The sequence below is a fragment of the Pseudomonas sp. 50_B genome (genome assembly GCF_017491625.1).
Taxonomy (GTDB): domain Bacteria; phylum Pseudomonadota; class Gammaproteobacteria; order Pseudomonadales; family Pseudomonadaceae; genus Aquipseudomonas; species Aquipseudomonas danubii.
In genome coordinates, this window is the sequence record NZ_JAFGYX010000014.1 from 114,782 (window position 1) to 165,815 (window position 51,034).

A 51,034-nucleotide genomic window follows, 5' to 3' on the forward strand; every position below is an offset into this window, starting at 1 on the left:
GCTGGAGGATCAAAGCCCCTCGGCCCACGACCAACTGGACAGCGCCCGCGCCGCCCGGGCCCTGAACCGCTGCCTGGACAGCCTCGACGGCATGCAGCGCCAATCCATCACCGTGGCCTACTTCCAGGGCCTGTCCTGCTCGGAGCTGGCCGAACACCTGGCCGCGCCCCTGGGCTCGGTCAAATCCTGGATTCGTCGGGGCATGGAACGCCTGCGCCGGTGCCTTGAATCATGAACTATCGAACCCCTGAACGCCGCCGCGCCCTGGCCGCCGACTACGCTATCGGCCTGATGCAGGGCGCCGCCCGCCGGCGTTTCGAAATGCTCCTGCTGGACGACCCGGCGCTGCGCGAAGAACTGGCGCAGTGGCAGGAAAGCCTCGCCAGCCTGACCGAAGCCCTGCCTGAAGCCGCGGTGCCGGAACGGGTCTGGGCGGGCATCCAGGCACGCATCGAACCGCAAGTGCTGCACGTACCGCAGAAGAAACCGCTGTGGATGCGCCTGCGCCTGGCGCTTGCCGCCTGCGCCGTGCTGGCGACCCTGTACATCGGCTTTATCCAGCAGAGCGACCAGGTGCGCTACAGCGCCACCCTGCTCAGCGCCGACCAGCAACCGGCCCTGCGGATCAAGGCCCATGCCCAGTACCTGCAAGTCGAACCCCTGACCCTGGCGGCTGTTGGCCTGGACCGCAGCCTGGAACTCTGGGCGATCCCTGCCGACGGCAAACCGATTTCCCTCGGCGTGGTGCCGGTCGGCGGCCAAGGCAAGATCAACCTGAGCCCGGCCCAACGCGAACTGCTGGGCACCCCGATCGCCCTCGCGGTGAGCCTGGAACCCCACGGCGGCTCACCTACTGGGCAACCCACCGGGCCGGTGTTGTACCAGGGGCAATTGGCGGCGCTGTAACAGGCACCTGCTACCGCAGGAACGGGCTTGCCCGCGAACGCCGTCAGGGTAAACTCCGCGCCCAGGCCCTCCCGCCGCGTCCTTGCAGGCAGGCCCTTGCCTGCCATGCAAGCCCCCGCCTCGCCTGGCGCCATCAACAGAACGGACTCTTATGAAAGCTGCGCTCTACAGCGGCCTGCTGCTGGCCCTGGCAATCGCCGTCTTGCTCTGGCGAATCGGCACCCCGGTCGATAGCAGCCAATGCACCGACACAGCCCCGGGCCCCCTGACCGGCTTTATCCGCCAGCACTTCAGCGACCGCCAGGGAGCCGACTGGCGCGACGACGGCAGCGCCTTGGGCATTCTTGGCGTTGCCGACGCCCAGCCGTTCGCCCGCCAACCCGAGCGTTACTACTGCGAAGCCCTGAACCTGCTGCAGGACCCACAGCGAACCCAGACGGAAAAGGTGCATACCACGGCCCTGATGCTGTCCCTGCCCCTCGATTACTACCTGGACCTCATGGACCGCAGCCACCAGCTGTATCAGCGCGGGGCCATGGACCGCCCCGTCCTGACCCTGGTGCTGATACCAAGAGGCACGGCGCTGAACTACTGGTGGCTGCCCCAGTGGCGCTCACGCTTCCAGCGGGATGCGCCAGGCATCCTGGCCGAGACCGACATAAAGGAAATCCTGAGAGGCGAACACTGGTTCGACTACCCGGGCAGGGGCTATTGACTCACCATCCGCAACCGTTACCGAGCACTCGCCGAACAACCGACAACTCCTGCAAGACATCCACCCCCCAACGCCTTGCTGCCTCACGCACCGGCGGCTTATAGTCCGCCGGTCGCTCAAATAGCGACCGGGTTTGGCGACCCGATGAACTTCGGTCAGAAGCGTCTTGCTTTGTTGGCAGGATGTTCTGCACCCGCAACGTTGCCGTTATGGCAGCTGTGCGTGGGAGACCTTCGGGTCTGCCGGTTCCGCAAGTTCCCGGTTCGCCAACCTGCGTACAGCTGCCACCCATCGTTTGGCGACGAATCCGTGGCGGTTCTCACTGAACTGCAGAGAACTTTCCATGAACCGTTACATGCCGATCACCGGCCACGACTGCAACATTCCCTCTCTACTGATCGATACCCAGGCGCCGCTGGATGTGCTCCATGAAGCCGCCGCCTTCCGTATCCGTGCCGTGACCCAGGTCCTGGAGCAACTGGCCTTGAGCGATGCGCTGGGCAAGGACCCGGTACTGGTCCAGGAGTTGGCCCAGCTCTGCGCCATTCCCCTGCGCGATGGCTGCGACCTGATGGATGTGCTGGGACGGCGCTTGCGCGCCACGCTGATCGCCTGACTGCAACCGCTGGATGTGGCGAGGGAGCTTGCTCCCTCGCCACAGAAAAAACGCCGCGTTCTCGGCAAGAGAAGGCGGCGTTTTTCGTTATTGGCAGGCTTCAAGCCAAAGGCTGACGGTCCTCAGGCAGCGCTGAACAGCTTGTGCGGGTCGATGACGAATTTCTTCGGCACGCCGGCATCGAACTCGCCATAGCCGCGCGGGGCGTCGTCGAGGCTGATGACTTGCACGCCCACCACTTCGGCGATGTTGATGCGGTCCCACATGATGGCCTGCATCAGTTGGCGGTTGTACTTCATCACCGGGGTCTGGCCGGTGTGGAAGCTGTGGGACTTGGCCCAGCCCAGGCCGAAGCGGATGCTCAGGCTGCCCATCTTCGCCGCGGCGTCCACCGCGCCCGGGTCTTCGGTGACGTACAGGCCGGGAATACCGATCTTGCCCGCTACGCGTACCACGCCCATCAGCGAGTTGAGCACGGTGGCCGGGGCCTCGTGCTGGGCACCGGCATGGCCGTGGCCACGGGCTTCGAAGCCCACGGCGTCCACCGCGCAATCGACTTCCGGCTCGCCCAGCAGGGCGGCGATCTGTTCGTGCAGCGGGGTGTCCTTGGACAGGTCGGCAATTTCAAACCCCTGGGCCTTGGCGTGGGCCAGGCGCACCGGGTTGACGTCGCCGACGATCACCACCGCCGCCCCCAACAGGCGCGCAGACGCAGCGGCTGCCAGGCCGACCGGGCCGGCACCGGCGATGTAGACGCTGCTGCCCGGGCCAACGCCGGCGGTGACGGCGCCGTGATAACCGGTGGGCAGGATGTCGGAGAGGCAGGTCAGGTCGCGGATCTTCTCCATGGCCTTGTCGCGATCCGGCAGTTTCAGCAGGTTGAAGTCGGCGTAAGGCACCAGCACGTACTCGGCCTGGCCGCCGGTCCAGTCGCCCATGTCGACGTAGCCGTAGGCGCCACCGGCGCGGGCCGGGTTGACGGTCAGGCAGACCCCGGTGTGCTGTTCCTTGCAGGAACGGCAGCGCCCGCACGCGACGTTGAACGGCACCGACACCAGGTCACCGATCTTCAGGTTCTCGACGTCGCTGCCCTTCTCGATCACTTCGCCAGTGATTTCATGACCCAGGACCAGGCCGACCTGGGCGGTGGTACGGCCGCGGACCATGTGTTGGTCCGAGCCGCAGATGTTGGTGGAGACTACGCGCAGGATGACGCCGTGCTCGATCTTCCTGCCGCGCGGGTCCTGCATTTTTGGATAGTCGATTTTCTGTACCTCGACCTTGCCGCTGCCCAGATACACGACACCACGATTACCAGACATGCTTTCACCTCGCTGTTGTTGTTATGGAACCGCGTTACCCAAAGGGGGAAACACGTGGATTGCTCGGGTACGGATGCTGTTTCGTTTTCAAAATCGCTTTCACGCAAACAGGCGCAACGCCTGTAGGAGCGAGCTTGCTCGCGAAGGGCTGCGCAGCAGCCCCAAGAATCATCAGAGCACCACCGTGCGGTTGCCGTTCAAGAACACCCGCCGCTCGATGTGGTAGCCCACTGCCCGGGCCAGGGTCAGGCCCTCGATGTCGCGACCCTTGGCGATCAGGTCTTCAGGGTAGTAACTGTGGTCCACCACCTCCACGCCCTGGGCGATGATCGGGCCTTCGTCCAGGTCGTTGTTGATGTAGTGCGCGGTGGCGCCCACCAGTTTCACGCCCTTGTTGTAGGCCTGGTGATAAGGCTTGGCGCCCTTGAAACCCGGCAGCAGCGAGTGGTGGATATTGATCGCCTTGCCATCGAGCTTGCGGCACAGCTCCGGCGACAGCACTTGCATGTAGCGGGCAAGGATCACCAGTTCGGCGCCGGAGTCCTCGATCACCTGCCACACCTGACGCTCCTGGGACGGCTTGTCGTTGGGGTCGAGGGGGAAGTGGTGGTAGGGAATCTGGTGCCAGTCGGCCAGGGGCTTGAGGTCCGGGTGGTTGGACACCACCGCCACCACGTCCATGGGCAACTGGCCGATGCGCTGACGATAGAGCAGGTCGTTGAGGCAGTGATCGGCCTTGGAGACCATGATCACCACCTTCGGCCGATAGTGCGGTGCGGTCAGTTCGAAGTTCATCGCGAAGGCTTTGGCGCGCTCGGCCAGGCCCTGGCGAAAGCCCTGTTCGTCGAGGCCGTCGGGCTGGCGAAATTCCACGCGGATGAAGAAGCGACCCGAGAGCCGGTCATCGAAGGAGTGGTGCTCGGTGACGTAGCAACCCTGCTCGAACAGAAAGCGGGTCACCGCGTCCACCGTGCCGAGCACGCTGGGGCAGTCGGCGGTGAGAATCCATGTATCGGGGGCGCGGCTCATCAGATGGGCTCCTGTTGACGAAAGCACTGTAGCCGCTGCCGAAGGCTGCGCTCGGCCCCGCAGGGGGCGGCTCTTCGAGCCTTTTCGCAGCCCGCGGCAGCGGCCACAGGATTAGGGTTCAGGCCTGCACGCTCAGGCCATATTCAGCGGCGGCATCCTGCAGCCACATCCACCAGTAATCGGAGAAGCTGCGGCGTACCAGCAGCTCCCAGGTGTCTTCGCCGGTACGGCGGATCACCAGTTGCGACTTGGCGAACACCGTGCCCACCGCCTTGCCCACCGGGAAGTTGTTGGGGTGCACGTCGTAGCTGGTGGACTTCATCAGCACCTGGCGCACGTTGGGGCCGGACAGTTCGAGGATCTGCTGGCCGCCGCTGACGTTGACGATCTGGATATGCAGGTCGCCCAGGGCCGCCCGCAGGTTCTGCTCGGCGGCGAATTCTTCACCGCTGGGCACGATCAGCAGCCACTCATCCGGGCCCAGCCATTGCAGGCTGCTCTCGCCCTTGACCACCACGCTCAGGGCGCCCGGCAATTCGATGCCCAGGGCCTTGTGCACCCCGGCGGCGAAGGCCGGGTCGTGGCCGTCGCCACGGATCGTCAGGTGACCGAGGAGTTTTTTCTCGCGCAGGATCACACCGGCGTTCTTGCGGCCCTTGCCCACCAGGCTCGGCAGGTCGGCGTGGTGCAGGGGCGACTCGGCCTTGGCCCCGGTGGTGGGGCGCTGTTGGTAAACGTTGACTGCGGTCATGGAGCACCTGTCCTTTATTCTGTGGTCCGGTTCCGGTTGCCGCTGCCAGGGGCTGCGGTCGCTTGGGAACCGGGCGCAAGGTTTTGCCTCCCGGGCAGGTCCTGCGGACCTTGGCGCAGCCTGCGGCAGCAGCTACAGGGTGCGTGCCCGGGTTCATGTCATATGTTCTGGCGGTCGCCCTTGGGGTCGAAGAACACCGAGGAAACGATTTCCGCCTCGATCACCCGGCCATCGGCCAGGGGCGCGAAGACCCGCTCGCCCAGGCGCTTGAGGCCGCCCTTGACCACGCCCAGGGCAAAGGAATAACCCAGGGAGTTGTGGGCATAGCTGGAGGTCACGTGACCGACCATGCTCATCGGGATCGCCTGCTTGGGGTTGAACACCAGTTGCGCGCCTTCCGGCAGCCACTGGGTCGGGTCGATCGGCTTGAGGCCCACCAGTTGCTTGCGCTCCTCGCGCACGCAGTCTTCCCGGTTCATCCCGCGCCAGCCGATCCACGAGAACGGCTTGGTCCGGCCCACGCACCAACCCATGTTCAGGTCGTCCGGGGTCATCGAGCCGTCGGTGTCCTGGCCAACGATGATGAAACCCTTCTCGGCCCGCAGCACGTGCATGGTTTCGGTGCCGTAGGGGGTCAGGTTGTACTTCTTGCCAGCCTCGACGATCTGCTCCAGCACGCCCATGGCGTAGTCGGCCTGGACGTTGACCTCGTAGGACAGCTCGCCGGTGAAGGAGATACGGAACACCCGCGCCGGCACGCCGCCCACCAGGCCTTCCTTCCAGGTCATGAACGGGAAGCCGTCCTTGTCCAGGTCGATGTCGGTGACTTCGCTCAGCAGCTTGCGGCTGTTGGGGCCCGACAGGGTCATGGTGGCCCAGTGGTCGGTGACCGAGGTGAAGTACACCTTGAGATCCGGCCATTCGGTCTGCTGGTAGATTTCCAGCCACTGCAGCACGCGCGCCGCGCCGCCGGTGGTGGTGGTCATCAGGAAGTGGTTGTCGGCCAGACAGGCGGTGACGCCGTCGTCGAAGACCATGCCGTCTTCCTTGCACATCAGGCCGTAGCGGGCCTTGCCCACGTCGAGCTTGGTCCAGGCGTTGGTGTAGATGCGGTTGAGGAACTCCCGGGCGTCCGGGCCCTGGATGTCGATCTTGCCCAGGGTCGAGGCGTCCAGCAGGCCGACGCTGTCGCGCACCGCCAGGCATTCACGCTTGACCGCGGCATGCAGGTCTTCGCCGTTTTTCGGGAAGTACCAAGGGCGCTTCCACTGACCGACGTCTTCGAATTCGGCGCCGTTCTTCACGTGCCAGGCGTGCAGCGCGGTGAAGCGTACCGGCTCGAAGATGTGCCCGCAGTGCCGGCCGGCCACGGCGCCGAAGGTGATCGGCGTGTAGTTCGGGCGGAACATGGTGGTGCCCATCTGCGGAATGCTGACGTTCAGCGAACGAGCGGCGATGGCCAGACCGTTGACGTTGCCCAGCTTGCCCTGATCGGTGCCGAAGCCCAGGGCGGTGTAGCGCTTGACGTGCTCCACCGATTCGAAGCCCTCGCGGGTCGCCAGTTCGATGGCGGCGGCGGTGACGTCGTTCTGCAGGTCGACGAATTGCTTGGGCGCGCGAGCGGTGCCTTTTTCATGGGGCACCTGGAACAGCGCCAGGGTCGGTTCTTCCAGGCGGGCCAGGGCTTTGGGCAACACGCCCTCGACGCTCTGGAACCCGGCTTCGCTGGCGGCGCGCACGCCACCTTCGAAACCGTCGGCCAGGGTGTCGCCGAGGCTGTAGACGCCGTTGATGCCACCGACGCACACGCGCTTCTGCGGTGCCTCACCGGGCACGAAACCGAGGATGTCTTCGCGCCACACCGGCTTGCCGCCCAGGTGCGAGGCCAGGTGCACCACCGGGCTGTAGCCGCCGGAGCTGGCGATCAGGTCGCAGTCGAGCCATTCGCCGGGACTGGTGACCTTGTGCGCCTTGACGTCGATGGCCGCTACGCGCGCGCCGGTCACGTGCTTGCTGCCACGGGCCTCGATCACCGCACTGGAAGTGAGGATGCGGATGCCCTTGGCCCGGGCTTCTTCCACCAGGGCGCCGCGGGGGTTGTGCCGCGCATCGGCGATGGCCACCACTTGCAGGCTGGCGTCGAGCCAGTCCAGGGCCACGCGGTAGGCGTGGTCGTTGTTGGTGGACAGCAGCAGTTTCTTGCCCGGGGCCACGCCGTAGCGGCGCACGTAGGTGGACACCGCGCCGGCCAGCATGTTGCCCGGCACGTCGTTGTTGCCGTAGACCAGCGGCCGCTCATGGGCGCCGGTGGCCAGCACCACGCGCTTGGCGCGGACCCGGTGGATACGCTGGCGCACCTGGCCGATCGGCGCGCGGTCGCCGAGGTGATCGGTGAGGCGCTCGTGGATGGTCAGGAAGTTATGGTCGTGGTAGCCGTTGACCGTGGCCCGTGGCAGCAGCAACACGTCCGGCAGCGACTTGAGCTCGGCAACCACACTGGCCACCCACTCCACCGCCGGCTTGCCGTCCAGGCTTTCGCGGCTGTCCAGCAGGCTGCCGCCGAACTCTTCCTGCTCATCGGCCAGGATCACCCGGGCGCCGCTACGGGCAGCGGCCAGCGCAGCCGCAAGACCGGCCGGGCCGCCACCGACAATCAGCACGTCGCAGTGCTGGTTCATGTTGTCGTAGGTGTCCGGATCGTTCTCGGTAGGCGAGCGACCGAGGCCCGCCGCCTTGCGGATGTACTTCTCGTAGGTCATCCAGAACGATTGCGGGTACATGAAGGTTTTGTAGTAGAAGCCCGGCGGCATCAGCTTGCCGCCGACCTTGCCGAGAATCCCCATCATGTCGTTGTTGACGCTGGGCCAGCCGTTGGTGCTGGTGGCCACCAGGCCCTGGTACAGCGCCTGTTGGGTGGCGCGCACGTTGGGGATCTGGGTGGCTTCGGTGGCGCCGATCTGCAGCACCGCGTTGGGCTCTTCGCAGCCCGCGGCGAAGATGCCCCGGGGCCGGGAATACTTGAAGCTGCGACCGATGATGTCCACGCCGTTGGCCAGCAGGGCCGAGGCCAGGGTGTCGCCTTCAAAGCCTTTGTAGCTCTGGCCGTTGAAGGTGAAGGTGATGACTTTGTTGCGGTCGATGCGTCCGCCGTTGGACAGGCGATTGGTCTGGCTCATACCTTCTCTCCAGCAGCCTTGGCGGTGAACTGCGGTTTGGTGCCTATCTTGTAGGTTTCAAGAATTTCGTAGGTCACGGTGTCGCGGGTGGCGTTGAAGTACTGGCGGCAACCGGCGGCGTGAATCCACAACTCGTGGTGCAGGCCGCGGGGGTTGTCGCGGAAGAACATGTAGTCGCCCCACTCCTCGTCGGTGCAGGCGTTGGGGTCCAGGGGCCGGGGAATGTGGGCCTGGCCGGACGAATGGAATTCCTCTTCGGAGCGCAGCTCGCCGCAGTGAGGACAGAAGATATGCAACATAGGGAGTTGTCCTTTTAGTGGGCGACCGCAGCAGCGCCGTGTTCGTCGATCAGCGCACCGTTGTGGAAACGGTCGATGGAGAAAGGGGCGGCCAATGGATGCATCTCGCCCTTGGCCAGGCTTGCGGCAAACACGTTGCCCGAGCCCGGGGTGGCCTTGAAGCCGCCGGTGCCCCAACCGCAGTTGAAGAACATGTTCGGCACCGGGGTCTTGGAAATGATCGGGCAGGCGTCCGGGCTGGTGTCGACGATGCCGCCCCACTGGCGGTTCATGCGCACTCGGGAAAGGATCGGGAACATCTCGACGATGGCCTGGATGGTGTGCTCGATCACCGGGTAGGAGCCGCGCTGGCCGTAGCCGACCCAGCCGTCGATACCGGCGCCGATCACCAGGTCGCCCTTGTCCGACTGGCTGATGTAGCCGTGCACCGCGTTGGACATGATCACGCTGTCGATGATCGGTTTGATCGGCTCCGACACCAGGGCTTGCAGCGGGTGGGATTCGATCGGCAGGCGGAAGCCCGCGAGCTTGGCCATGTGCCCGGAGTTACCGGCGGTGACCACGCCGACGCGCTTGGCGCCGATAAAGCCCTTGTTGGTCTCGACGCCGATGCACACGCCGTTTTCCTTGCGAAAACCGATGACTTCGGTCTGCTGGATCAGGTCCACGCCCAGGGCGTCGGCAGCCCGGGCAAAGCCCCAGGCCACGGCGTCGTGACGGGCCACGCCGCCACGGCGCTGCACCGTGGCACCGAGGATCGGATAACGGGTGTTTTTCGAACAATCCAGGTAGGGGATTTCGTCCGCCACCTGCTGGGTGTTGAGCAGCTCGCCATCGATGCCGTTGAGGCGGTTGGCGCTGACCCGACGCTCGGAATCACGGATGTCCTGCAGGGTGTGGCACAGGTTGTAGACCCCACGCTGGGAGAACATCACGTTGTAGTTGAGGTCCTGGGACAGGCCTTCCCACAGCTTCATGGCGTGCTCGTAGAGCTGCGCCGACTCGTCCCACAGGTAGTTGGAACGCACGATGGTGGTGTTGCGCGCGGTGTTGCCGCCGCCCAGCCAGCCTTTTTCCACCACCGCGACGTTGGTGATGCCGTGTTCCTTGGCCAGGTAGTAGGCCGTGGCCAGGCCATGCCCGCCACCGCCGACGATGACCACGTCATAGACCTTCTTCGGGGTCGGCGTGCGCCACATGCGCTGCCAGTTTTCATGGTGGCTGAGAGAGTGCTTGAAGAGGCCGAAGCCCGAATAGCGTTGCATAGTCATTGCTCCAGTTGCGGCTCTCAGCGGTAAACCGGGAAATCAGCGCACAGGGCTGCCACCTGGCGCGCGACATTGGCCTCGACGTCGGCATCGCCGAGGTGGTCGAGGATGTCGCAGATCCAGCCCGCCAGTTCGGTGCACTGGGTGACCTTGAATCCGCGGGTGGTGACCGCCGGGGTGCCGATGCGCAGGCCGGAGGTGACAAACGGCGACTGCGGATCGTTGGGCACGGCGTTCTTGTTCACGGTGATGTGGGCGCGGCCCAGGGCGGCGTCGGCATCCTTGCCGGTCAGGCCCTGACGGATCAGGCTGACCAGGAACAGATGGTTGTCGGTGCCACCGGACACTACATCGTAGCCGCGTTTGATAAATACGCCGGCCATGGCCTGGGCGTTGTCGATCACCTGTTGCTGGTAGGCCTTGAACCCGGGCTCCAGCGCTTCCTTGAAGCACACCGCCTTGGCGGCGATCACGTGCATCAACGGACCGCCCTGGGCACCGGGGAATACCGCGGCGTTGAGTTTCTTCTCGATCTCTTCGTTGGCCTTGGCCAGGATCAGTCCACCACGGGGACCACGCAGGGTCTTGTGGGTGGTGGTGGTGACCACATCGGCATAAGGCAGCGGGTTGGGATACAGTCCGGCGGCCACCAGCCCGGCGACGTGGGCCATGTCGACGAACAGCAGCGCCCCGACCTTGTCGGCGATCTGCCGGAAGCGCGGGAAGTCCAGGGTCTTGGAGTAGGCCGAGAAGCCGGCGACGATCATCTTCGGCTTATGTTCCACGGCCAGGCGCTCGACCTCGTCGTAGTCGATCAGCCCGGTGCGGGTATCGATGCCGTACTGCACGGCGTTGTACAGCTTGCCCGAGGACGACACCTTGGCGCCGTGGGTCAAGTGACCGCCATGGGCCAGGCTCATGCCGAGAATGGTGTCGCCGGCCTGCAGCAGGGCCAGGTACACCGCGCTGTTGGCGGAAGAACCGGAGTGCGGCTGGACGTTGGCGTAATCGGCGCCGAACAGCTGCTTGGCACGCTCGATGGCCAGGGCCTCGACCTTGTCCACATGCTCGCAGCCACCGTAGTAGCGCTTGCCCGGGTAGCCTTCGGCGTACTTGTTGGTCAGCCCGCTGCCTTGCGCCTGCATCACCCGCTTGCTGGTGTAGTTCTCCGACGCGATCAGCTCGATGTGATCTTCCTGGCGTTGTTCCTCGGCATTGATCGCCGCCAGCAGTGCATCGTCGTAACCCTGGATCTGGTCTTGCTTGCTGAACATCACGTCTCTCCCAGCGGCGGCGCTGCGCCTTTCGTCTCGGTGAGGCCAGCCTTAAAGCTGCGCCCTTTGGATGCGATGGTATGACCGGCAAGGGGAACTCAAATGCCTATGGACGCCACGCAAAGGTGCGTTTACGACATGCCTTGGCGCACGGAGATAAATGCCTCGGACCACAGCCGGGCGAAGGCTCTGGATCGACACCTTGCGGCGCAGCACAGGTCCGGGCCGCAGGCGAAAGGCGCCTGCCCCTGTAGCCGCTGCTGAGCCTGCGAAGCTGCGCAAAGGTCCGCAGGACCTTGCCTGGCGATCTCCAGCCACACCTCTACGCCCTCAAGATCGCCGCGTCTGCTACGTCGCAATGCCGCCCAAGCCGTTCGCAGCCTGCGGCAGCGGCTACAGGAGTTGGCGCAGGGCCAGCAGCAGGAGAAAGTGCGCCGGGTACAGCAGGTAGGCCCAGCGGCGCATGGCCGGCACCGACCTGCCACGCAGCCCCCGCAGCAGCCTCACTCCCAGCCACGGCGCCAGCAGACAAACGGCAATACCGCAGGTCGCCACCGGATTGCCCAGGCGCGCCGCCGGGAACAAGGTTTCCCACTGGTTGGCCGCCAGGCACAAGGCCCCGGACAACAGGCTGAAATACCAGGGGCGACGCAGCACCAGCAGCAAGGCCAGTGGCAGCAACACCCCGAAGGCACCAAACATCAGCCAGCGGGACAAACCCAGCGCCAGCAACAGGGCCACCAGGCCAAGCGCCAAGGCCAGTCCCCGACGCTGCTGCCAGCCCCGGGCCACCAGCAGGCCCAGGGCCAGGGTCGGCAGCACATTCAAGGTGTCGGGATCAGGCACGAACAGCCGATAGGGAATCTCACTCAGCGCGCTGAACAGCAGCAGCCAGCCCAGGTAACGCCATTGCCCGGTCGGGCGTCCGGCACGCTCGCTCAGGCGCGTCAGATTCACCGCCATCGCCAGGCAGAACCAGGGAAACGCCAGGCGCCCCGGCACATACAGCCAGTCCAGGCTCAGGCCCACATACCGCAGGTGATCCAGCACCATGCTCAGCAGCGCCAACCACTTCAGCGCATCCAGCGCCCCATCGCGCTGGCAGTTGTCGGTTTTCAGCATCGCATCACGCATAAATCCTTATGGGCCCTGCATTATTCCGGCATAAACAGAGCGTGTGCTGAGCCATTGTTCTTGGGTAAAGTGCGCACCATCATCGACCACGGAACTCTCTTACACGGAAGCCGGCCATGACCGACAAAAGCCAACAGTTCGCCAGCGACAACTACTCCGGCATCTGCCCTGAAGCCTGGGCCGCCATGGAGCAGGCCAACCACGGCCACGAGCGCGCTTACGGCGACGATCAGTGGACCGCTCGCGCCGCCGATCATTTCCGCAAGCTCTTTGAAACCGACTGCGAAGTGTTCTTCGCCTTCAACGGCACCGCCGCCAACTCCCTGGCCCTGTCGTCGCTGTGCCAGAGTTATCACAGCGTGATCTGCTCGGAAACCGCCCACGTCGAAACCGACGAATGCGGCGCCCCGGAGTTCTTCTCCAACGGCTCCAAGCTGCTGATCGCCGGCACCCAGAACGGCAAGCTGACCCCGGAATCGATCCGCGAGATCGCCCTCAAGCGCCAGGACATCCACTATCCCAAGCCGCGGGTGGTGACCCTGACCCAGGCCACCGAAGTGGGCAGCGTCTACACCCCGGAAGAAGTCCGTGCCATCAGCGCCACCTGCAAGGAACTGGGGCTGAACCTGCACATGGACGGCGCGCGCTTCTCCAACGCCTGCGCCTTCCTCGGCTGCACCCCAGCGGAGCTGACCTGGAAGGCCGGCGTCGACGTGCTGTGCTTTGGCGGCACGAAAAACGGCATGGCGGTGGGTGAAGCGATCCTGTTCTTCAACCACAAGCTGGCGGAAGACTTCGACTACCGCTGCAAACAGGCCGGCCAGTTGGCCTCGAAAATGCGCTTTCTCTCGGCGCCCTGGGTCGGCCTCTTGGAACACGACGCCTGGCTCAAGCACGCCCGCCACGCCAACCACTGCGCGCAGTTGCTGGCCCAACTGGTGGCCGACATCCCTGGCGTGGAGCTGATGTTCCCGGTGCAGGCCAACGGCGTGTTCCTGCAACTCTCGGAACCGGCAATTGCCGCCCTGACCGCCAGGGGCTGGCGCTTCTACACCTTCATCGGCAAGGGCGGCGCGCGCTTCATGTGCTCCTGGGACACCGAAGAAGAGCGCGTGCGTGAACTGGCAGCGGACATCCGCACCGTCATGAGTGCCTGACCCACCCCCTTCGCATGTAGGAGTTGGCTGGCCAGCGAACAGGCCCGCAACCCGGGCGCCGGTCTCACAGGTGCCTTCGCCGGCAAGCCGGCTCCTACAATAGCCAGCGCACCTCCAGCCCAGTAGGAGCTGGCTGGCCAGCGAACAGGCCCCAAATCAGGCGCCGATCTCACGGGCGCCTTCGCCGGCAAGCCGGCTCCTACAACGACACGCCCTCCTCCATGGGAACTGGCTGGCCAGCGAAAGCATCAGTTCACAAATTTCTGAACTGATTATTTGCCCCTGCTGATTCAACATCCGCCACCTTTGTCCGAGACTCCGGGGTCGACCTATAAAAACAAAGGCTCCACCCATGACGACTCAGTCTTGCGTCACCGAAAAGGCCCAGTCTCCTGGCCTTGCGATCGAAACCCGTTCCATCGACTACGTGCCGCGCAACGAACGCCACGGCAAGGTCTGGCACCAGGGACCGTTCTGGTTCACCGGCAACTTCGTGCTCACCACCATGGTCACCGGCTTCACCGGCGCGGCCCTGGGCCTGGCCCTGCCCTACGCCATTCTGGCGATCGTCATTGGCGTGTGCCTGGGCACCTTCTGCATGGCCTTCCACGCCAACCAGGGGCCGCGCATGGGCCTGCCGCAGATGATCCAGTCCCGCGCGCAGTTCGGCCTGCGGGGCGCCATCGTGCCGTTCACCGCAGTGGTGTTCGTCTACATCGGCTTCAACGTGTTCAACGTGATCCTCGCCACCGACGCCATCAACACGGTGATTCCTGGGGCCCGGGCGCCCTGGTACAGCCTGATGATCGCCGTGGCGGTGCTGATCGCGGTGGTCGGCCATGATCTGCTGCACACCGTGCAGCGCTGGCTGACCTACGTGATGATCAGCGTGTTCGCGGTGCTCACCGTCAGCGCCCTGCTGACCCTGCAGGCCGACTCGGCCCTGGCCGACCCGCAGTTTTCCTGGTCGGCGTTCCTGATCCAGCTGTCGGCTGCCGCCGGCTACCAGATCAGCTACTCGGTGTACGTCTCCGACTATTCGCGCTACCTGCCGCACCAGACGCCGTCGCGCCAGGTGATTTTCTGGACCTACCTGGGCGCCGCCGGCTCGGCCCTGTGGCTGATGTCCCTGGGGGCCTTCCTGGCGTCCGCCCTGCCCTCACCGGACGCCATCGCCAGCGTGCGCGAAGTGGGCAACACCCTGATTCCCGGCTTCGGCACCTTCACCGTGCTGATCGCGGTGCCGGCACTGGTGGGCATCATGGCGGTCAACTGCTACGGCGCCATGCTCACCGGCATCAGCGCCATTGACGGTTTCAAGTCGATCAAGCCCAACCTCAAGAGCCGGGTAACCGGCATCCTGCTGGTGGCGGTGGTGATCTTCCTGATCGCCATGAACATTCCCGAAAGCTACCTGGGCAGCTTCAACACCTTTGTCTTACTGATGCTGTACTTCCTGGTGCCCTGGACCGCGGTCAACCTGGCGGACTTCTACCTGGTGCGCAAAGGCCGCTACGCCATCAGCCACATCTTCAATCACGCCGGCATTTATGGCCGCTGGTCCAGCGCCGGGTTGCTGGCCTACTTCCTCGGCTTGCTGGCGATGGTGCCGTTCATGTCCCTGAGCTTCTACCAGGGCCCACTGTCCCAGGCCCTGGGCGGCGCCGACATTGCCTTCGTGATTGGCCTGGCGGTGGCCGGGCTGGTCTACTGGGCGCTGACCCGCAACCTGGACCTGGAAGCCGAACGCCTGGCCATCCAGGCCAGCGAACAGCAACTGGAAGGAGGCGCGCAATGATCCCCCAGACATCCCTGAAAGTGGCCTGCCAGCAACTGGCACCACGAATCGGCGACCTGGACTACAACCGTACCCTCAGCACCGAGGCCATCCGCCAGGCCGCCGCCCGCGGCGCCCAGGTGGTGGTGCTGCCGGAGCTGGTGCAGAGCGGCTACGTGTTCCGCGACCTGCAAGAAGCCCTGGCGCTTTCGGAAAGCCTCGACGGGCCGACCTTGAGCCTGTGGAAAACCCTGGCCGAAGAACTGCAGGTGGTGATTGTCGGCGGCTTCTGCGAGCGCCTGGACGATCAGCGGGTGGCCAACAGCGCCGCCCTGATCGAGCCTGAAGGAACGCTGACGGTGTATCGCAAGGCGCACCTGTGGGACCGGGAGAACCTGATCTTCACCCCGGGCGACGAGCCGCCCCCCGTGGTGCCCACCCGCTTCGGGCCGATCGCCATGATGATCTGCTACGACCTGGAGTTCCCCGAATGGGTGCGCCTGCCGGCCCTGGCCGGGGCCGCGCTTTTGTGCGCGCCGGTGAACTGGCCGGACGGCCCGCGCCCGCACAGCGAGCGGCCGGCGGAGATGGTCCGGGTCCAGGCCAACGCGGCGGTCAACCGGATGTTCATCGCCGCCTGCGACCGCTGCGGCGAAGAGCGCGGGGTGAACTGGGTGGGCGGCTCGACCATCGTCGATGCCGATGGCTATCCGCTGGCGGGAAAGAATCGGGAAAACGGGCAGCAGTTGCTGCTGGCGGAGCTGGACCTGGCCCAGGCCTGGCACAAGTCCATCAGTCAACATAACCATGTGCACCTGGATCGGCGACCGGCGTTGTATCAGTAGCCGGGTTGCCCCTGTTCGCTGGCAAGCCGGCTTCTACAGCAGATGGGTGTAGGAGCCGGCTTGCCGGCGATCAGAACTCCACGCGCACGTCGCCCTTGGGCACGCTGCAGCAGGACAGGATGTAGCCTTCGGCTTCGTCTTCCTCCGTGATCCCGCCGTTGTGCTCCATCACCACTTCGCCGCCCAGCTTGAGCACCTTGCAGGTGCCGCAGATGCCCATGCCGCAGGCCTTGGGGATCATCAGGCCGAGCTTGGCTGCGGCCGCGTGCACGGTTTCCCCCGGGGCCACGCGGATGCTCTTGCCGGAGGCGGTGAACTCCACCTGATGCAGATCGGCCAGATCCGGCTCCGGCGCCTCGGCCGCCTGTTCCGCGTGTTCCACGGCGTCGGCCCGGGCTTCGGGCGGGGTCGCGCCGAAGGATTCCTCGTGGTAGCGCGCCATGTCGAAACCGGCGGCTTCCAGCAGGCGCTTGACCGCATTCATGTAGGGCGTCGGTCCGCAGCAGAACACTTCCCGCTCCAGGAAGTCCGGGGCCATCAGCTCCAGCATCTTGTGGTTCAGGTAGCCGCGATAGCCGGCCCAGGGCTCACCCAGGCCGTGTTTCTCGCAGATCAGGTGCAGGCTGAAGTTGTCGATCCGCGAGGCCATGTGTTCCAGCTCGCGGTGGTAAATGATGTCCTTGGGTGAGCGGGCGCTGTGGATGAACACCATGTCGACGTTGCCGTTGGTGTCGTAGAACCAGCGCGCCATGGACATCACCGGGGTGATGCCAACGCCGCCGCTGAGGTAAAGCACTTTCGGGCTGGGGAAATCGATGGCGTTGAACAGCCCCACCGGCCCGTGCACCGCCAGTTCCTGGCCTTCATGCAAGGTGTCGTGCAACCAGTTGGAGACCTTGCCCCCAGGCACGCGCTTGATGGTCACCGAGAAGCTGTAGGGCACCGATGGCGAGCTGGAGATGGTGTAGGAACGCATCACCGGCTGGCCTTCGATCTCCAGCTCCAGGGTGACGAACTGCCCGGGCTTGAAGAAGAACATGATCGGCTGGTCGGCCATGAAGCAGAAGGTCCGCACATCCCAGGTTTCCTGGATGACTTTGACGCAACGGACGATGTGACGGCCATTGGCCCAGGTCTGGGTGGTTACCGGGTTGAGGAAGGTGTTGGACATGCTGTTCTCCACGGCCGACTGTCGGCGTCTTGTCAGCGATTCTGCGTAAGGCTTCTCGCGCCCATTTACCTATCTGCGACATTCACATGCTTATCGCGACCAGCCCCCAGTTACAGGGGCTCCCCCGTCGGGAACAGATTGGGCCATGTCGCCCATGGATAAGGTTCAAGGCGCCCGCGGACCCACACTCGCCTCAAACACGACAACCGATTTTTCGTGACTTGCGTAGCACCCACCGTAGCCACTATTTAATTCGCCGGCCGCACAGAACGGCCATGAGGACTTGAACGATGGACGTCACCGCAACCCTGAGCTTGGGCGATCCACTGGAACCTGCACGCAAGGCCACTGCACAGATGCTGCAGGAGCGCGAGCGGACCTTCTCCCTGCCGCAGCCTTTCTACTGCGACGACAGGCTGTTCGATATCGACATGCAGGAGATCTTCCAGAAGGAATGGCTGATCGCCGGCATGACCTGCGAGATCCCCACCAAGGGCAACTACATCACCCTGCAGATCGGCAAGAACCCGATCATCGTCATCCGCGGCGCCGACGGTGTGGTCCACGCCTTCCACAACGTCTGCCGCCACCGCGGCTCGCGGCTGTGCACCAGCGACAAGGGCAAGGTCGCCAAGCTGGTCTGCCACTACCACCAGTGGACCTACGAACTGGACGGTCGCCTGCTGTTCGCCGGCACCGAGATGGGCGCCGACTTCGACATGAAGCAATACGGCCTGAAACCGGTGAACGTGAAGACCGCCGGCGGCTACATCTTCATTTCCCTGGCCGAGAATCCGCCGGCCATCGACGACTTCCTGGCGACCCTGGCCCATTACATGGAACCCTACGACATGGAGAACACCAAGGTGGCGGTGCAGACCACCTTGCATGAAAAGGCCAACTGGAAGCTGGTACTGGAGAACAACCGCGAGTGCTACCACTGCGTCGGCTCGCACCCCGAGTTGCTGAAAACCCTGCTGGAATGGGACGACGTCACCGACCCGCGGGCCGACCAGGCGTTCAAGGACCACGTGGCCGCCTCCGCCGCCGCCTGGGAAGCCGAGAAGATCCCCTACGCTCACGCCAGCTTCGGCCTGCGCAACCGCATCGTGCGCATGCCCCTGCTCAAGGGCACCGTGTCCATGACCCTGGACGGCAAGCAGGGCTGCGCCAAGCTGATGGGGCGGATCAAGAACCCGGACCTGGGCTCGATGCGCATCCTGCACCTGCCGCATTCGTGGAACCACTGCATGGGCGACCACATCATCGTGTTCACCGTGTGGCCCATCAGCGCTCAGGAAACCATCGTCACCACCAAGTGGATCGTGCACAAGGACGCGGTGGAAGGCGTGGACTACGACGTCGAGCGCATGCGTCAGGTGTGGGACGCCACCAACGCCCAGGACCGGCGCCTGGCGGAAGAAAACCAGCGTGGCATCAACTCCACCGCCTACCAGCCGGGTCCGTACTCCAAGACCTATGAGTTCGGCGTGGTCAACTTCGTCGACTGGTACAGCGAGCGCATGCTGAGCAACCTCGGCGCGGAACCGGCGCCTTATCTCAAGGGCGTGCCGGTCACTGGCTGACACCGCAGGAGTTCGGCAGCGGCTACAGGGTTGGTGTAGCCGCTGCCGCAGGCTGCGAACGGCTTGGGCGGGATTGCGACGTAGCGAGCTTGAGAACGCTTGAGGTCCGGCGGGAGACCGTCAAGCAAGGTCCTGCGGACCTTGTCGCAGCCTCGCGGGCTCGGCAGCGGCTACAGGGTTTTCAGGGGTTTCAGGGCCTTCGAGGCAGTGACCAACTGACCGCGCCGGTCTCGCCAATGAAGTCTTCGCTGATCTGCGCCCCATCCAGCTTCACCCTCACGTAACCGTTGCGAACCCGCAGCGGGTAGTTCGGATCATCCGCCGACAGGGTTTCAGACCACAGCACCTGAGGGTTGCCTTTCAATTCGCGGGTGACGCCATAGGGAATCGCCCCGTGGCCGATGCAGCGCCCGTACATGCCGTCCTTGGGCGCATAGCAGATGCCGTTGTGCAGGTGCCCCCAGTACCAGTAGTCCGGCACCCGGCCCAGGGCCGCGACCACCTGCTTGTACAGCGCGGTCTGCTGCTGGCCGCTGATATCCAGCCCCTGGTGATGACTGAGCAGCATGATCTTGCGCCCCTGCCCCTTGCTGGCCACCAGGTCCTTGAGCCATTGCTGCTGCGGTGGATTGAGGTTGCCATCCATGTACAGGTTCATTTCATCGGCGGCATAGGCGCTGTCCAGGCCGACGATCAGCCAGTGGCTGTTGAACAGAGCGAAGTAGCTGGTGCCTTGCTGCTTGGGAAACAGCGCGGCGATCTCGGCAAAGTAGCCATGGGCACCGCTGTACATTTCATGGTTGGAGTTGAGGCTGAATGACGCCTGGCGGCCCATGGGCCAATCGGCAAGGTCGGCGTTCTCTTCGCTGCCGGTACCGGCGTAATACACATCTCCCAGGTGGACGGTGAAATCCGCCTGGTCCTGCTTGATCAGGTCCGCCACACGTTGCGCCGCCGAGTTGGGCTGGAAGTAGCCGGTGCCCCAATCCCCGGCCATGTCCAGCAGCACGTTGTCGGCCATCTCGATCAGCGCCGGGGTGGTGCCGAAGGTCGCGTGCTTGCGCAGGTTCTCGATCCAGTTGAGCAAGGCCTCGCTCCAGCGCAGGTCCAGCAGCTCCCACTGGCGACAACCCAGCAGGGTGCCGTCCTTCATCACCTGGGTCTGCAGCTCGGCCACCGTTTGCGGCAAGGGCTTGGCGTTGCCCAGGTGCAGGACCGACAGGCCATGGGCCAGCTCCCAGGGCACCGGCGCCTGACCGGGGGGCAAGTCGCCATGAATCAGGGCGTACTGCGCCTGGTCATGGGCGCGCTGCAGCAGTTGCACGATCGCCTGCAGCTCCGCCGGCTCAAGCTCGCTACGGAGTTTTTTCCAGGCCAGTTCGAGCCTGGCCAGCAGCCCGTCGACCCGGGCTTTGACCTGTTCGTATTCATGTTCCAGATTGCTCACAAATGACATGCCGGCATCCCTCTTGATGGTCCCTTTGCCCAAACGCCGAACGGGCGTCACAGGGTCTTCATGTATTCGATCAACTGCCACTTCTGCTCTGCGGAAAGCTGCGTGCCGTACAGATGGCCGCTGTTGCTGTTGCCCTCCAGATGGGTGTCGTACTTGAAGGAGCCCGGCCCCTGGACCGCCGCGCCACTGGTGATGAAACCGACCTTCTGCGGGTCATACACGTCCGAGCCGGTGTAGAACACCTGGGGCCGCAGTTCCGGGGCCTGCAACAGGTCCCAGAGGCTGGGCACCGAGCCGTTGTGCAGGTACGGCGCGCGCAGCCAGATGCCGTCGGTGGGGGTGTTGCTGTAGCTCTGGGTCTTGCGATAGGCACCGAAGTCGAAAGGCGGCTTCTTGAACCCATGGAAGGCTTGCACCAGGCCGGTGGTGAAGGAGTCCAGGCGGTGGGGATCGGTGCCCAGCGCCTGGATATTGGTCGTGACCTGGCCGGTGTCGGCCTTGCCGAAGTCATGGCAACCGGCACAGTTGGCCTCCCACAGCGGCTTGCCCTGGGCCACCTTGGCCTGATCCAGGGCGAACGGCCAAGCCGGCGGTTTGTGCCCCAGCAGCCAGTTGGTGACCCGGTTGAAGCTCTCAGGCAGCACCGATTGCGGGGTCGCGCCCACCGCCATCGCCGCCGCGTAGTTGCGCTCGCGGATCTGGTTGTTGTTGCCGTCCCAGTGCAGGTACATCGATTCCCGCGGCTTCTGGTTCCAGATCTGCGGCAGGTCCACGGTGCCGATGGTGGAGTCGTCGGGGAAGCCGAACACCACCATCTTGGTCGGGTTGAAGGTGTCGGTGCGCCCCGGCCCTTGCTGCGGCCGCAGCTTCTGCCAGGCATAGGCCTGCTTCTGCTTGAGCAGCGCGCTCTTGGCCATGGGCATGATCAGGTAGCGGTTGTACAGGCGTTCGACAAAGCCCAGCTGGAACTTGGCGTTGATCGCGTTCATCAGCGCATCCACGGTGAATTTCGGATCGCTGGCGCAATCGTAGGCGAACCACTGGAAGGCCTGGAGCTGCATCAGGTTGGCCGGTGCAGTGGGCACCACCTGGGACACATCGCTGGCGCTGGCCCGGTAGGCACCGGTGTGGCACAGGGCGCAGTTGGGCTCCACCGTGGGGTAGCCCAATTGCCGCTTGGCCATGCCCACCGGCAGGTCCCGGCCGTTCTCGTAGAGGAAGCCGAAGACCTCGTAACCGCCGGGGCGCGGGAGTTTTTCCGGGCACATCTGCGGCAGCACGGCAAACAGGTAGTAAGGAATCCGTGCTTCGATCCCCAGGCCGATGGCGGCGTACTTGAAGTGATCCTCGTCCGAGGCTTCCGGCGGCTGGGGCACCTCGCGAATCATGTTGACCCACGTGGCATAACCGACCACCCCCAGGACCAGCAGCAGGACCAGGCTGCCCACGCGAAAGCTGTGGCGCCTCCAGCAGGCGGCCCAGTACTGGCGCCAGTCGTGCAGCCCGGCACAGAGCAGGGCCCAGGGCCGGTTGGCCGGGGCACTGCCCAGGTACAGCAGGATGCCGAGGATCAGGAACATGCTGAGGTCGCCCATCAGCATGGGCACGAACACCTGGGACTGGTTGCTGGTATTGATCAGGTAGATCCAGAACGCCACGGCGATCAGCCGCGACAGCACGCACAGCCAGGAATGCACCACGAAGCGCGGCGCGTTGCAGCCCGAAGGCATGTAGAACAGGCTGATGCCCACCAGCAGCATGCCGGTGTTTTCCAGCCAGGGGTCCGACAGCACCGGCGGCAGGCCGACCACCGCGGTCAGCAGCGCCGGGGCAAACAGCGCCGGCAGGGCGAACACCATGTTCATGGCGATGCCCAGCCAGATGAAGCGTTGGAACCAGCGGATATAAGCGTTCATATCAACCTTCCCTGCATCCATGTGTAGCGGCCGCCGCAGCCTGCACTTGGCCTCCAAGCGCGCGTGCTGCGGTGCCTGTTGCCTGATCTGGCGCGGGCCCGCGGCGATCTTGCCGCGGGCTGGCCTGGGTCAGCCCCGGGCGGTCTTGTCCAGGTGCGCGAGGATCAGCGGGTACACATCGACCACCGCGTTCTTGCCGAAGATGCAGTCGATGTGTCCGTAACCCGGCACCACGTGGCGGCTGAACAATTCGGGGCCATGGAGTTGGCACAGGCGTTCATAGGTCTTCTGCGTGCTTAGCGGCAGGTAGCACTGGTTGTCGGCGCCGCTGATAAAGCAGATGGGCAACTTCAGCCGATCGAAATGCGGCATGTAGACGTCACGCCCCTTGAAGTCCACCAGGTGCCCCTTGCGACAGATCAGTGCCAGATGCTCGAAGGTCTCGATATTCGAGGCGCCGAACAGCTCGTGCAGGTTGTCGTGCAGGGTCTGGTTGAGGGTGTCGTGGCGGTACAGCGAGGCGTACATGAAGGTGATGCGGTGGCACACCGGATTGGTGCAGTAACCCTGGGCCTCGATCCGCGCGTAGCCATTGAGCGCCGTGTCGTAGAGGCGGTTGAACAGGCTTTCCTTGCTGTCGGCGTAGGCCGTCAGGGACTTGATGCCGATGGCGTCGAGCATGCCCGGCAGGTGCAATCCGGCCTTGATCCCGGTGGCGGTGGCCACCACGGTATCGGCGGCAATCTGCGAGCAGACCACCGAGCGCACATCCTTCAGGCCCGCCAGCAGCGACATGAAGAAGGTCGTGGCGCCGTAGCAATGCACCACGCATTGCACGTCACGGGCCCCGGTCGCCTGCTTGATCTGGCCGATGGCGGCCTTGAAATCATAGGCCGCGATCTGGTCGCCATTGCATTCGCGCTTGCTCGCCGGCAACAGGATGCTGACCCGGAAATCCAGGAGCCAGACGTCATAGTCGTGCTTGCACAGGTACTCCAGCAGGTTGGTCTGGATGGTGTCGGTGGAGAAGATGTTGGAGCCCACGCCCAGCCCGTGCACCAGCATCACCGGGCCTTTGCTGCCCGCCTGGTAGCGGGTCAGGCGCAGCTGCACCCGGTCTTCGGTCTCGAAGAACTGCACCGTGGGCACCGGCGCATCCAGGGGCCGTTTGGTCCGCGGCGGTGCGTCGGGGTTGAAGTAGATGTCTCCGGCGAACACGCCGCCGTAGCTCTCCCAGAGAATCCCGGCGAAGAACTTGCCGAAGCGCGCCAGGGCCTCGATACGCTCACGCTCGTTGCGCGCATTGAGCACCTTCATGGTGGTCATCTGCCTGGCGAAGTCCGCCGGCAGGATGTGCATCACCCCGGAGCCCAGCACCGGGCCGCTCTTGTCCTGGCCGCGGTACAGGGTCACGTACAGGGTGCTGGTGTCGGGCCAGATGTTCAGCACGCCGTGATCCTCGGGCACGGTCTTGAACGCGCTGAAGTAGTACTGGTTGCCGTCCTCGGCGGTCAGGCGCATGTCGTAGTTCATGTGGCGCACGCCCACCTGCTGCTGGAACTCCTCGAACAGGTTGAACACCCCGTGGCTGGCCACCAGGGGCTGAGCCGACAGCGCCGGAGCCTCCAGGGTGCCCACCAGGGTGGCGGCGTGCTCGGGCTCCTTGATCATCCGGTTGAGGTCGTTGGCCGTGATGGTCAGGGTGAACTCGATGGGAGAGTTCTGCGCCTCGCCGCGCTTGGCTGCCTCCTGATAGAGCGCCAGATCGGTGCCCTGGGGCTGGGTGAAGGCCGTGGAAAAATAGCCCTTCATGGTCTCGGTGAACTGCACGCCCAGGGTCGGCGTCGGCACCGCCTTGCTGGGGGCCGAGGGCAGGCTGTAGTCAATCTTCCAGCCCCGGTCTTCGGCCAGCAGGCGCATGTTGCGCTCGCTGACCGCCGAGATGGTCAGCAGCGGATTGACCGCCAGTGAAGTCGGAATCACCGCGCCGTCCGCCACATACAACCCGGGATAGACCTGGGTGCCGCTGGCGCCGCAAAACACCTGGCCCTTGTGGTTGACCACCCCCTGGGTGGCGTCTTCGCCCATGACGCAGCCACCCAGCGGGTGCACCGAAACGATGCTGTGCTTGAGCAGCTTGGTCCAGATCGGGTTCTCCACCCAGACTCCGCCCAGCGCCTTGGTGCTCTGGTACAGGCGCTCGTTGCCAAGAATCACATTGGGCTGCTGGCCAACACCCGGCCAGTCGATGCGCAGTTGATCCTTGGCGTCCAGCAGCATGCGGCCGCGGCCATCGTCATGGCTCATGATCAGGTAGGTCTGCATGTTGTGCAGCGCACCGTAATAAGGCCCCCGCAGAAAGCTCTCGGCCTCGCGCTCCTTGTAGCCCAACTGAGCGCTGAGGCTGTTGTCGGTGGCCTTGCCCAGGGTCGCGGCAAACAGCGCCATGCTGGGCACCATGGCCCGGCCCAGGGCACCGGGAATCGACCCCTCCTCGATGACCATGCGGCTACGCCAGTCGCCTTCGGTGCGCATGTCGATGATGGAGGTGATGCACGGCCCCACGGGTTTGAGCTCACTGGCCGAATGGGTGCCGAAGCCGATGCCGTTGATGGTCTGCTCACAGTTGTGGCCGAACCCGAGGATGTCGCCGTTACCGCTCATGTGCTCACCCAACTGGTCCGAGGTGGACAGGCCCTTGGCCCTGGAGCGCAGGAGAATTTCCGTGGAGCCGAGGGTGCCGGCACTGAGCACCACGATGTCGGCCTTGACGAACAGGGTCGGCGCCGAGAACTTCTCGCGACCGCTGTCCAGGTATTGGAAATGCACGATCCAGCCATCGCCCTCCCGCTCCAGGTAGCGCACTTGGGCCTGGCAGAAAATCTCGGCGCCATGATTGCTGGCGTCCGGCAGGTAATTCATCAAGGTGGTGTTCTTGGCCTTGTTGTTACAGCCCGAGACACAGTCGCCACAGTGGTTGCACGGCAGTTGCTCGACCCCGACATGGTTGAGGTTGTTGGGCAGCTTGGCGAAGGTCACGTTGATCGGCGGCTTGTAGAAGTGCGCACCCTGCTTGAGATACTCCGCGGACTTCTGGTTGGCCTGGAGCTTGGGCAAGGTCGGCGCCGAGTCGGGATAGGGATTGGGCTTGAGCATCTCCCGGGCCCGGGCATAGCCCTCCTTGAGCAAGGTATCGCGATGCTCGCGCACCGCCAGGGGCCAGCGCGGGTCGTCGAAGACCCCGGGTTCGGGCTCCAGGGCGACGTTGGCATTGATCAGCGACGTGCCTCCCAGGCCGCAACCGACCACCACGTTCTGCTGGGCGTTGACGTGCAGATCGAAGAGCCCGGTGCGCGAGCCGATGTGGCCGTCGGGGTCATGCACCTGCAGCTCTTCGGTAGCGCTGGCCAGGGTGTTGGGGTACTCGCCCGGCTGGATCTCCCGCCCTCGCTCCAGCAGGCAGACACGCCGACCGGCCCGGGACAATCGGGAAGCGGCGATGCCACCTCCGTAGCCGGAACCGATGACAACAACGTCGTAGTGTTCCTGGATCTCGCTGATGGGGGTCGCGATCCGAGTCATGGCGGGGTTCCTCTCAGGCTGATGGGGCAACTCTGTGGTCGCCTCTAATGGGTGCATCCGTCAGCGCGCAGGCAGCCGAACAGGCAGGCCTTGGCGCCTGAAACACAAGCAGTGAAGGGACAAAACGAAGGGCAGGGCTACAGACGTGCGCGCTGGTTGGCGGCACGGCGACGGGTACGTCTAGGGAGGGGGGCCCCGGTCGGATAAACCTGCGATAAACGACAATCCATTGCCTGCACTCCCTGAGCCGGATGTGGATAAGTTGCCGCTAAGTCCTTGTGGCATCAGTGAAGACAGGCCACCTATCACTGTCAAGAAAGCCATTAGAACTGTACGAAATTTGATCTATTGCCGTGCACGCTATGGATTACAGGGGGTGTAGCCTTCCGCGAACATGTTATCCACACCTTGGCCCACAGCAACTGTGGGCAAATGAGCGAGGGCTGGGGATATTTCAGCAGGCAATGCCAAGAAAATCCGTGACTTATGGGAAAACAGCAGTTTTGCCGGCAATTGATCAATTATTGAACAAAGCTCTGAAAGGCACGTATTCAGAGGCCTGTAGAGGAAGGCGAACACCTTATCCACAGAACGGCCAACAGACTTTGGGGGCAACTGGGGTCAGAAGCATCAGCAACTGTGGAAAACCCCTGGAGGCCGCGAAATATCGAGGCTTTACCCGAATAATCGAGCCTGAACAGCGTATTTGGATGTTTTTTGATCAAAGCATTCAAGCTCAGGTTCTACGGGGCCTGCAGCGCTAAGCGAACATCTTATCCACAGAAGCGCCAACAGACTTTGGGGGCAAGTGCTGTGCAAAAGTCTCTTCGGCTACTTCCCTGCCCTGGAAAAAAAGCCATGAAAATCGCCAGCTTAGACTGATCAAAATTCGAACAGACGGCTGCAGAGCTTGTTCCACAAGGGCTTGAGCAAGGCGCGAACACCTTATCCACAGGTACGCACACAGGGATTGTGAGTAACCCATCGCTACTCTTGTCGGAGCTGGCTTGCCAGGGAACGACGATGCCCAGAGGTGAGTAAAACCCTAGCGGCCCCTTCGCCGGCAAGCCGGCTCCTACGGCGGGTGCAGGCGCGATTTCCCTGGTAGAAGCTGGCTTGCCAGCGAACGGCGGTGCCCAGAGGTGGGTGCACGGCCCGAGGGCTGTGCATAAACCTGAGCTCAGCGGACCACGCCTTCTTCGATGAGCAACTTGAGAATGGCTTCGGCGCCGGCCTCGGGGCTCACGCCCTTGAGCACTTGGCCGGTGCCGCCGCTGGCCTTGGCGGTGGCGGCCTTCATGCGATCCGCGCCGCTCTTGGCCTTGATCACTTTCAGGCGCTTGGGCCGGGGTTTGGCCGGTTGCAGGCTGGAGGCTGTGAATAATTCGTCTTCCACCACCACGACCTGATCGGCCTGCAACAGACCACGGCGCGCCGGGCCATAGGCGCTCTGGCGCGGTTTCGGCGCAGCGTTATCCACAGTGGCAAGGAACGGCAGGCGCACCTTGAGCCGGCGCCGCTGGCCACGGGGCAAGGCTTGCAGGACATGGGCCACGCCATCGGCCAGGGATTCGACTTGCGCCAGTCCCACCACCAGCGGCCAACCCAGGTTCTCCGCCAGCAAAAACGGCAGCATGCCGGAACCTTCGCCGGTTTCTGCCTGGCTGCCGGTGAGCACCATCTGAGCGCCCGCGTCGCGCAGGTACTGGGTCAGGATCGGCAGGGCATCAGCGCCCGCTGGCTGTTCCAGCACATGCAGCTGTTCCAGGCCCATGCCCAGGTAAGCACGCAGGGCCGGTTCGGCGACGTCGCCGGCATGCAGCACCTGCAGTTTGTCCCCCGCCAGTTGCAGGCCCAGTTCCACCGCACGGGCGTCTTGCTCGGCACGCCGTGGACGGCCGGAGGTCGGGTGCGCGCCTATCGATACCAGGCTGATCACAGTGCTGTTCATAACGTCCCCTTAAGCCGCATCGCGCTTGGCATCGTTGCGGTAAGCCGCTACCGCCGCGATCAAGGCCTTGAGAATTTCCGCGCTGTCGCCAATCACCGACAAGTCGGCGCGTTTGATCATGTCGCAGCCCGGATCGAGGTTGATGGCCACCACCTTGTCGCAGGCGCCGATACCCTGCAGGTGCTGGATCGCCCCGGAAATCCCCACCGCCACATAGACCCGCGCGGTGACCCAGATGCCACTGGCCCCCACTTGCCGATCCCGGGCCATGAAGCCGTCGTCCACCGCCACCCGCGAGGCGCCTTCGGTAGCACCCAGGGCCGCGGCGGTCTGGTGAAACAGTGGCCAGTCCTTGACCCCGTTGCCCCCGGAAAAGATGAATTCGGCCTCGGCCATGGGAATCGCCGCCGGGTCCACCGCCACCGCGCCCAGATCCTCGATGCGTGCCAGGCTGCGCGCCACGCTTGTGGATAACTCCACCGGCAAGGCTTCGTGGCGGGTTTCGCTGACCGGCTCGGCGCATTCGGCGGCGGCCAGGATCAGGCGTGGCGCCGGCCGCGCCAGGTCCTGCAGGCCAGCACCGGCCCGGCCAATGCATTGCCCGTCCTTGACCTGCCAGACCCGGGTCGCCGGGCGTTCGCCCAGGGCCGCGGCCAGGCGCCGACCCAGTTCGCCGCCACCGGTGCGGCTGTCGGGCAGCAGCCAGTGACGCGGGCTGAACTGGTTATCCACAGCCCGCAGGCCCTGCACCCGTTGTTCCGGTGCATAACCGTCGAACTCGCTGCCGTGCAGCACCAGCAGGCGGTCGACGCCCGCCGTGGCAAAGGCCGACTCCTTGTGCTCGCCAAACACCACCGCCAGCACCGCGCCGTCCTGGCCCGCCAGTTGCCGGGCCAGGCCCAGCAGGTCGCGGTCGTGGCTGCTCAGGCGGCCGCCGACCAGGTCCGGCACCACGTTGATGTAGAACGCCGGTTGCGCCACCTGATGCAGCGGTAACTGCACCTCGGCCGCCGCCGTGCGCTTGGCACTGCCGCCCTGCTGGGCGCCGCTGCGGTCGATGCGCTTGAGGCCGTTGGGGCCGATGAAACCGATGCCGTGGGGGTTCTTGCGGATCAGGCCATTGGGCCCCATCCAGCTGTGCTGCGCCGGCTGCATGGCCGCATGCAGCGGGTGCAGGCGGTTACGGGCGATCCACTCGGCGCGGGGATCGCGGCGGATAATCTCGCTCATCAATGCACCTCCGCAGGTTCGGGTTTCACCGACGCCGGGGCTTTGCCCGGGGCGGCGTCTTCGAGCAAGGCATCGGCCACCAGTTCGGCGATGTCCTTGATCATCGGCCGCGGCTCCACCACCCCTTCGAGCATCGCCGTGCACTGTGGACAACCCACGGCCACCAGCTCGGCGCCGGTCTCGCGGATGTCTTCCATGCGCATGTCGGGTATCCGTTGCTTGCCCGGAATGTCGGTGATCGGCGCCCCGCCGCCACCGCCGCAGCAACGGGAACGGAAGCCCGAGCGCTGCATTTCCTTGATCTCGATGCCCAGGGCCCGCAGTACGTCCCGAGGGGCTTGGTACTCGCCGTTGTAGCGGCCCAGGTAGCAAGGATCGTGGTAGGTCACGCTGCTGCCCTTGTGCTGGCCCAGGTTCAGCGCACCGGTGCCGATCAGCTCGGCCAGGTAGGTGCTGTGGTGCTGCACCAGATAGTGGCCGTTGAAGGCGCCGTATTCGTTCTTCAGCACATGGAAACTGTGGGGATCGCAGGTGACGATGCGCTTGAAGCGGTACTTGGCCAGGGTCTGGATATTGCGCTTGGCCAGCAGCTGGAAGGTGGCCTCGTCCCCCAGGCGCCGGGCCACATCGCCGCTGTCGCGCTCTTCCAGGCCGAGCACGGCGAAGTCCACCTTGGCCGCCTTGAGCACCTTGACGAAGGCCCGCAGGGTGCGCTGGTTGCGCATGTCGAAGGCGCCGTCGCCGACCCAGAACAGCACATCGGTACTCTGCTTGTCGCTGAGCAGGGACAGGTTCAGGTCCGCCGCCCAGTTCATCCGCCCGCCCGGGTTGAAGCCGCCGGGGTTGTCGGTGGCGATGAGGTTTTCCAGGACCTCGGCGCCCTTGTTCGGGGTCGCGCCCTTTTCCAGGGTCAGGTGGCGGCGCATGTCGACGATGGCATCGACGTGCTCGATCATCATCGGGCATTCCTCGACGCAGGCCCGGCAGGTGGTGCAGGACCACAGGGTCTCGGCGTCCACCAGGCCGTTGACGATGGGCTGGTGCGGATGGCCGCCATGTTCGCCGATGGGCTTTCCTGGGTAAGGGCTGCCAGCGAACTGCGCATCGGTGCCACCGGCCAGGCCGACCACCATGTCCTGAATCAGCTTTTTCGGGTTCAGCGGCTGGCCGGCGGCGAAGGCCGGGCACGCCGCCTCGCACTTGCCGCACTGCACGCAGGCGTCGAAGCCCAGCAGCTGGTTCCAGGTGAAGTCCTTGGGTTTTTCCACGCCCAGGGGCGCGCTGGGGTCTTCCAGGTCCAGCGGCTTGAGGCCGGTGGAGCGGCCGCCGCCAAAGCGTTCGGCGCGGCGGTGCCAGGCCAGGTGCAAGGCGCCAGCGAAGGCGTGCTTCATCGGCCCGCCCCAGGTCATGCCGAAAAACAGCTCGGACACGCCCCACAGCACACCGACCGCCAGAATCGTCGCCAGCAGCCAGCCACCGAAGTGTTCCGGAAGGATGCCCGCCACCGGCAAGGTCACCACAAAGAAACTCACCGAGAACGCCAGCAGGCTTTTCGGCAGGCGCATCCACGGGCCCTTGGACAGCCGTGCCGGTGGGTTGCGCCGACGTTTGGCGACGAACAGCGCGCCAACGAACATCAGCGTGGTGGCCAGTAGCAAGGCGTAGCCGAGGATGCGGTTATGCAGGCCAAAACCATGCACCAGGATCGCCAGCACCGCCGCCAGGACAAAGCCGCCCGCGGTGGCCACGTGGGTGTTGGCCATGTACTTGTCCCGGGCCACCACATGGTGCAGGTCCACCATGTAGCGCTTGGGCATGGCCAGCAGGCCGCCGAGCAGATCGACCTTGGAGGCCCGCCCCTGGCGCCACAGGGCCACGCGCCGCAGCGCGCCGAGGACCGCAAGGCCGACGGCGGCGAACAACAGAATGGGAAGAAGGGTGTTCAACATGGTGGAGCTCCCAAAGACCGGGTCGGTCGTTGTAGCCGCTGCCGCAGGCTGCGCCCGGGCGGCACTGCGTCACAGGACAGATGCTCTTGAGGGCCCCGGAAGGCCCTTCGGGCCTTATCGCAGCCTGCGGCAGCGGCTACAGGTGGCTTAGAAATCCTTGCACAGGCGCAGCGCGTCGTAGATCGCAGCATGGGTGTTGCGCTGGGATACGCAGTCGCCGATGCGGAACAACAGGTAGCCCTCCCCCGTCTCGCTCAGGCACGGCTGCGGCTTGATCGCGAACAGCGCCTCAACGTCGATCTGGCCCTTGTTGCGCGAACCTTCCTTGAGCCCGTAGTAGAGCTCCTCGTCGGGACGCACGCCGTTTTCCACCACCACCTGGTCCACCACCCGCTCTTCGCGGGCGCCGGTGTATTCGTTCTCCAGCACCGCCACCAGTTTGTCGCCCTCGCGGTAGACCTTCTCCAGGGTCAGGTCCCCGGTCATGATCACTTCCTTGGGGTACAGGCTTCGGTAGTAGGTGGGGAACGAGGTGCCGCCGACGGCGATACCCGGCTTGATGTCATCGGTGACGATCTCCACTTGCGAACCCTTGTCGGCGATGAAGTCGGTGACCGACATGCCGGTGAACTCGCAGATGGTGTCGTACACCAGCACGTTCTTGCCCGGCGCCACCTTGCCGTCGAGGATGTCCCAGCTGCTGACCACCAACCCTTCGGCGGCGCCCCAGTGCTCGTTCTGCTCGATGAATGGATGGCCGCCCACGGCCAGCACCACCACGTCGGGGCGCAGGTCGAGGATGGTCGCGGTGTCCGCCGCGGTGCCCAGGCGCAGGTCGACTTTCAAGCGCGCCAGTTCCAGCTGATACCAGCGGGTAATGCCAGCGATCTGATCCCGTTGCGGGGCCTTGGAGGCGGTGGTGATCTGCCCGCCAATGGCTTCTTTTTTCTCGAACAGGGTCACGTCGTGGCCACGTTCGGCGGCAACGCGAGCGGCTTCCATACCGGCAGGACCGGCGCCGACCACCACCACCTTGCGCTTGATGCCGGTGGTTTTCTCGATGATGTGCGGCACGCCCATGTATTCACGGGAGGTGGCGGCGTTCTGGATGCACAGCACGTCCAGGCCCTGGTACTGGCGGTCGATGCAATAGTTGGCGCCGACGCACTGCTTGATCTGGTCGATCTGGCCCATCTTGATCTTGGCAATCAGGTGCGGGTCGGCCATGTGGGCGCGGGTCATGCCGACCATGTCGACGTAACCGCCTTCGAGAATCCGCGTGGCCTGGTTAGGGTCCTTGATGTTCTGTGCGTGCAGCACCGGGACCTTGACCACTTCCTTGATGCCCGCCGCCAGGTGCAGGAACGGCTCCGGCGGGAAGCTCATGTTGGGGATCACGTTGGCCAGGGTGTTGTGGGTGTCGCAGCCCGAGCCGACCACGCCGATGAAGTCCAGCATGCCGGTGTCGTCGTAATACTTGGCGATCTGCTTCATGTCCTCGTGGGACAGGCCGTCCGGGTGGAATTCGTCGCCGCACAGGCGCATGCCGACACAGAAGTCGTCGCCCACTTCAGCGCGCACCGCCTTGAGCACTTCCAGGCCGAAGCGCATGCGCTTCTCGAAGGTGCCGCCCCATTCGTCGGTGCGCTTGTTGACCCGCGGGCTCCAGAACTGGTCGATCATGTGCTGGTGCACCGCCGACAGTTCGACGCCGTCCAGGCCGCCGGCCTTGGCCCGACGCGCAGCCTGGGCGTAGTTGCCGATCACCCGCCAGATCTCTTCCGGCTCGATGGTCTTGCAAGTGGCGCGGTGCACCGGCTCGCGCACCCCGGACGGCGACATCAGGGTCGGCCAGTTGAAGCCGTCCCAACGCGAGCGCCGGCCCATGTGGGTAATCTGGATCATGATCTTGGCGCCATGCTTGTGCATGGCGTCGGCCAGGTTCTGGAAGTGCGGGATGATGCGGTCGGTGGACAGGTTCACCGAGCTCCACCATTCCTGGGGGCTGTCGATGGCCACCACCGAGGAACCACCGCAGATGGCCAGGCCGATGCCGCCCTTGGCCTTTTCTTCGTAGTACTTCACATACCGTTCAGTCGTCATGCCGCCGTCGGTGGCATAGACCTCAGCGTGGGCGGTGCTCAGCACACGGTTGCGGATGGTCAGTTTGCCGATCTGGATCGGCTGGAACATCGCTTCGAAAGCCATTTTTCTTAACTCCGCTTACAACGGTTTGACGACGAACAGGCCATCGTCGTGGCCTTCTTCGGAACCACCGTAAACCTGCTCTGCCACGGTGCTGATCGTGCTGCCACGGGCGGCCAGGATCTGGTCCATGGCGCCGGCGAACCAGCCGGTGAACATGTAGTCGACCTTGCGCCCGACCTTGCCGTAGACGTAGACGAACGCCGAGTGTTCGAGCTTGACGCTGGCGGTGCCTTTATCCAGGTCGATGTCCTGGATCTTGAACAGCCCCCAGCCGCGCTGGGACAGCCGCTTCATGTAGTGCTCGAACACCGCGACGCCTTCCAGGCCGTGGCATTCGGCTTCCTTTTCGCACCAGTGCCAGGCGGACTTGTAGCCGGCCTTGTAGAGGATCTCGGCGTAGGCCTCGGCGCCCAGGACTTCCTCGATGCCCATGTGGTTGTTGACGAAGAAGTGCCGCGGCACGTAGAGCATCGGCAGGGCGTCGGAGGTCCAGACACCGGTTTCGCTGTCGACTTCGATAGGCAGTTGCGGGGCGATCTTGGCCATGTTTCAAAACTCCGGAATTCTGTGGATAAGTACGTCTGTAGCCGCTGCCGCAGGCTGCGAAAAGGCTCGAAGAGCCTTCCGAGGGCCGCAAGAGCGTGTCTCCTTCGGAGCCGATCGCAGCCTGCGGCAGCGGCTACAGGAATGTGCTGTGGGGGGTGGCCTTATTCGCCCCAGACGTCCTTCAGGACGCTGACCCAGTTCTCGCCCATGATCTTGCGCACCACGCGCTCGCTGTGGCCGCGCTTGAGCAGGGTCTCGGTGAGGTTGGGGAACTCGCCCACGGTGCGGATGCCCAGGGGGTTGATGATCTTGCCGAAGTTGGTCAGGCGCCGGGCGTAGCCCTTGTCGTGGGTCAGGTATTCGAAGAAGTCCTGGCCGTGGCCCTGGGTGAAGTCGGTGCCGATGCCGATGGAATCCTCACCGACGATGTTCATGGTGTATTCGATGGCTTCGGCGTAATCGTCGATGGTCGAATCGATGCCCTTGGCCAGGAACGGCGCGAACATGGTCACGCCGACGAAACCGCCGTGGTCGGCAATGAATTTAAGCTCGGCGTCGGACTTGTTGCGCGGGTGCTCCTTGAGCCCCGACGGCAGGCAGTGGGAGTAGCAGACCGGTTTCTTGGATTCGAGGATCACTTCCTCGCTGGTCTTGGAACCGACGTGGGACAGGTCGCACATGACCCCGACGCGGTTCATCTCGGCGACGATCTCGCGGCCGAACCCCGAGAGCCCGCCATCACGCTCGTAGCAGCCGGTGCCCACCAGGTTCTGGGTGTTGTAGCACATCTGCACGATGCCCACGCCCAGCTGCTTGAACACCTCGACGTAGCCGATCTGGTCTTCGAAAGCGTGGGCATTCTGGAAGCCGAAGAGGATGCCGGTCTTGCCCACTTCCTTGGCCTTGCGGATATCCGCGGTGGTGCGCACCGGCATCACCAGGTCGCTGTTTTCGCGGATCAGTTTCTGGCTGGCGGCAATGTTGTTGACCGTGGCCTGGAACCCTTCCCAAACCGACACCGTGCAGTTGGCTGCGGTCAGGCCGCCCTTGCGCATGTCCTCGAACAGCTCGCGGTTCCACTTGGCAATGATCAGCCCGTCGATAACGATGCTGTCGGCGTGTAATTCGGCTGGGCTCATCAGGCTGTCCCCTTATTGGCGATTCATGCGCCGAATCGTCTGCCGGCGCTTTGGGGTCAGCATATGCTTGAGGGCCGGGGCGCCTGGGTGCAAAAACGACAGGGGAATTGCCGAAAGCGTCAAGACCCGACAAAGGGCCGGATGTGGGGGCATGGCGCCCTCTGTTCTTTGCCTGGGGCTTGCGCCAGAATTCGCCGCTTCAACGAAAGCTTCACTGGATGAGGGGCAGTGCTGCAATGAAACCGATCTTCCTGGCCTTGATATTGATAGCCACCGGCGTACAGGCGGCCGAAGAGGCCGACAGTACGCCCTGCGACGGCGTGGAACACGACGTGCAGACCCTGGAATGCGCGACCTACAACCGCACCACCGCCGAGCAGTTGCTGAGCGACAACGTGCAAAGCCTGCTGGAACGCCTGGGCACCCTGTACGGCAATGACAAGGCGCAACTGGCCGACATCAGCGCCAAGGTCAAGAACGCCCAGCAGCTGTGGCAGAAGCAGCGGGACGCCGACTGCGCAGTGGAATCCTTCCCAGCCAAGCCCGGAACCAAGGCCTACACCATCGCCACCAACGATTGCCTGGCGCGGATGAGCGACGAGCGCTCGGAGTTCATCGAGTCCATCGCCCAGGAATGACCCGCTAGCGCTGGTAGGAGCGGGCTTGCCCGTAAAAAACGCCCTGCCGAACCCGGTGCGGCGGTTGCGACGGTTTCGCGAGCCAGCTCGCTCCTGCAAGCCGGGTCAACGCCGGGTCAGGCGCCGCCGCGAAAGCATGAGACGCCCCAGGCGGTGAGCTTGAACGGCAGGTGGTAGTGCTGGCGCGGGTCGTCCAGGCCGAAGCGGTAGACCAGCACATCCAGGAAGGGCTGCGTGGGCAGCACCTGTCCTTGCTGGCGATAGAACGCCGCCACGTCCAGTTCCACCTCGTAAAGGCCCGGCCCGAAGCTGGCCGCGCACGCTGGCAGGCCATCCAACAGGCCATTGCTGCCGATCCGCCCCTGGCACAACCACTCGCCGCCCAGGCGCCGCACCCGTACCGCCATGCCTTCGGCCACCTGGCCGCTGGCGACATCCACCACGTGGATGGACACCCCGCCACTCATTTCCAGAACCCCACATGGGCCCGGGACGCTTCGTGTTCCAGCATCGGCCCCAGCACCGGGATCTGCCGCTGCCCGCGGGCAAAGACTTCACGGCACGGCAGGGAAAAGGTCGGGTTTTCCGGGTGGTCGCCGGTCAGTGCCAGCAAGGCGTGTTCGGACAGGGCGTAGACCACCCGACCAATCCCGGTCCAGTAGATGGCCCCGGCGCACATGCAGCAGGGCTCGGCGCTGGTGTACAGGGTGCACTGGGCCAGCTCCTCGGGGCCCAGGAGCCTTGCGGCCTTGGCGGCAGCGGCGAGTTCGGCGTGCTGGGTCGGGTCGCCTTCGGGAGGCATGGAGTTGTTGCCGGCACTGGCAATGATCTTGCCGTTGCGGTCCGCCACCAGGGCGGCGAACGGGTGGCGACCACGGGCCTTGGCCTCTTCGGCCAGTTCAATGCTCTGGCGCAGCAGTTGCAAGTCCAGCTGGCTGACGCCGGCAGGGATGGGGGAAAGAACCTGGGTCATTTGACCTCCTTTTCATGGACAGGGGCCCGCCGGGAAAAAGCGGGCCTGATAGCAGTCTTCAGTCACCAAGCCCGGCCTGGGCGGCCAGTTCTTGGGCCGCAGACATGCGCGGATTGAGCAGCAGGTTGAGCACGATGGCGGTGAGGGCGCCGAGGAAGATGCCGCTTTCCAGCAGCAGTTTGAGGGGGCCGTGGGCCTGGGCGAACAACGCCGGAAAGGACATCGGCAGCACGCCGACACTGACCGACACGGCGACGATGATGCCGTTGCCAGTGCCCTCGAACCTCACCCGTGACAGCTCCTGGATGCCGGCCACGGTGGTCATGCCGAACATGACGATGGCGCAGCCCCCCAGTACCGGGGTCGGCACCGCAGCCACCAGCGCCCCGAGCTTGGGAAACAGCCCCATGAGCACCATGATCGCGCCGGCTGCCGCCACCACGAAGCGGCTCTTGATCTTGGAGAGCGCGATCAGTCCGGTGTTCTGGGTGAAGGCGTTGTAGGGGAAGCTGTTGAACAGGCCGCCGAGCAGGGTGGACAGGCCGTCGGCGCGGAAGGCGTCCCCCAGGGTGAGCTGGGTGGTCGGCTTGCCGGTGAGCTTGCCAATGGCCAGGCAGTTGCCGGTGGTCTCGGCCATGATCACCAGCATCGCCAGGGTCATGATCAGGATCGGCATCAGGGAGAATTGCGGAGCCCCGAAGGCCATGGGCGGGCTCAGCTCGAACCAGGCCGCTTCGCCCACCTGGGCAAAGTGGGTCATGCCGCAGGCCGCAGCGATCAGGCTGCCCACCAGCAGCCCGATCAGCACACTGAGGTTGCCGATAAAGCCGGAGAACTTGCCATAGATCACCAGGGTCACCGCCACCGTGGCCAGCCCCAGCAACAGGTTGGCCGGTGCGCCGAAATCCTCGGCGGCGGGGTTGCCGCCCCCCAGCCAGACGGCCGCCGCCGGCATCAGGGAAATGCCGATGATGGTGATCAGGCTGCCGATCACTACCGGTGGAAAGAACCTCAGCAGACGGCTGAACAGCGGAGCCAGGGCAATGGTCAGGACCCCAGCGGCGATCACCGCGCCGAACACCTCGGCCAGGCCGAACTGCTTGCCGATCATGATCATCGGCGCCAGGGCAATGAAGGAGCAGCCCTGGATCAACGGCAAGCGTGCGCCGAAGCGCCAGAAGCCCAGGGTCTGGATCAGGGTGGCAACGCCGGACGTCAGCAGGTTGGCGTTGATCAGTAAAACCACCTGGGCCGCAGTCAAGCCCAGGGCATTGCCTAGAATCAACGGCACCGCCACCGCACCGGCATACATCACCAGCACATGCTGCAGGCCGAAGGTGAACAACTGGCGAACGGGCAGGACCTCGTCCACTGGGTGAACCCGGGGAATGTTCATGTCGCAGATCTCCTGAAAGTGCAGCTCTTGTTGTTGTTCTGGCAGGCATCCGGGGGCAATGCCCCGGCAGGATGTACGAACGTCGGCGCCCATGATCTGTGCTTGAATACGATGCAACAAATGAGCAGCCATCGTTTTTAACGATGGATTGGACAAGCCTGTCCTGGGGTCGGGAGACGCGATGCGCTTTTCACTGGAACAACTGCAGATGTTCGTTCAGGCCGCACAAACCGGCTCGTTCTCGGCCGCTGCCCGCAAGCTGGGCAAGACCCAGTCCACGGTCAGCGTGGCCATCGCCAATCTGGAGGCCGACCTGGGAGTGGAGTTGTTCGACCGCAGCAGCCGCAGCCCGGTGCTGACCGCCAGCGGAAAGAAGATGCTGCTGCAGGCCGAGGCGGTGCTGGAGCGCTGCCTGACCCTGCAAGCCAATGCCGACTGTCTGTCGGAAGCGCTGGAGCCGCAGTTGTCCATCGTGATCGAAACCCCTTACGGCCCGCTGATGCCGGTCTTGCGCGAGTTCGAGCAGGCCTTCCCCTATGTCGACCTGCTGATCCGTCATCCGCTGTCCGGAGATGCCAGTGAGCTGGTGGCCCGAGGCGATGCGGTGCTGGGGATCGCCTTTTCGCAACCGGGCTATCCCCAGGAGCTGGAGTTCCAGCAGATGGGCAAGCTGATCATGTTGCACGTCTGCCACCCGGATCATCCCCTGGCCCGGCTGGACAACGTGACCTTCGACGACCTGCATGGGCATCGGCGCCTGGCCTTCAGCGCCCACGCCGACAAGCTGCCCAGCAGCGAGTACCTGCGCTGCAGCCAACTGTGGCAGGCGGAAAACTACCTGGCGCTGCTGGAAATGGTCCGCGCCGGCCTGGGCTGGGCCACCCTGCCCCGGCAACTGATCCAGCGTGAACTGGCCAAGGGCGAGCTGGTGGAGCTGCAACTGGGGGCGTATCCCTACACCGACTGGCTGGTGGGCGTGGACCTGCTCTGGGCCCGGCAACGAGTGATGGGCAAGGCCGAACGCTGGCTCAAGGAACGCCTGCTGCGGCACAAGGTGTACGAAGTGGATCGGCGCGGACAGTCCACGACCTGGTAACGCTGGCGCGGGCAACAAAGGGACAAGGTTCTGAGCGTGGCCCGACCCCGCAAGAGCACCCGGGAAAAAATTGCCGCCGTCTTCGGTATACGCGCCGACCAGTTGGAACTGTAAGCTGCGCCCCACTCAACGATTGAAAGGGTTACTCATGAGCATCTGCGGTATCGAGATCAAGGGCAGCGAAGCCATCTTCGCCCTCGCCTCCCTGCAAGACGGCGCACCGCACCACCAGGCGCTGGCCATCAAGAAGATCGCCCTGGAAGACGACGATGACGCGGGCAACGTTCGCGACTTCGCCGCCCGGATCGACGCCTTTGTCCGTGAACACGGGATTACCCGCATCGCCATCAAGAAGCGCAGCAAGAAAGGCGAATTCGCCGGCGGCCCTACCACCTTCAAGATCGAAGGCGTGCTTCAGTTGCTGGATAATTGCGAAGTGACCCTGCTGTCGCCGCAAACCATCAACGCCCAGCACAAGAAGCACGGCTTCGAGCTGGGGGCGAGCCTCAACAAATACCAGCACGAAGCCTACAAGACCGCCTGCGCGGCCTTGCTGAAGAAATGATCCTGAGGCCTTGCTTGGCGGTCTAACGCCAAACATCCAGCGCGCCTGAGATCCTCACCGCTCGCAACGAAACCTGTAGCCGCTGTCGAGCCATGGCGAGGCTGCGACAAGGACCGCAGGGCCTTGCTTGGCGGCCTAACGCCAAACATCCAGCGCGCCTGAGATCCTCACCGCTCGCAACGAAACCTGTAGCCGCTGTCGAGCCATGGCGAGGCTGCGACAAGGACCGCAGGGCCTCGCTTGGCGGTCTAACGCCAAACATCCAGCGCGCCTGAGATCCTCACCGCTCGCAACGAAACCTGTAGCCGCTGTCGAGCCATGGCGAGGCTGCGACAAGGACCGCAGGGCCTCGCTTGGCGGTCTAACGCCAAACATCGCACCTGAGATCCTCGCGTCCCTGCGGGCGGGCCGTTCGCAGCCTGCGGCAGCGGCTACAGTTGGCGCCGATAATGCTGCAGCCAGTCGGCGAATGAATTGTCTTCCAGGGCATAGGCGCCCCGGCTGGACTTCCACACCAACTCCTTTTCCCGCAGGGCATCGATACAGGCTTGCACCGTCTGGGTGCCCGGTTGCGTATCGCTGCCCATGGCCTGCAACGCCTTGGCCACCGCCGCCAGGGTGTCGTCGGTAAAGGGTGCGAACGGCAGGTTGTTGCGCGAACGCTCCACCATCACTTCCAGCACCGCCCGCTGGGACAGGGTCAGACCGTTCCAGGCGCTTTCGAATTCGCTCCAGACCCCGGCGCGGAGAATCTCGGCGCTGCTGCGCAACAACTCGTTGAGCTGGCTCGCTTCCCCCAACTCCAGGGCCACCTGGCCAATGATGCTGCGCAGCATTTCCGGACGCCGGCCAACCCATTCGAAGGCCTGGTCCAGATCATCGGCATTGAACTGGTTGGTGGGCGCCAGATGAGCGTTCAGATGGGCCGTGTAGGCCTTGGTGAAATCCCGTCCCAACAGCGGGAACGGGGTGATGCTCGAACCAAAGAACGGCTGGTTACGGTTGAGCACCAGATGGGCCAGCTTGTCGCGATTGGACCCGGTGAACACCAGGCGCAGGCCGCTGGTGTCCAGGTCCCGCCCCTGATTGAGCTGATCCCGGGCCGCCTTGAGCGCGAACATGGCATTCAACCCGGCCTCCGAGCTCAAGGCATGCTGGGCCTCGTCGATCACCAGGACCACCGTCTTGCCCGCGGCGCTGTGGAGCAATTCCAGGGCCTGGGTCAGGGTCGCGCCTTCGGGCAACTGGGACTTGCTGAAGTCCCAGGACAGGGTGCGCAGAAAACTGAGCTTCTCCACCCCGAGGGACTTGGCCAGTTTGCGAATGCCTTTCTCGAAAGGCACCAGCGCTCCGGCAATGGCCGCGGCGATCAGCTCGGCGGGGTCTTTTTCGCGATTGGCCCAAAGGTCGACATAAACCGCCAGCCAGCCACGGCTCTGGCATTCGGGCAGCAGGTCCTCGCGCAGAAAGGTACTTTTCCCGGTGCGCCGAGGCGCCGCCAGGAACAGCCCCGAGCTGTAATCCTGAATCCCCGACCCCACCAGGCCATCGGCAATATTGAGCGCCAGAGCAGGACGACGAAACACGAAACCGGTGTTTTTCGACATGGTTTTATACTCAATTATTGCCAGGACTATAATTTATAGCCGCGAGTATAATTGACTATAAACCCCTGTCAAACCGACTCCTGGCCGCTCCCCAGCAGGCGTCGGTCTTCCCGCGGACAATTCACAAAACGCGCGCGGTAACTGCGGGTGAAGTAGGACGGCGACTCAAACCCGCAGGCGATGCTCACCTCCAGCACGCTCATGTCGGTCTGGCGCAGCAGTTGCCGGGCCTTCTCCAGGCGCAGGCCCAGATAGAAGTTGCTCGGGGTGTCGTTCAAGTGCAGGCGGAACAGCCGCTCCAGCTGACGCCGGGTGACCTTGATCGATTCCGCCAGGGCCAGGGTGCTCAGGGGCGGCTCGCTGTGTTGCTCCATCTCGCCGATCACCTGCACCAGTTTCTTGTTGCTGATGCCGTAGCGGCTGGCGACTTCCATGCGCTGGTGGTCCTTGCGCGGGCGGATGCGCCCCAGGACGAACTGTTCGCTGACCTGGATCGCCAGTTGCGGGCCGTGGGCCTGGGCGATCAGGTCGAGCATCATGTCGATGGACGCGGTGCCACCGGCACAGGTGATGCGCCGACGATCGATCTCGAACAACTCCTGGGTCACGCTCAACTGCGGATAAGACTCCTTGAACGCCTCGATGGCCTCCCAGTGCAGGGTCACCCGGTGCCCCTCCAGCAGCCCGGATTCCGCGAGGATCACGCTGCCGGTGTCGATCCCCCCGAGAGTCACGCCCTCCACGTCCAGGCGCCGCAGCCAGTGTTCCAGGGCGGGACTCAGGCACTTCAACGGCTCGAAACCGGCCACCACCCACAAGGTTGCGCCCTTCTTCAGCGGCTCCAGGGCCGCGTCGACATTGACCGACATACCGTTGCTGGCCAGCACCGCGCCGCCGTCGGCGCTGAGCACATGCCAGCGATACAGCTCGCCACGAAAACGGTTGGCTACCCGCAGTGGCTCGATGGCGGAAATGAAACCGATGGCGGAGAACCCCGGCATCAGCAGGAAGTAGAAGTCCTGGGACATGCAACGCACTCCGGTGACGGCCAGCGTGGGCCCTGTGATACGCCAAATGCCCCCCTGCCACAAGGGGCCAGGTCGCTGCAGTGCAAGAGTCGGTCGCCGCTGTGCGTTTACCGCCGGCGACGCCTGCGTACCTTGAGCTCACCGACGCACCAAGACGCCGGGATCGACAATAACAACCTGCCGAGGGAACCCACATGAAACGACTGATCAGCCGCTGTGTGCTTGCGCTTAGTGGTAGCGTTTTTCTGACGTCGGGAGCCATGGCCGCCGACGCCCCCAGTTGCCAGAACGTACGCCTGGGCGTGGTCAACTGGACCGACGTGATCGCCACCAGCGCCATGACCCAGGTCCTGCTCGACGGCCTCGGCTACAAGACCAAGCAGACCAGCGCTTCGCAGCAGATCATCTTCGCCGGCATCCGCGACCAGCGCCTGGACCTGTTCCTCGGCTACTGGAACCCGCTGATGACCCAGACCATCACCCCGTTCGTCGACGCCAACCAGGTCAAGGTCCTGGCCGAGCCCAGCCTCAAGGACGCCCGCGCTACCCTGGCCGTCCCCTCCTACCTGGCCGACAAGGGCCTGAAGACCTTCGCCGACATCGCCAGGTTCCAGAAGGAGCTGGGGGGCAAGATCTACGGCATCGAACCCGGCTCGGGAGCCAATACCCAGATCAAGGACATGATCGCCAAGAACCAGTTCGGCCTGGGCAAGTTCCAGCTGGTGGAGTCCAGCGAGGCCGGCATGTTGTCGGCGGTGGCCCGGGCGGTGAAACGCAATGAAGCCATCGTGTTCTTCGGCTGGGCGCCGCACCCGATGAACGTCAACTTCAAGATGACCTACCTCAGCAGCAGCCAGGACGCCCTGGGCCCGAACGAGGGCCAGGCCACGGTCTGGACCGTCACCGCGCCGAACTATGCCGAGCAGTGCCCGAACGTGCACCGGCTGCTGACCAACCTGACCTTCAGCGCCGAGGACGAGAGCCGGATGATGCAGCCGCTGCTGGAGCACAAGGACGCCCTGGAGTCCGCCCGGCAATGGCTCAAGGACCACCCGCAGGACCAGCAGCGCTGGCTTGAAGGGGTGACCACCTTCGATGGCAAGCCGGCCGCCGAACACCTGCAACTGACCAGTAAATAAACCACCCACACTCGCGCCCCGCAGCCCGCCCAGGGCTGCGCACGGCCACCCCACGCCCCCAGCAAACATGCCTGTAAGGAACCGCACCATGAACCACGACGTCATCATCACCTGCGCACTCACCGGTGCTGGCGACACGACCGCCAAGAGCCCCCATGTGCCGGTCACCCCGAAGCAGATTGCCGCCGCCGCGGTAGAGGCCGCCAAGGCTGGCGCCACGGTGGTCCACTGCCACGTCCGGGACCCTGCGAGCGGCAAGTTCAGCCGTGATGTCGCGCTGTACCGCGAAGTCATGGAGCGCATTCGCGAGGCCGACATCGACATCATCGTCAACCTCACCGCCGGCATGGGCGGCGACCTGGAGATCGGCGCCGGCGAGCATCCCATGGAGTTCGGGCCCAACACCGATCTGGTCGGGCCGCTGACCCGCCTGGCCCATGTCGAGGAACTGCTGCCGGAGATCTGCACCCTGGACTGCGGCACCCTCAACTTTGGCGATGGCGACACCATCTACGTGTCCACCCCGGCCCAACTGCGGGCCGGCGCCAGGCGCATCCAGGAGCTGGGGGTGAAAGCCGAGCTGGAAATCTTCGACACCGGACACCTGTGGTTCGCCAAGCAGATGATCAAGGAAGGCCTGCTGGACAACCCGCTGTTCCAACTGTGCCTGGGCATTCCCTGGGGCGCCCCGGCGGACACCACCACCATGAAGGCCATGGTCGACAACCTGCCGGCGGATGCGGTCTGGGCCGGCTTCGGTATCGGCCGCATGCAGATGCCCATGGCCGCGCAAGCGGTGCTGCTGGGGGGCAACGTGCGGGTCGGCCTGGAGGACAACCTGTGGCTGGATCGCGGCGTGCTCGCCACCAACGGCCAACTGGTGGAACGGGCCACGGAGATCCTCAGCCGCCTCGGGGCCCGGGTCCTGACCCCGGCCGAGGGCCGCCAGAAAATGGGCCTAAAGCAACGCGGCTGACCCCAATCCACCTCTCTGCGCAGGAGCGAGCTTGCTCGCGAAGAGGCCGTCACATCAGACCCCGTAGCAGCCAGCTTGCCGACGAAGGGGCCCGCAAAGCCGCCAAGCGCTTCGCTGGCAAGCCAGCGCCTACAGACTCTTTTTTCAGGAAGACGCGATGACTTTTATCACCAACATCAAAACCTTCGCCGCTCTGGGCAGCGGCGTGATCGGCAGTGGCTGGGTGGCCCGCGCCCTGGCCCACGGCCTGGACGTGGTGGCCTGGGACCCGGCCCCCGGAGCCGAAGCCGCCCTGCGCCAGCGGGTCGCCAACGCCTGGGGCGCTCTGGAAAAACAAGGCCTGGCCCCCGGAGCCTCGCCACAGCGCCTGCGCTTTGTCAGCACCATCGAAGAGTGTGTGAAAGACGCCGACTTCATCCAGGAAAGCGCTCCCGAGCGCCTGGAACTCAAGCTGGAACTGCACAGCAAGATCAGCGCCGCGGCCAAGCCCGACGCCCTGATCGGCTCCAGCACCTCGGGCCTGCTGCCCAGCGAATTTTTTGAGGGCTCGACCCACCCGCAACGCTGCGTGGTGGGTCACCCGTTCAACCCGGTGTACCTGCTACCGCTGGTGGAAGTGGTGGGCGGCCGGCACACCGCACCTGAGGCGATACAGGCGGCGATCCAGGTCTATGAATCCTTGGGGATGCGCCCCTTGCATGTGCGCAAGGAAGTCCCGGGCTTCATCGCCGACCGTCTGCTCGAAGCCCTGTGGCGCGAAGCCTTGCACCTGGTCAATGACGGGGTGGCGACCACCGGGGAAATCGACGACGCGATCCGCTTTGGCGCCGGCCTGCGCTGGTCGTTCATGGGCACCTTCCTCACCTACACCCTGGCCGGAGGCGACGCCGGCATGCGTCACTTCATGGCCCAGTTCGGCCCGGCGCTGCAACTGCCCTGGACCTATCTGCCGGCCCCGGAGCTGACCGACAAACTGATCGATGACGTAGTCCAAGGTACCGCCGAGCAACTGGGCAACCACAGCATTTCGGCCCTGGAGCGCTATCGTGATGACTGCCTGCTGGCGGTGCTGGAGGCGGTGAAAACCACCAAGGCCAAGCACGGCATGCACTTTCACGACTAACCCAACCCCCGTAGGAGCTGGCTTGCCAACCAATAGGCCCTCAAGCCAGGCGCAAACCCAACGGACGCCTTCGCCGGCAAGCCGGCTCCTACCGTTATCCGGTGATCCTATGCCTGCCCTGACCACCTACAGCACCCGCATCATCAAAGACTGGGTCGACTACAACGGCCATCTGCGTGATGCCTTCTACCTGCTGATCTTCAGCTATGCCACCGATGCCTTGATGGATCGCCTGGGGCTCGACAGCGACAACCGCGACGCCAGCGGCCACTCGCTGTTCACCCTGGAACTGCACCTGAACTACCTGCACGAGGTGAAGCAGGGCACCGAGGTCGAGGTCCATACCCAGATCATCGGCCACGACCGCAAGCGCCTGCACCTGTATCACAGCCTGCACAAGGTCGGTGATCCCCAGGAGCTGGCCGGCAACGAACAGATGCTGCTCCACGTCGACCTCGCCGGCCCCCGCTCCGCGCCGTTCGACGAAGCGGTGTTGCAGCGCCTGCAAACCATGGCGGCCGAGCAGGCCGAGCTGCCGCGCCCCACCTACATCGGCCGGGTGATTGGCCTGCCAACGGAAAAATGACAACAAGCCCGAAAAGGAGATCGCCGTGAACATCGCCGCCCTTGCCGACTATCGCCGTTATCCGCTGATCAGCCCGTTGAGCGCCGTCCAGGTACTGCCGGACCGGGTCCAGGTGCACTGGGCCGATGGCCGCCTCAGCCCCTTTCACCATCAATGGCTGCGGGACAACTGTCCCTGCCCGGAATGCGTCTACAGCGTGACCCGTGAACAGGTACAGGAAATCGTCGATGTGGCCGAGGACCTCGGCTGCCACGGGGCGCACATCGACAGCCAGGGTTGCCTGTGCCTCGAATGGTCGGACGGCCACCGTAGCCGCTTCGATCCCGGCTGGCTGCGGGCCCACGCCTATGACGAGCAATCCCGCGAGGAACGCCGCGCCCACAAGGCGCACAGCCAGTTGTGGGACAGCAGCCTGCAACTACCGGTATTCGAGTATCAGGCCCTGATGGACGATCCTGCGGCTCTGCTGCAATGGCTGCTGGCCCTGCGCGACACCGGCCTGACCCAGGTCCGGGGCGCCCCCACGGAACCCGGTTCGCTGGCGCTGATCGCCCGACGTATCTCGTTTATCCGCGAGAGCAACTTCGGCGTGCTGTTCAACGTGCAATCCAAGGCCGATGCCGACAGCAACGCCTACACCGCTTTCAACCTGCCGCTGCACAGCGACCTGCCCACCCGCGAGCTGCAACCGGGGCTGCAGTTCCTGCATTGCCTGGTCAATGACGCCGTGGGCGGCGAAAGCATCTTCGTCGACGGCTTCGCCATCGCCGATGCCTTGCGCCGTGAAGACCCAGAGGCCTTCCTGACACTGTGTGAAACACCCGTGGAGTTTCGCAACAAGGACCGCCACAGCGACTACCGCTGCCTGGCGCCGATCATTGCCCTGGATGCCCTGGGTCGGGTGGCGGAGATCCGCATGGCCAACTTCCTGCGGGGGCCTTTCGACACCTCGGTGGAGCAGATGCCCAGGCTGTACCACGCTTACCGTCGATTTATCGCCATGACCCGAGAGACGCGCTTCCGGGTCATCCGCCGCCTCGACCCGGGACAACTCTGGTGCTTCGACAACCGCCGGACCCTGCATGCCCGCAACGCCTTCGACCCGTCCAGCGGCGCCCGGCATTTCCAGGGTTGCTACATCGACCGCGACGAGCTGCTCTCCAGAATCCTGGTGCTGCAGCGCTGATCCCCATCCCACCAGCCACCGGCTCCCCACAGGAGCCGGCTGGCCAGCGAAGCTTGCCGGCAAAACCTCCACAGGCAAAAAAAAGCCCCGATCAAGCCGTGACAGGATCGAGGCAGGGACTACTGCTGAGGAGCTGCGGTGAGAAGGTGACCAAACCAACACGACGCGAGCTGGTTGCAGTCTGCCCACTCTGCCTGCTCACGAGTTAGCCGAAAACGACCTGCCCGTAGGCAATAGGGCCATTGCAGGGGTTCAGATGTCCTCGGTATAGAACACCACCGTCACGTAGAAATAGCCGATCTTGTACCAATCCCGGCGCTGGTTGTAGGGCGTCTCTTCAGAGCCCATGCCGATCTGATAACGACGCCCGGTCTTCTTATCCCTATAGGAAATGAACCCCTTCGTTTCCCAGCCGCAGCAGACAAACTTGAGCCCCTCCTGCAGCCCCAGTTCCCGCTGCAGATAGCGCTCTACCTGATGGGCATCCTGACCTTTGACCCGATACCTCGCGGTCAGCGGTGCGCCCTGATCCTCGGGCTGCGACTCACAGTGAAAAAACTCCAGGGATTTCGGCGGATCGGTCATGGCCCGCAAAAAATCGCCATACTCGGTGGCTGCCGCAGCCGCGCTGCAAACCATCCACAACAAACAGGACAAACCCAGGTTGAACATCACTTTCATCCACTACAGCTCCCTATTTTTTTGCCCCAACGGCCATCCTGCCCACCCCCGCCGCTTGCGGCGGGGGTCCTTGAGTGCCAGCACGACTCAATATCCACCCTTATGCAAGCCCGGGCCATCACACGCAAGCGCCGCGAGACTTGATTGACCGTCTTTTTCCAGACGCTGTTGCAACCGGCCATAAGCCATCGAGTTAGCCGAAAACGACCTGTTCATAGGTAAACAGGCCATCGCGACCATCTGCCCTTGCCGCCACCCGGACGGCCAACCAGAATCGACTGACGACCACGTTACCTGAATAAGGATGAGCGTCATGATGCATGCGGATTTGATTGATCAGGACGACCTGCTGGGACAACTCCGGGCCCTGGGTTTCGAGATGCCCGCAGGCGCCAGCGCCGAGCAGGCCTGTGAATGTGCGGTGCGCGGTTTGAGCGATGCACGGGCCAAGGCGCTCAAGGGCATGGTGGAGCAGATGCTCACCGGTAATGCGACCATTCTTCCCGCGGTGCGCCAGGCCATTGATCGCCAGTTGCTGCCGGCCCTGGCCGAGTACCTGCAGCAAAAACGCGCGTGAGTCTCCCTGTGCCCTGAGCGGATTGCTAGAGTGCGCGTCCCTCTGGCGAAAACAGGCAAGCACTCATGATCCCGATACAGCCCGGCTCATCCGCCGACGCGGCCAGTTGGCTGCAATTGCGCCTGGGCCTGTGGCCCGACTGTCCGCCAGAGGAGCACCTGGCCGAAATCCGCCAGATGCTGGCCGCCCCCCAGCGCTATGGCTGCTGGCTGGCCTTTGCCCAGAACGGTGAAGCCATCGGCCTGGCCGAGGCGGCGCTGCGCCACGACTACGTCAACGGCACCGAGAGTTCGCCAGTGGTGTTTCTCGAAGGAATCTATGTGGCTCCCGAGCACCGTCGCCAGGGCGTTGCCCAGCAACTGATCGAGCAGGTCAGCCAGTGGGGACGCCAGGCCGGGTGTGTGGAGATCGCGTCTGACACCAGCCTGGACAATCTGGCCAGCCAGACACTGCACCACGCGCTGGGTTTCGAAGAAACCGAACGCGTGGTGTATTTCAAGAAGCGTCTGTGACTACAGACGCACGCTGGCGAAGGTCGACTCGTTGCGCGCCTGACTCAAGGCCGACAGCGGGCCGGACAGCGGCGCCAGGACCATGGCTTGCGGCAGCGGCATCATTGCCACCTGCTGGGTGGTGTTGGAACCGATGCGCTCGTCACGGGGTGGAATACCGAAGTACTCGCGGTAGCACTTGGAGAAGTGTGGCGTGGAAACAAAGCCACAGACCGACGCCACTTCGATGATCGACATCGGCGTCTGCTTGAGCAGTTGCCGGGCACGGATCAACCGCAGCTTGAGGTAGTAGCGCGACGGCGAACAATGCAGGTACTTCTGGAACAGCCGCTCCAGCTGGCGCCGGGACACGGCCACGTACACCGCCAGTTCATCCAGATCGATCGGCTCTTCGAGGTTGGCCTCCATCAGCGCAACGATTTCCTGGAGCTTGGGTTGGTTGGTGCCGAGCATGTGCTTGAGGGGCACGCGCTGGTGATCCTGTTCGTTGCGGATGCGCTCGTAAACGAACATCTCCGAGATCGCCGCCGACAACTCACGGCCATGATCGCGGCTGATCAGGTGCAGCATCATGTCCAGTGGCGCGGTGCCGCCGGAGCTGGTGAAACGGTTGCGGTCGAGGGTGAACAGGCGGGTGCTCATGGCCACCCGGGGAAAGGCTTCCTGCATCGACGCCAGGCATTCCCAGTGCACGCTGCAATCGAAGCCGTCCAGCAGGCCGGCGCAGGCCAGGGCCCAGCTGCCGGTGCACACCGCGCCGAGGCGGCGCGACTGGCGGGCCTGGCTTTGCAACCAGGACACATGTTCACGGGTCACGGTGCGCTGGATGCCGATGCCGCCGCAGACGATCACGGTGTCGAGGCTGGGGGCTTTGTGCATGGAGGCGTCGGGGGTGATTTGCAGACCGTCACTGGCCCAGACTTGACCGCCATCGACGCTGAGGGTGGTCCAGCGATACAGCTCGCGGCCGGACAGTTGGTTGGCCATGCGCAGGGGTTCGACTGCGGAGGCCAGGGAAATCAGCGTGAAATTGTCCAGCAGCAGAAAGCCGATGGATTGAGGCGCACGGTTCTGGGGTTGGGCCCCGGAGTTGAACGACGTCATCGCGATATCTCCTCACACAAAGCGGGTGATGGCCTCAGGCGGAGGCTCTTTTTATGTGCCCTGCGACTCATCGGAGGCGGGCTTGATATTCACAGAGCAATTGCCATGCCTAAAGTTGAATGGGCATTCAATAACTCCTGAAAACGACGTCGCGACGCGTCTATATAGCCCTTGGCAATGTGCGGATAAGAAGCGCCGAAAGGCGCGGCGCACAGGCGCCGACAAAAGCGGTGAGCAGTTAGGTAGCACTTGGGCCGCCAAGGCGTTGCGCCGAGACCGGCGAGTGTCACTCAAAGCACAGCGCGCCGACCCACCGACTGGTCCGCCGGCGCACCGGGCAACTTGTCTATTCGCGACGCGCTAAAAGGTGGCGCGCGATGGCCCGAGTGAGCCATTTGCGCGCGCCGACGTCCCTGGTTCGCATGCGGCTGGCCAGCGAAGGCGGCTCAGCATTCCACCGCGCTCACGGCCAGGCCACCACGGGACGTCTCTTTGTATTTGTCGTGCATATCGGCGCCGGTATCGCGCATGGTGCGGATCACCCGGTCCAGGGAAATGAAATGCTGGCCGTCACCGCGCAAGGCCATCTGCGCGGCATTGATCGCCTTCACCGCGGCAATCGCGTTGCGCTCGATGCAGGGCACCTGCACCAGCCCGCCCACCGGGTCGCAGGTCAAGCCCAGGTTGTGCTCCAGGCCGATTTCCGCGGCGTTGCACAACTGCTCGGGGCTGGCCCCGAGAATCTCCGCCAGCCCCGCCGCCGCCATGGCGCAGGCCGAACCCACCTCCCCCTGGCAGCCGACTTCGGCCCCGGAGATCGAGGCGTTCTTCTTGCACAGGATGC

General features: G+C 64.3%; 44 protein-coding genes and 1 pseudogene (1 of these 45 only partly in view). 19 read left to right on the forward strand and 26 right to left on the reverse strand.

Annotated elements, in window-relative coordinates:
* The 4 genes from J5M73_RS20305 to J5M73_RS20320 form a co-directional block, all read left to right on the forward strand.
* Positions 1-235 carry the 3' portion of a sigma-70 family RNA polymerase sigma factor gene (locus J5M73_RS20305; RefSeq protein ID WP_060841432.1) on the forward strand. The gene continues 410 nt to the left of window position 1, outside the view, so 235 of the gene's 645 nt are visible here — the last part of the coding sequence; its start codon lies beyond the left edge, outside the window; its stop codon occupies positions 233-235.
* Positions 232-906, forward strand: a complete 675-nt coding sequence (locus J5M73_RS20310) for an anti-sigma factor (protein WP_102861980.1) — start codon at positions 232-234, stop codon at positions 904-906. Before J5M73_RS20305 ends, J5M73_RS20310 begins: the two co-directional genes overlap by 4 nt.
* A gap of 151 nt (positions 907-1,057) precedes the next feature.
* A complete protein-coding gene (locus J5M73_RS20315; RefSeq protein ID WP_102861981.1) occupies positions 1,058-1,621 on the forward strand; it encodes a hypothetical protein in 564 nt (187 codons plus the stop codon).
* Between the two features lie 343 nt (positions 1,622-1,964).
* Complete coding sequence (locus J5M73_RS20320; protein WP_102861982.1) at positions 1,965-2,237, forward strand: hypothetical protein; 273 nt, start codon at positions 1,965-1,967, stop codon at positions 2,235-2,237.
* A 122-nt stretch (positions 2,238-2,359) separates the two neighbouring features.
* On the opposite strand, the gene fdhA is transcribed toward J5M73_RS20320, so the two are convergent.
* The 8 genes from fdhA to J5M73_RS20360 all read right to left on the reverse strand — a co-directional run bounded on the left by fdhA (position 2,360) and on the right by J5M73_RS20360 (position 12,490).
* Complete coding sequence (gene fdhA / locus J5M73_RS20325) at positions 2,360-3,559, reverse strand: formaldehyde dehydrogenase, glutathione-independent (RefSeq protein WP_047289632.1); 1,200 nt, start codon at positions 3,557-3,559, stop codon at positions 2,360-2,362.
* A gap of 171 nt (positions 3,560-3,730) precedes the next feature.
* Positions 3,731-4,588, reverse strand: a complete 858-nt coding sequence (gene purU, locus J5M73_RS20330; protein WP_047306415.1) for a formyltetrahydrofolate deformylase — start codon at positions 4,586-4,588, stop codon at positions 3,731-3,733.
* A 118-nt stretch (positions 4,589-4,706) separates the two neighbouring features.
* The gene (gene soxG / locus J5M73_RS20335) at positions 4,707-5,339 is read right to left on the reverse strand and encodes a sarcosine oxidase subunit gamma family protein (protein ID WP_016964293.1); all 633 of its coding nucleotides are present in this window, start codon (positions 5,337-5,339) and stop codon (positions 4,707-4,709) included.
* Positions 5,340-5,497: 158 nt separating this feature from the next.
* Entirely contained in the window at positions 5,498-8,515 is a 3,018-nt protein-coding gene (locus tag J5M73_RS20340; protein ID WP_102861983.1) for a sarcosine oxidase subunit alpha, read from the reverse strand.
* Positions 8,512-8,814 carry a sarcosine oxidase subunit delta gene (locus J5M73_RS20345; RefSeq protein ID WP_011063902.1) on the reverse strand — a complete coding sequence of 101 codons (303 nt, stop codon included), beginning with the start codon at positions 8,812-8,814 and terminating at the stop codon, positions 8,512-8,514. The genes J5M73_RS20340 and J5M73_RS20345 overlap by 4 nt, the downstream gene beginning before the upstream one ends.
* Before the next feature lie 14 nt (positions 8,815-8,828).
* Entirely contained in the window at positions 8,829-10,079 is a 1,251-nt protein-coding gene (locus J5M73_RS20350; protein ID WP_060841439.1) for a sarcosine oxidase subunit beta family protein, read from the reverse strand.
* A gap of 23 nt (positions 10,080-10,102) precedes the next feature.
* Positions 10,103-11,356, reverse strand: coding sequence for a serine hydroxymethyltransferase (locus J5M73_RS20355; protein ID WP_047289636.1), 1,254 nt, complete (start codon positions 11,354-11,356; stop codon positions 10,103-10,105).
* 393 nt (positions 11,357-11,749) lie between these two features.
* Positions 11,750-12,490, reverse strand: coding sequence for a TraX family protein (locus J5M73_RS20360; RefSeq protein WP_102861984.1), 741 nt, complete (start codon positions 12,488-12,490; stop codon positions 11,750-11,752).
* A 116-nt stretch (positions 12,491-12,606) separates the two neighbouring features.
* Here J5M73_RS20360 and J5M73_RS20365 point away from each other — a divergent pair, with 116 nt between their 5' ends.
* The 3 genes from J5M73_RS20365 (at position 12,607) to J5M73_RS20375 (ending at position 16,269) form a co-directional block, all read left to right on the forward strand.
* Positions 12,607-13,647, forward strand: a complete 1,041-nt coding sequence (locus J5M73_RS20365) for a low specificity L-threonine aldolase (RefSeq protein ID WP_102861985.1) — start codon at positions 12,607-12,609, stop codon at positions 13,645-13,647.
* A gap of 352 nt (positions 13,648-13,999) precedes the next feature.
* Positions 14,000-15,445 carry a cytosine permease gene (locus J5M73_RS20370; protein WP_207816049.1) on the forward strand — a complete coding sequence of 482 codons (1,446 nt, stop codon included), beginning with the start codon at positions 14,000-14,002 and terminating at the stop codon, positions 15,443-15,445.
* Positions 15,442-16,269, forward strand: a complete 828-nt coding sequence (locus J5M73_RS20375) for a nitrilase-related carbon-nitrogen hydrolase (RefSeq protein ID WP_207816050.1) — start codon at positions 15,442-15,444, stop codon at positions 16,267-16,269. Before J5M73_RS20370 ends, J5M73_RS20375 begins: the two co-directional genes overlap by 4 nt.
* Before the next feature lie 70 nt (positions 16,270-16,339).
* On the opposite strand, the gene gbcB is transcribed toward J5M73_RS20375, so the two are convergent.
* Positions 16,340-17,440 carry a glycine-betaine demethylase subunit GbcB gene (gene gbcB / locus J5M73_RS20380; RefSeq protein ID WP_102861988.1) on the reverse strand — a complete coding sequence of 367 codons (1,101 nt, stop codon included), beginning with the start codon at positions 17,438-17,440 and terminating at the stop codon, positions 16,340-16,342.
* Positions 17,441-17,730: 290 nt separating this feature from the next.
* On the opposite strand from gbcB, the gene gbcA reads away from it, so the two are divergent.
* Positions 17,731-19,026 (forward strand): glycine-betaine demethylase subunit GbcA, encoded by a 1,296-nt coding sequence (gene gbcA, locus J5M73_RS20385; RefSeq protein ID WP_102861990.1) that lies wholly within the window; start codon positions 17,731-17,733, stop codon positions 19,024-19,026.
* A gap of 190 nt (positions 19,027-19,216) precedes the next feature.
* Here the strand turns inward: gbcA and J5M73_RS20390 are convergent, their stop codons facing one another.
* From J5M73_RS20390 to J5M73_RS20430, 9 genes are all read right to left on the reverse strand, one after another.
* Positions 19,217-20,482 carry a metallophosphoesterase gene (locus tag J5M73_RS20390; RefSeq protein WP_102861991.1) on the reverse strand — a complete coding sequence of 422 codons (1,266 nt, stop codon included), beginning with the start codon at positions 20,480-20,482 and terminating at the stop codon, positions 19,217-19,219.
* Between the two features lie 47 nt (positions 20,483-20,529).
* A complete protein-coding gene (locus J5M73_RS20395) occupies positions 20,530-22,398 on the reverse strand; it encodes a hypothetical protein (protein ID WP_102861992.1) in 1,869 nt (622 codons plus the stop codon).
* A 129-nt stretch (positions 22,399-22,527) separates the two neighbouring features.
* On the reverse strand, positions 22,528-25,980 hold the full coding sequence (locus J5M73_RS20400; protein ID WP_207816056.1) for a GMC oxidoreductase: 3,453 nt from the start codon (positions 25,978-25,980) through the stop codon (positions 22,528-22,530).
* A 1,180-nt stretch (positions 25,981-27,160) separates the two neighbouring features.
* Positions 27,161-27,931: an electron transfer flavoprotein subunit beta gene (locus tag J5M73_RS20405; protein WP_102861994.1), complete on the reverse strand. Its 771-nt coding sequence runs from the start codon at positions 27,929-27,931 to the stop codon at positions 27,161-27,163.
* Between the two features lie 9 nt (positions 27,932-27,940).
* Entirely contained in the window at positions 27,941-29,161 is a 1,221-nt protein-coding gene (locus J5M73_RS20410) for an electron transfer flavoprotein subunit alpha/FixB family protein (RefSeq protein WP_102861995.1), read from the reverse strand.
* Entirely contained in the window at positions 29,161-31,110 is a 1,950-nt protein-coding gene (dgcB, locus tag J5M73_RS20415; protein WP_102861996.1) for a dimethylglycine demethylation protein DgcB, read from the reverse strand. The genes J5M73_RS20410 and dgcB overlap by 1 nt, the downstream gene beginning before the upstream one ends.
* Positions 31,111-31,257: 147 nt before the next feature.
* On the reverse strand, positions 31,258-33,318 hold the full coding sequence (gene dgcA, locus J5M73_RS20420; protein WP_102861997.1) for a dimethylglycine demethylation protein DgcA: 2,061 nt from the start codon (positions 33,316-33,318) through the stop codon (positions 31,258-31,260).
* A gap of 15 nt (positions 33,319-33,333) precedes the next feature.
* Positions 33,334-33,864, reverse strand: a complete 531-nt coding sequence (locus J5M73_RS20425) for a DUF5943 domain-containing protein (protein WP_102861998.1) — start codon at positions 33,862-33,864, stop codon at positions 33,334-33,336.
* 161 nt (positions 33,865-34,025) lie between these two features.
* A complete protein-coding gene (locus J5M73_RS20430) occupies positions 34,026-35,003 on the reverse strand; it encodes a dipeptidase (protein WP_102861999.1) in 978 nt (325 codons plus the stop codon).
* 236 nt (positions 35,004-35,239) lie between these two features.
* On the opposite strand from J5M73_RS20430, the gene J5M73_RS20435 reads away from it, so the two are divergent.
* On the forward strand, positions 35,240-35,641 hold the full coding sequence (locus J5M73_RS20435; protein ID WP_102862000.1) for a lysozyme inhibitor LprI family protein: 402 nt from the start codon (positions 35,240-35,242) through the stop codon (positions 35,639-35,641).
* A gap of 116 nt (positions 35,642-35,757) precedes the next feature.
* On the opposite strand, the gene J5M73_RS20440 is transcribed toward J5M73_RS20435, so the two are convergent.
* Genes J5M73_RS20440 through J5M73_RS20450 form a run of 3 tightly spaced genes read right to left on the reverse strand, consistent with a single transcriptional unit; the run spans position 35,758 to position 38,010 of the window.
* On the reverse strand, positions 35,758-36,096 hold the full coding sequence (locus J5M73_RS20440) for a hydroxyisourate hydrolase (RefSeq protein ID WP_180988538.1): 339 nt from the start codon (positions 36,094-36,096) through the stop codon (positions 35,758-35,760).
* 8 nt (positions 36,097-36,104) lie between these two features.
* Positions 36,105-36,614, reverse strand: a complete 510-nt coding sequence (locus J5M73_RS20445; RefSeq protein WP_102862002.1) for a nucleoside deaminase — start codon at positions 36,612-36,614, stop codon at positions 36,105-36,107.
* A 58-nt stretch (positions 36,615-36,672) separates the two neighbouring features.
* Positions 36,673-38,010: a nucleobase:cation symporter-2 family protein gene (locus tag J5M73_RS20450; RefSeq protein ID WP_102862003.1), complete on the reverse strand. Its 1,338-nt coding sequence runs from the start codon at positions 38,008-38,010 to the stop codon at positions 36,673-36,675.
* A 181-nt stretch (positions 38,011-38,191) separates the two neighbouring features.
* Between J5M73_RS20450 and J5M73_RS20455 the strand changes: the two genes are divergently transcribed.
* From J5M73_RS20455 to J5M73_RS20465, 3 genes and pseudogenes are all read left to right on the forward strand, one after another.
* A complete protein-coding gene (locus J5M73_RS20455; protein WP_102862004.1) occupies positions 38,192-39,106 on the forward strand; it encodes a LysR family transcriptional regulator in 915 nt (304 codons plus the stop codon).
* Positions 39,107-39,139: 33 nt separating this feature from the next.
* Positions 39,140-39,220, forward strand: a pseudogene (locus tag J5M73_RS20460) (transcriptional regulator); the annotation flags it as partial.
* A gap of 34 nt (positions 39,221-39,254) precedes the next feature.
* Positions 39,255-39,671: a DUF3010 family protein gene (locus tag J5M73_RS20465; RefSeq protein WP_102862005.1), complete on the forward strand. Its 417-nt coding sequence runs from the start codon at positions 39,255-39,257 to the stop codon at positions 39,669-39,671.
* Between the two features lie 431 nt (positions 39,672-40,102).
* On the opposite strand, the gene J5M73_RS20470 is transcribed toward J5M73_RS20465, so the two are convergent.
* Together J5M73_RS20470 and J5M73_RS20475 are read right to left on the reverse strand one after the other, a co-directional pair.
* Positions 40,103-41,278: an AAA family ATPase gene (locus J5M73_RS20470; RefSeq protein WP_102862006.1), complete on the reverse strand. Its 1,176-nt coding sequence runs from the start codon at positions 41,276-41,278 to the stop codon at positions 40,103-40,105.
* 68 nt (positions 41,279-41,346) lie between these two features.
* Positions 41,347-42,306, reverse strand: a complete 960-nt coding sequence (locus J5M73_RS20475) for a GlxA family transcriptional regulator (protein ID WP_102862007.1) — start codon at positions 42,304-42,306, stop codon at positions 41,347-41,349.
* A gap of 194 nt (positions 42,307-42,500) precedes the next feature.
* On the opposite strand from J5M73_RS20475, the gene J5M73_RS20480 reads away from it, so the two are divergent.
* The 5 genes from J5M73_RS20480 to J5M73_RS20500 all read left to right on the forward strand — a co-directional run bounded on the left by J5M73_RS20480 (position 42,501) and on the right by J5M73_RS20500 (position 47,316).
* Positions 42,501-43,445 carry a choline ABC transporter substrate-binding protein gene (locus tag J5M73_RS20480; protein WP_102862008.1) on the forward strand — a complete coding sequence of 315 codons (945 nt, stop codon included), beginning with the start codon at positions 42,501-42,503 and terminating at the stop codon, positions 43,443-43,445.
* A gap of 88 nt (positions 43,446-43,533) precedes the next feature.
* The gene (locus J5M73_RS20485) at positions 43,534-44,421 is read left to right on the forward strand and encodes a 3-keto-5-aminohexanoate cleavage protein (RefSeq protein ID WP_102862009.1); all 888 of its coding nucleotides are present in this window, start codon (positions 43,534-43,536) and stop codon (positions 44,419-44,421) included.
* A gap of 157 nt (positions 44,422-44,578) precedes the next feature.
* The gene (locus J5M73_RS20490; RefSeq protein ID WP_102862010.1) at positions 44,579-45,544 is read left to right on the forward strand and encodes an L-carnitine dehydrogenase; all 966 of its coding nucleotides are present in this window, start codon (positions 44,579-44,581) and stop codon (positions 45,542-45,544) included.
* Between the two features lie 109 nt (positions 45,545-45,653).
* Complete coding sequence (locus J5M73_RS20495) at positions 45,654-46,130, forward strand: thioesterase family protein (protein ID WP_102862011.1); 477 nt, start codon at positions 45,654-45,656, stop codon at positions 46,128-46,130.
* A 25-nt stretch (positions 46,131-46,155) separates the two neighbouring features.
* Positions 46,156-47,316 carry a gamma-butyrobetaine dioxygenase gene (locus J5M73_RS20500; RefSeq protein ID WP_102862012.1) on the forward strand — a complete coding sequence of 387 codons (1,161 nt, stop codon included), beginning with the start codon at positions 46,156-46,158 and terminating at the stop codon, positions 47,314-47,316.
* A 252-nt stretch (positions 47,317-47,568) separates the two neighbouring features.
* Here J5M73_RS20500 and J5M73_RS20505 read toward each other — a convergent pair whose 3' ends face one another.
* The gene (locus J5M73_RS20505) at positions 47,569-47,997 is read right to left on the reverse strand and encodes a DUF4952 domain-containing protein (RefSeq protein ID WP_207816058.1); all 429 of its coding nucleotides are present in this window, start codon (positions 47,995-47,997) and stop codon (positions 47,569-47,571) included.
* 313 nt (positions 47,998-48,310) lie between these two features.
* On the opposite strand from J5M73_RS20505, the gene J5M73_RS20510 reads away from it, so the two are divergent.
* Both J5M73_RS20510 and aac(6') read left to right on the forward strand, forming a co-directional pair.
* Positions 48,311-48,574: a hypothetical protein gene (locus J5M73_RS20510; protein WP_025131152.1), complete on the forward strand. Its 264-nt coding sequence runs from the start codon at positions 48,311-48,313 to the stop codon at positions 48,572-48,574.
* 65 nt (positions 48,575-48,639) lie between these two features.
* Positions 48,640-49,086 carry an aminoglycoside 6'-N-acetyltransferase gene (gene aac(6') / locus J5M73_RS20515; protein WP_102862014.1) on the forward strand — a complete coding sequence of 149 codons (447 nt, stop codon included), beginning with the start codon at positions 48,640-48,642 and terminating at the stop codon, positions 49,084-49,086.
* Here the strand turns inward: aac(6') and J5M73_RS20520 are convergent, their stop codons facing one another.
* A complete protein-coding gene (locus J5M73_RS20520; RefSeq protein WP_060841469.1) occupies positions 49,087-50,190 on the reverse strand; it encodes a GlxA family transcriptional regulator in 1,104 nt (367 codons plus the stop codon). It abuts the gene before it with no gap.
* A gap of 446 nt (positions 50,191-50,636) precedes the next feature.
* Positions 50,637-51,034: L-serine ammonia-lyase, iron-sulfur-dependent, subunit alpha (locus tag J5M73_RS20525; RefSeq protein WP_207816059.1), on the reverse strand; the 398-nt coding region annotated here is incomplete at its 5' end.

Coding starts and splice junctions, on each gene's coding strand:
- J5M73_RS20310 (WP_102861980.1), top strand. CDS start 232: ATGAACTATCGAACCCCTGAACGCCGCCGCGCCCTGGCCGCCGACTAC.
- J5M73_RS20315 (WP_102861981.1), top strand. CDS start 1,058: ATGAAAGCTGCGCTCTACAGCGGCCTGCTGCTGGCCCTGGCAATCGCC.
- J5M73_RS20320 (WP_102861982.1), top strand. CDS start 1,965: ATGAACCGTTACATGCCGATCACCGGCCACGACTGCAACATTCCCTCT.
- fdhA (WP_047289632.1), bottom strand. CDS start 3,559: ATGTCTGGTAATCGTGGTGTCGTGTATCTGGGCAGCGGCAAGGTCGAG.
- purU (WP_047306415.1), bottom strand. CDS start 4,588: ATGAGCCGCGCCCCCGATACATGGATTCTCACCGCCGACTGCCCCAGC.
- soxG (WP_016964293.1), bottom strand. CDS start 5,339: ATGACCGCAGTCAACGTTTACCAACAGCGCCCCACCACCGGGGCCAAG.
- J5M73_RS20340 (WP_102861983.1), bottom strand. CDS start 8,515: ATGAGCCAGACCAATCGCCTGTCCAACGGCGGACGCATCGACCGCAAC.
- J5M73_RS20345 (WP_011063902.1), bottom strand. CDS start 8,814: ATGTTGCATATCTTCTGTCCTCACTGCGGCGAGCTGCGCTCCGAAGAG.
- J5M73_RS20350 (WP_060841439.1), bottom strand. CDS start 10,079: ATGCAACGCTATTCGGGCTTCGGCCTCTTCAAGCACTCTCTCAGCCAC.
- J5M73_RS20355 (WP_047289636.1), bottom strand. CDS start 11,356: ATGTTCAGCAAGCAAGACCAGATCCAGGGTTACGACGATGCACTGCTG.
- J5M73_RS20360 (WP_102861984.1), bottom strand. CDS start 12,490: ATGCGTGATGCGATGCTGAAAACCGACAACTGCCAGCGCGATGGGGCG.
- J5M73_RS20365 (WP_102861985.1), top strand. CDS start 12,607: ATGACCGACAAAAGCCAACAGTTCGCCAGCGACAACTACTCCGGCATC.
- J5M73_RS20370 (WP_207816049.1), top strand. CDS start 14,000: ATGACGACTCAGTCTTGCGTCACCGAAAAGGCCCAGTCTCCTGGCCTT.
- J5M73_RS20375 (WP_207816050.1), top strand. CDS start 15,442: ATGATCCCCCAGACATCCCTGAAAGTGGCCTGCCAGCAACTGGCACCA.
- gbcB (WP_102861988.1), bottom strand. CDS start 17,440: ATGTCCAACACCTTCCTCAACCCGGTAACCACCCAGACCTGGGCCAAT.
- gbcA (WP_102861990.1), top strand. CDS start 17,731: ATGGACGTCACCGCAACCCTGAGCTTGGGCGATCCACTGGAACCTGCA.
- J5M73_RS20390 (WP_102861991.1), bottom strand. CDS start 20,482: ATGTCATTTGTGAGCAATCTGGAACATGAATACGAACAGGTCAAAGCC.
- J5M73_RS20395 (WP_102861992.1), bottom strand. CDS start 22,398: ATGAACGCTTATATCCGCTGGTTCCAACGCTTCATCTGGCTGGGCATC.
- J5M73_RS20400 (WP_207816056.1), bottom strand. CDS start 25,980: ATGACTCGGATCGCGACCCCCATCAGCGAGATCCAGGAACACTACGAC.
- J5M73_RS20405 (WP_102861994.1), bottom strand. CDS start 27,931: ATGAACAGCACTGTGATCAGCCTGGTATCGATAGGCGCGCACCCGACC.
- J5M73_RS20410 (WP_102861995.1), bottom strand. CDS start 29,161: ATGAGCGAGATTATCCGCCGCGATCCCCGCGCCGAGTGGATCGCCCGT.
- dgcB (WP_102861996.1), bottom strand. CDS start 31,110: ATGTTGAACACCCTTCTTCCCATTCTGTTGTTCGCCGCCGTCGGCCTT.
- dgcA (WP_102861997.1), bottom strand. CDS start 33,318: ATGGCTTTCGAAGCGATGTTCCAGCCGATCCAGATCGGCAAACTGACC.
- J5M73_RS20425 (WP_102861998.1), bottom strand. CDS start 33,864: ATGGCCAAGATCGCCCCGCAACTGCCTATCGAAGTCGACAGCGAAACC.
- J5M73_RS20430 (WP_102861999.1), bottom strand. CDS start 35,003: ATGAGCCCAGCCGAATTACACGCCGACAGCATCGTTATCGACGGGCTG.
- J5M73_RS20435 (WP_102862000.1), top strand. CDS start 35,240: ATGAAACCGATCTTCCTGGCCTTGATATTGATAGCCACCGGCGTACAG.
- J5M73_RS20445 (WP_102862002.1), bottom strand. CDS start 36,614: ATGACCCAGGTTCTTTCCCCCATCCCTGCCGGCGTCAGCCAGCTGGAC.
- J5M73_RS20450 (WP_102862003.1), bottom strand. CDS start 38,010: ATGAACATTCCCCGGGTTCACCCAGTGGACGAGGTCCTGCCCGTTCGC.
- J5M73_RS20455 (WP_102862004.1), top strand. CDS start 38,192: ATGCGCTTTTCACTGGAACAACTGCAGATGTTCGTTCAGGCCGCACAA.
- J5M73_RS20465 (WP_102862005.1), top strand. CDS start 39,255: ATGAGCATCTGCGGTATCGAGATCAAGGGCAGCGAAGCCATCTTCGCC.
- J5M73_RS20470 (WP_102862006.1), bottom strand. CDS start 41,278: ATGTCGAAAAACACCGGTTTCGTGTTTCGTCGTCCTGCTCTGGCGCTC.
- J5M73_RS20475 (WP_102862007.1), bottom strand. CDS start 42,306: ATGTCCCAGGACTTCTACTTCCTGCTGATGCCGGGGTTCTCCGCCATC.
- J5M73_RS20480 (WP_102862008.1), top strand. CDS start 42,501: ATGAAACGACTGATCAGCCGCTGTGTGCTTGCGCTTAGTGGTAGCGTT.
- J5M73_RS20485 (WP_102862009.1), top strand. CDS start 43,534: ATGAACCACGACGTCATCATCACCTGCGCACTCACCGGTGCTGGCGAC.
- J5M73_RS20490 (WP_102862010.1), top strand. CDS start 44,579: ATGACTTTTATCACCAACATCAAAACCTTCGCCGCTCTGGGCAGCGGC.
- J5M73_RS20495 (WP_102862011.1), top strand. CDS start 45,654: ATGCCTGCCCTGACCACCTACAGCACCCGCATCATCAAAGACTGGGTC.
- J5M73_RS20505 (WP_207816058.1), bottom strand. CDS start 47,997: ATGAAAGTGATGTTCAACCTGGGTTTGTCCTGTTTGTTGTGGATGGTT.
- J5M73_RS20510 (WP_025131152.1), top strand. CDS start 48,311: ATGATGCATGCGGATTTGATTGATCAGGACGACCTGCTGGGACAACTC.
- J5M73_RS20520 (WP_060841469.1), bottom strand. CDS start 50,190: ATGACGTCGTTCAACTCCGGGGCCCAACCCCAGAACCGTGCGCCTCAA.